Below are 56,109 nucleotides of genomic sequence, written 5' to 3'. Positions count from 1 at the left end.
TGCTTTGGGAATCGACCGCCGTCCCGGAAATCCGCCAGCAGGCCGTGATCCTCGCCCATCGACTGGTCGCTTCCGGGGCATGAACCCGGCTTGTCTCCCCCCCCTCCCGCTGCGCTCCCGGCATCGAACTTTTCCGCCATACCTTCCGCCTTTCCTCCATGTCCCGCTTCCGGCAACTCATCGACGACACCAGAACCCGCATTCGTGAAATCGGCACTGCCGACCTTGCCGCGCTCCTTGCCGGATCGCCGCCGCCGGTGCTGCTCGACGTCCGCGAGACCGACGAGTTTGCCAAGGGGCACCTCCCGGGGGCGCGCCATGTGTCACGCGGCGTGCTGGAGGGCAACATCGAGGACATCGTGCCGGACCCGGCAACTCCGGTGGTGCTCTACTGTGCTTCGGGCAACCGTTCGGCTCTGGCGGCCGACAATCTCCAGCGGATGGGCTACCGCGATGTGGTCTCGCTCGCCGGCGGTTACAAGGCCTGGGTGGCGGAGAAGCGCTGACCGGGTCAGGGCGTCCACGAGTAGAACCACCTCTCGCTGAGGGGCGTATCGCCCTTGAAGAGCTGGCAGCGAAGCTCGCCGGCTCCGATGCCGTCGAGCCCTGCGCCAGCAAAATCGGCCCAGACGAGCCTGACAGCGGAAAGTTCACGGTTTGTCCGGAAAGAATCCTGGCCGGGGCGGATTTCCCGCATCTGTCCCTGTTTTTGCCATCAGGCTGCAGAGCGAGATATATATGAGGTGAATGCGCCGGCACGTCAGGCAGGGTGGGGGCCGGGGCGAGCGACCCCTCTGAAATACGCGCTGCCGCAATTTAGGCGTGAACCAATCGTCATTTCGGCTGACACAGTGCCCCGATGAAACGTCGCGAATTTCTGAAAACATCCGGCCTGGGTCTTGCCGGCCTTCCCTTTCTCAAGCTTTCCGCCGCGGCGGCCGGTGCGCCGCCGGCTCCGTCCGCCGACTCCGGGACCCGGCACATCGGGAAGGCACAGCCCTTCAGTTACGCCTGGCTCAAGGGCCATGCCCGCACCCTCGCCGGCGCTGCCTGGCGTCCTCCGGAGGAGCGGCTTCCGGACAGCGTGAAGGCCCTCGACTGGGACCAGTACCAGTCCATCGGTTATCGCGACGACCATGCGCTCTGGAGTGGCACCGATGCGAAGTTTCGCCTGAAGTTTTTCCACCTCGGCCTGTTCACGCACCATGCCGTGCATCTCTACGATCTGCGTGACGGGGTGGCTCAGGAAATTGCCTACGACCCGGCGATGTTCGACTACGGCAAGAGCGGACTCGACGGAGCCGCCTTGCCGCCGGACCTCGGTTTTGCCGGCTTCCGCCTCAATTTTCATACCGACTGGCAACGCGACGTCGCCGCTTTCCTCGGCGCGAGTTATTTCCGGGCGGTGGGGGCGGAGATGCAATACGGACTTTCAGCCCGCGGCCTCGCCATCGATTGCGGCATGGACCGTCCGGAGGAGTTTCCCCGCTTCACGTCCTTCTGGTTCGAGCCTCCCGCCGGCGATTCGGGCAAGGTGACGGTTTATGCCCTGCTCGATTCGCCGAGTGTGACCGGGGCGTATCGTTTCGACATCACACCCGGCGGCACGCTCGTCATGGACCTCGACGCCGCGCTCTATCCGCGCACGGAGATCGAGCGCACCGGCATCGCTCCCCTCACCAGCATGTACCAGTGCGGCTCCAACGACCGTCGCATGGCCAACGACTGGCGCCCGCAGATTCACGATTCCGACGGGCTCGCCTTGTGGACCGGCGCGGGCGAGTGGATCTGGCGTCCGTTGACCAATCCCGCGACGCTGCGGTTCAACGCTTATGCGGACGAGAACCCGCGCGGTTTCGGCCTGCTCCAGCGCGATCGCAATTTCGACCACTACCAGGACGACGGTGTTTTTTACGACCGCCGCCCCAGTCTCTGGGTCGAGCCGCGGGGCGACTGGGGCAAGGGCTCCGTCCAGCTCGTCGAGATTCCCACGGAAGACGAAACCTTCGACAACATCGTCGCCTTCTGGAATCCCGCCACCCCGCCGAAGGCCGGCGAGGAGCTGTTGTTCGGTTACCGCCTCCACTGGGGTACGGTCATGCCGGTGAGCAGCCCTCTGGCGACCGTGGTGCAGACGCGGACAGGCATCGGCGGCGTTGTCGGTCGCAAGCGCACCTACGAATCGTGGCGGTTCGTGATCGATTTTGCGGGAGGCTCGCTGCCCATGCTGGGCAAGGATGTCAGGGTCGAGCCGGCCATCACCACCTCGCATGGCGAAATCGAGATCACCTCGGCGCGTCCGCTCGCGTCGATCAACGGCTACCGCGCCATGTTTGACCTGAAGTCCGTCGAAAACGTCGGCGAACCGGTCAACCTGCGCCTTTACCTGCATGCCGACGGCCTGCCGCTCAGCGAAACCTGGCTCTACCAGTGGAGCCGGCCGGCGTAGGAGAGATCACCGGTTTTGACGGAGTCGTGGTCCGCACGTTCCGGTTCTCGCGGGATAAGTCCAAAAGCAAATGGCGAGGCCGCCAGGTCGTTGCGTACGGCAGCGTCTGGCGCCAGGCCTGAGCAGAGGGGGATACGTGACGGCCAGGAGCTATTGGCTCTGGCGTCTTGTCAGGCGAGCTTGAGGCCGATGACTCCGGAAAGAATAAGACCTGCACATACCAGGCGCATGGCCGTGGCCGGATCGCCAAGAAATACAATGCCACAGAGCACGGAGCCGACGGCCCCGATGCCAGTCCAGACGGCATAGGCGGTGCCGATCGGGAGAGATTTCGCCGCAGAACCGAGGAGAACGATACTGATAATGAGCGCGGCTATAGTGCCGGCAGTTGGCCATAAACGGGTGAACCCGTCGGTAAACTTGAGGCCGACCGCCCAAACGATTTCGAAGAAACCTGCAAGAAGAAGAAGAATCCAAGGCATGATGAGACTGGTAGCTTACCAGGGTCGTCCCTGAATTCTGTTGGGAGAGGTGAAGTCGTCTTCACGTCCGGAAAAACATCAACATGCGGAAGAAGCTGAACTCGTCAAGAATCCAATGTGCGGCTCACGATTTTTACATAACGCCAAATGGGGCGGGTCCGGCGTCTTCTCAAGGCCCCTCGTTATTGAAAGACGCTGGATCGCTTTCGCGATACTGGTCTTGCCGGCGCTCGATGTACCATTCAGGACGATTACGACAGAATCCATTGTTATATATATGAGCCATAACTGTAGTCGGTACATAGCGTGCACACGCACGATGAGTGACGGTCACCGGAGTTGGCTGCATCTCCTTGTCAGGTTTTTACATCTTTATTAATTCCAATTGCATAAACATCCCCAGTATGTCTTCTGAAAACCATGCTTCAGCTATCCTGCCATTTTCGATGCGATAAATACCCATGCCAATCCATTTGGCATACTTGCCGGTAGCTTTGTTCCCCATAAAATCCCCCGTGTTGGTGCCTGAATTGGTAAAATACAGCACCACTTTATCGTTCTGTGCTATTACGTCGATGATCTCAAGATGCATATCTGTAAAGGCGCCGCCAACGGATGCCTCCAGCATCTTCTTGTAGGCGTCACGGCCTTTCACATCCGGCATGCCGGCGCTGTGCCACTGCATATCCTGTGTCCATAATTCATCTACGGAATTGATGTTACCACCATTTACCACTTGATCGATAAAGCGCTTTACAAGGGAAATGTTTTCCAGGGTGGGATCGTTTATAACGCTTGTTTTGTTGAGACATCCCGTAAGTATCAGGGACAGGGCTAAAAGAATACTTGTTATTGAATATTTTGACTTCATTATATTTTGTCCGACGTTAAAGCCAGGCCACCGCCTCGGATGTCACTTCTTATCAGGTGTCATTCTTTTTTTCGAGCGCGAAGTTCTGGATGCTGAGCTTTCCCGGATAAGCTCTGCTTCAAAAGAGCGAAAGCAGGATGCGTGATAGATATGGACGTTGGCTCTGACGCCTTGTCAGGCCACTGCTTTCTCATGGTGTCCTCTGGCTGTGCGGACAAATTCCTCAAACTCTAATGGGCCAGCGAATGCCCGACGGGGAACGATAATGGCAGCCAACGCACTGATATAGATGTAAGCGTATTCATCTGCTGCGACCACTCTCTCAACTGCACGCCATGCTGTCGAGGTTTGGGCAAACTCGCTGGCATCGATAACACCCTCAGGGGAGATGGTGATGCGATGGTGGCTGAATAAGCCTCGATTCTGCCCTTCGCTTACCATACCCACGATTATCTTCTGCAGTTTGCGCCGATATGCCCACGGGAAATAGAGCAGATAGAGCGGCACGCCGCTGAATAACGGCAACAAATTGAGGAACGTCTGTAAAGGAGCATTGCGCTTTTGGTCTGCCAGATACCAAAGGCCAGTGCATATCAACAACCAGATGAACGCCGGGCCAAACCAGGAGCACAGATACTGCCGACGGGCCGTTGGCGAGTGACGATTGTGATAGAGATTGAATGCTTTCAAATCGTCCTTGGTGATTTCATATTCGGTAGTCATAGCGATCGGATCGTGAGAGATGTGGTGTTTCTGCCTGACGTTAAAGATGAGCCATGCGAGATGGAGAACAACGAAAGACAGAGGTGCTTTACGACTCTTGCGTAGCAGCAATTGCATTGACTCTAGCGCCTCGTTAGGCGCCTTCTTCATTTTGAATTTTTGGTCGTCAATGAACTCCGTCGGAGCAGCAAGATGGAGCTAAATAGGGCAAACAACATGGCCGGAATCGTTTTGGCGGAATATGCGGAGACGACATACTCCCAATAATACCTTTCACCTTCTTCCATCCCTTGATCAATAGCTTGTCGCTGGGTGTCCGAAAATTCAGCATTCTTGATCACTTGAGCATGCGCCAATCTGGCGGGACCGACTTTCACAATCGGCGGTAATACTAGCCACAGACTGAGCGCTATGCCGATGCAACCTGCAGCTTTCTCAAATGAGCGTTGCTTCATCGTTTTGGCTTAACATTATGGATGGGCCGCGGCGCTAGCGCCTTGTTAGGCTCGATTCCTGATTTTTTCAGAAACCACTTTAGTGCTACGAATTTCCTTCACTTTACCGGATTTTATCTCAATCGATTTTGGCTCTTCTACCCAAATCGTAAAGGTCTTCCCGGCATCTCCCTCCAAAACAAAGGGAACTTTATAGGAAGAATAGTTAATAGATATCTCTGCTTTCTCAATAATCTCAATTTCAATCTCGTGAATAATAATTTTTCCTGAATCCAAAAGCAGGCACAACATCTCTGTATTAAATTCTTTCGCAAAAATCCGGGCATTTCGAAAGGGTGTAATTTCATCAGGAGCGGGAGAATCCGACGTAGGGAAGGCGATTATTTTATACTTCCCTAGAAGGAGATATGCACCTTTACGAAATCCATGTCCATCTATGGATGGAGCAAATCCATGAGTCTCAATGAATAGATATTCGCCGTGTTTATATTTAATCCTTGCTGCTTCTTTCGGATTTTTATCAGAAAATTGAGCGAGTGCTGTATTTATTGTTTCGATTGAGGTCGAGGCCGCAGATAACTGAAGGCTCAATATGAGTACTCCCAAGATTATCACATTAAATTTCATAATTTTCTCTACGGTGTTGATGGTTTTGCTTCAGGGGGAAAAATTCCGGATTTTCCTAACGTCCAGGATGAACCATGCGAGATAGAGAGTGACGGAAGCCAATGAACCTTTGCGACTACCTGCCTGGCAACAATCGCATTGGCCCTGGCACCTTGTCAGGCTTTTTATTTCTTTTTAGCCCTATCTTTATCTGCTCTCCAGTAATAATTATTTCTGTGATAGTTATCAATCGGATCGTATGGTTCATCATACCCCTCTGATCGTCTAACCGGACTGAACGCAGGATATTGTCGTCCCCCTGGATAAATTGTATCGTCTCCATAGGGTCGTTCACCCCAGTCAGCCGGACCAAATGTATTATTTTTACAAGAACAGCAGCAGAGTGCAAAAATTGATAGCAAAAATGTAAATGCAATGTTCATGATTTTGCCTGGTGCCAAAGATGAGTCGGACCAGCTATGGACGTTGATTCAAGCGCCTTGTTAGGCCTCTTCTTCATTTTTTATATATAGATCTATGGGCATGTCACATTCAAGCTCTGCAATCATTTTTAACTCTTGAGCCGAGAACCCGAGCGCTCCTGAATCTGCATAATACGAAATATGGAGAGAGAAGGTGTCAGCACCCAACTCCTTTAGCTTGGTCAAATGTGGCCGGACGATCCGGTAGAGATACCCTATCTTATCTTTTTCATCTGCCGGGGCATTGAAATCGGATGAACCGTATGGGATGGGAATACCTCGGTATCTTCCGCGATCACCGATTGCGCCAACATCATGAAAGGAGGAGAACGGAAGTCCGGTTTTTGAAGGCGTGAATTGAGTTCCTCGCGCCGAAAAAGTAGCATTGGTGCAATTTATCATTTCTTGTGCCTAACGTTCAAGAGGAGTCATGCGAGATGGGGAGCAACGAAAACCAGAGATGCTTTAAGCAGCAATCGCTTGGGCTCTGGCATCTTTGCTAGGCCCCCTTTTATTTTCTGGGGCGTAGATATCGAAGCCAATCTCAATGCCACGATTACCGAGTTCATGCATGATTTCCGCTGACAGGCTAACACCGCGATTTGGCCGTTGCATGAATAGGCCGCAGAATATATCTACTCGATAGTCTTTTGTGATTTTCTTCCAAATCGAAAGATCATGTAAGACTCGATCAAGTAATTTAATGTTTTGATCGTCGCTGGTGATTGAGAGATTCGTGGTACGCAATGGAGAGGGATATTCACCTATGGATCGGATGACTTGATCGGTTGCATGGGCTTTTAATCCCGCGATTACGAATAAAATAAGAATTATGTAGGTTTTCATATTTTGCCTGACGTAAAAAATGAGTCGCCACCTTGGCTGGCTCCGGCGCCTTGTTGGGCTCCTTCTTTTTTTTGACGGCGCAGGTAACTGGCTCTATCGCCTTGTTAGGCGGTTCTGCAATTCGGGCTACCATGGTGCTCCATGCCTTAACGTATTTCTAATTTCCATAGTCGCTGGATTGCTGATCAAGATTTTTCCGGAATTATTGATGATGATCTGTCGTGTTTCGGCCATGTCATATGTTTCCCCCCGTGTAATCCGGAGCGGAATAATCACCATAATCATTGGGAACTTATCGATATCTTGGGGCAAAACATCTGGATAAAATATTTTGATGTTTTCCTTGGGAATCTCGTCATGTGAAATCGATATGTCTTTTATGTGGCCCAAGGCTAGCGAGATAATCTGATCTTCGCCAAGATAACCGCCAGACTCATCTCGATTGCTTGTCCATGCGAGAGGCCCCATAATCTCTTGCTCTTTGGGAGTGGTGGCGCAGCTACATAAGAAGAGCGCCCCTATGATGCCAAGAATGTAAAATTTCATATCTAACTCCAACGATGAGTTACGACTGCTGGTGGCGCGCAGCGTGCGTCAGCAGGATGTGTGACAGTTATAGGCGTTGGCTCTGATGCCTTGTCAGGAGCCTTCTTCATGTAATGTTGTTTGAGCTGGTAGCATTTTGGCGATAAAGAAGATGATCCCAACACCAATTCCGGCCGAGATTAATGCCGGCAAATAGGCAGCCAGTCCAATATCATTGAGGGCATCTTCGCCTTGCGTGATAACCACATATACGCCGTAGATGAGGGCTCCCATGAACATGCAGCCTAACCAGGTAACAACGACGAGGATCTGCATCCAAATAGGACGAGACCATCCTTTGGACCGCAACATCTGTCCCATGCGTTTGCAGAGGAAGTATAATAGGATTATTTCGAGCATAAATTCTACCTAACGTTCAAGGTAAGCCATGCGAGATGGGGAGTGACGAAAAACAAAGGTGCTTTTCGACTACTTGCCTGGCGACAATAGCATTGGCTCCAGAGCCTTGTTAGGTGGCTCGGTTTAAGTACTTCAATCTCTCTGTAGTATTAAATCAATAGCAATATCATGGAGAATATGATACAGAAAGATGCTCCAAGATAGCGTAGTGTGCCATTTTCCTTAATGCATGCTCTGGTTGGTGAACGTGAACTAAATAAGATTTCTACCTTTTCGCCGATATGAAATCTTTCATCCGGAGTCCAGATTTCTTCATCAAATTCAATCAGGTTAGGTTTATCTTCAGGCTTGAATTGCAAGGTAGGAGAATACAATAACTGCATTCTTTCGTTTCCATACTGTCGTTGGGCTTTTTCCCGAATCTTTATGACAGTTGCAATGCCTCGCCTCCAAACTGTCATCCGATAGAATTGAACTGCTATAAAATGCAATGCTGCGATGAGCAGGGCATATCCAAATAAATGGAGATAGTCACTTTCTGTCATAATGGCCAGGAGTTCCATTGAATTGGCGTGAATTGAATGTTTTAACTTTATTAGGTTTCACTTTGTCTTTCATGACCGACTACAGAGTGATAAATACTGATCAAAGCCACGTGCTGGAAATTCAGGCATGGGTATGCTTGAAAGCGGTCTGTATATTACCCGAACGGGGGTGGGGAGACCTGCCCAACCGGTGCCGGGCTTGGCTCCGCAAAGCCAAAGAACAGGCCCTAAACTCAGTGGATAGAGCAGCAACAAGAGCCCCGCGCTAGCCAAGATAATGGATACATGCCTTTTTGCTGCTTGTGCCGAAGTTGCTCATTCGGGGATTTTAGTCAACGTCGAAGGTGAGCCATGCGAGATGGAGGGTGACGAGAACCAAAGAAACTTTGCGAAGCTACTTGCGTAGCTCCAATTGCATAGGCTCTAGCGCCTTGTCGGGCGTCTTTCTATTGATAGAATTTGAACCCTCTTGTGAAAAGTTCGTATCCGATTCTAACGCCAAATATGCCCACGCATATGGACGTCACTGCGAGTGGTATCGATAGTATGGCCCAAATAATATTTTCTCTTCTGCTTCTAAGGGCTAGGTAACTATTCCATATTGAAACCATATTAGTAATCAACAGAAGCCCTCCAGAAATTGGGACAAGGAAAAGGGCCCCGAATTCAAATAGCCAAATGGCAATCAAGTAAAGTGAGATTATTACTAGTGTTGGGATGGTTGCGAAAGATAGCGCCCATTTAGAGTAGTTTTCAGGGTATACTAACTCTGCGCCTTTTGCTGTTTTTGGGGTTTCGCGGTTTTTTATAAAAGCTCTTGTGGTAAGTAATAATGCTGAAATCACTAGTAACGATGGAATGAGAAATAGCATGATATGATTTTGCCTGACAATGTAATTAACCCTTACTGAGTAAGGCTTTTGTCGGTTTGTCGAAAATGGAAGTTTTACTTCTTGGTACTTAACTATTAGCGGGATATTTTAAAAATAGGGCTTTTGGCGGGCAATGTTTGCCTCAAAAAACCTTACTAGGATATGGCTGTCGGGGTCACTTCCGGATTTTCTGAGGCGAATCCTCTCGGGATGCTGCGGTAACAGATGAGCCGGGCGGACAGCGCGGCCTGCTATGGTCGAAAGAGTCGAGAGTGACATGAACCTGACCGAGCTTCGCCCCGTCACGTCCCCGGGGGCGTAACAGGAAGAAGAGAAAATTGGGGGAAGCATCGGACGCATGGACTGCGGATGCCGGAGCAGGTAATCAGGTAATCGACGTTCGTTCTTGGTAAGAGTTGCAAAGAGGGAAGATGAAAGTCGCAGTAGCGCTTTGAGATGCACGAGTTTGACTTGCCGGGAGAAAGATTCAAGACCGGGCTCGCCTGAAGATGAAAAATTTGAGGCCCGGGATGCCCGTTAATCGCTCCATGGGCCGGCTACCCCATCCGCGAAGATTTACCTCTCTCGGGATGTCGCGCTTTCGGCTTCCGAAGAGGATGATTCCGGAACGGTTTCGTGCGGACTCATCCGGAATTTGCTGTCCTCGGTGACGGCCTCGCACAGGCCCGCAAAGGTTTCTTCCGCGAGGGGGAGTTTGCGGCCTTTCAGGTACAACACGCCCCAGCGACGGCGCAGCGGGCGGCGGCCCAGCGGGAGATCGATCAGCGAACGGCTGCGCAACTCCTCGCGCGCGATCCACGGAGCGAGCACGCCGGCGCCGAGTCCCGTTTTCACGATCTCCTTGATCGCCTCCATGCTGCCCAGCTCGATGAAATTGCGCGGCTCCACGCCTTCCTCGCGGAAATACTCCTCGATCAGCCGAAACGTGGAGCTTCCCTTGTTGTAAAGCACGAGCGTCTCGGCGGCCACTTCGGCCAGCGGGGCCCGCCGCGCGGCAGCCCAGCGGTGCAGAGGCGACACGAGGAAACGCAACTCGTCCTGGAAGAGCGGACGGAATTCGAGGTCGGGCGCGGGGCCGGCCGGAGCCAGCGTGAGGGCGAGGTCCACCTGGTTGCTCCGCAGCAGTTCGAGTTGCCGGGGATGGTCGCCCGGCTCGATCTTGATCGGACACTTCGGAAAACTTTGCCGAAACTCGCGCAGCACCGTCGGCAGGATGAGCTGGCAGGCCGTCGTGCTGGTGCCGACGCGCAGCCGGCCGTGGCCCCAGTCCTGCAACTCCTCGATGCTGGTACGCGCGTCTGTCATGTCGCGCAGGATACGCTCCGTGTAAACGACGAGTCCTTCGCCTGCCTGGGTGAGCCGGGCCTTTTTGCCCACGCGATCAAAAAGCGGCGTGCCGACGTCGCGCTCGAGCGCCTTGATCGCATGGCTGATGGCGGACTGCGTCAACGAAAGCTCGCGCGCCGCCTGCGTGAAGCTGCCGCGCCGCGCGAGCGTGGCGAAGGCGAGCAACTGGCGGCTGTCGAGCGTGGTGATCATTTTATGGGAAATCCTGATGAGAGGCGCGCATCAAAATCATGAAATACCTGAAGAGCATTTCTCGAGCCAACCGCCTCCGCTGGCACGCGGGAGGCTCAATCTCCCGGCATCAACGCCATGCCTTCCGTCAAAAAATCCGGTTCCCGTCCACGCGCCGCCTCCGCCGCTGCCGCCGGGTTTCCTGCGCGGCCGGCATCACTGCCAACTGCGTCACCGCCGTCGCCGGCGTCCTCTCGACCTCTGCGGCTCGGTTTCATCGCGCTCAGCGACGCGGCGCCGCTCATCGTCGCGCACGAATACGGATTTTTTCGCCGGCAGGGTCTGGCGGTCGAGCTCTCGCGCGAGGTCGGCTGGGCGACGATTCGCGACAAGGTCATTTATGGCGAGCTCGATGCCGCCCATGCCCTCGGGGCGATGGTCGTGAGCACGGCGCTCGGGCTGGAGGGGCCGGCCCGCCCCTGCCTGACCGCGTGCCTGCTCAGCAGCGAGGGCAACGCCATCACGCTCTCCGAATCGCTCTGGCAGCGCGGCGTGCGCGACGTCGCCTCGCTGCGCGACGAGATCGTGCGCAACCGGCACGAGCGCCCGCTGGTGCTGGGGGTCGTCTATCGTTTTTCCACGCATCACCTCTTGCTGTGCGAGTGGTTGCGCTCCGGAGGCATCGATCCCGGGCGCGATGTGCGGATCGTGGTCGTGCCGCCCGCGCAGCTCTTTCGCAACCTCGCCGCCGGCACGATCGACGGTTACTGCGTGGGCGAGCCGTGGACGTCGCTCGCCGTCCGCGAAGCGGTCGGCTGGTGCGCCGCCCGCAGCCGCGACATCAGCCCGGAGCATCCCGAAAAGGTGCTGATGGCGGGCGGAGAATTCGCCGCGACGCGCGGCGACGAACACCTCGCGCTCGTCGCCGCCGTGAGCGAGGCCGCGGAGTTGTGCGACCGCCCGGACTTCCGTCCCGAACTGGCTCGGCTCCTGGGCCGGCGCGAATACCTCAACCTCGCCGAGCGCGTTCTCGCGGCCGGTCTCGCCGGTCCGTTCAGCTACGGCCACAACCGCCTCGCCGCCGACACCGCGCAACGCACCGTCGCCTTCACTCCGTCCCGGCCGGAGCCCGGGCAGGCCGACTGGCTCGTCGAGAGCATGCGACGTCACGGGCTCATCCCGGCCGGCTTCGTCCTGCCGCGGCACTTTTCGCGCACCCTGTTCCGGGCCGATCTTTTTGCGCAAGCCCTGCAGCGCCGCAGCCTCTCCGCTGCGGGCAGCGCCTGAGGGCGCCGCGCCGGTCCTCTCCGTCTTTCCGTTCAGGCAACCACAAAACATCAACCCGTCGATACACCGTATGGACTTCATCAAACCCGCCGACGTCGTGAAAACGATGGTCGCCGCCGGTCACACCAAGGCCGGCCTCTCCGTCAGGGATCTGCTGATCCGTGGCTTTCTTTCCGGCGCCCTGCTGGGCTTCGCCACCAGCCTGGCGCTCACCGGAGCGGCGCAAACCGTGCCGCTGGTCGGCGCGCTCATTTTCCCGGTCGGGTTTGTCATGATCGTGCTGCTGGGGCTCGAGCTGGTCACCGGCAGCTTCGCCATCACCACGCTCTCCGCCGTGGACGGCACGCGTTCCTGGCGCATGGTCGGTACGAACCTGGGATGGGTGTTTCTCGGCAACCTGCTCGGCAGTCTGGCATACGGCGCGCTTCTTTATGTGGTGCTCACCGGCATGGGCACGGAGGCGCCGGCCGCGCTCGGAGCAAAAATCGCATCCATCGCCGAGGCGAAGACCACCGGTTATGCGACGCACGGCTTCGCCGGGCTCGTCACCGTTTTTGTCAAGGCGATCCTCTGTAACTGGATGGTCTGCATGGGCGTGGTCATGGCGATGACCTCGCAGTCCACGGTGGGCAAGATCGTGGCGGCGTGGCTGCCGATCCTCACGTTTTTCGGGCAGGGGTTCGAGCACTCCGTGGTCAACATGTTCGTCATCCCGGCGGGCATGATGATGGGCGCCAAAGTCTCGCTGTCCGACTGGTGGCTGTGGAACCAGCTTCCGGTGACGGCCGGCAATTTTGTCGGCGGATTCCTCTTCACAGGGCTCGCCCTGTACTGGACGTACCGGCCCGTGAAGGCGATGTCATCCGTCGAGCCATCGCCGGTATCGTCTTCCGCAGTCGCGACCGATCCGGTCCGCGGCTGAGGCCTGGCGGGCACGCCGGCTACATCCTCCGCAGGCGTTCGTAGAGCGCGGCGAGATGCGGCACGGCGACGCCCTTTTCCCGGGCGCGCCGGAGCGGTTCGCCCCAGATCGGTTCGAGTTCGATCGGCTTGCCGGCCACGTAGTCGAGCATCGTCGAGGGTTTGTAAGGACCCATCGGATACGTGCGCTCGACCTGGTGTTTCACAAAATCATCGGGGATGGTGATGCCGTGGGCGGCGGCCGCGGCCTGCACCTCGCGCATGAGCGCCCACACCTCGGCGGTCATTGCCGGGTCGGCGAGGATTTTTTCCGTGTCGATGCCGCCGCCGGTGACGGCGAGCCCGTTGAACGGGATGTTCCAGACGAGCTTTTTCCAGCGGGCCTCGGCGAGATTGTCGGTGACGGACATCTTCATGCCGGCCTTTTCCCAGAGGGCGGCGAGGGCGCGGGTGCGGTCGGTGGCGGGGCCGGCGAATTCGCCGACCACGACCACGCCGGTCATCGTGCATTCCGCATGGCCGGGGCCGATGCGGTTGACGCACACGAAACAGAGGCCGCCGACGGTGCGCGCGGGGCCGACGATGGTGGCGGCAACGTCGTCCACGCCGAGCCCGTTCTGGATCATGAGGACGCTGGTGCCGGAGTGGAGCAGGGGAGGGAGCAGGCGGGGGAGCTCCCCGTTGGCCGTGGCCTTGAGGCTGACGACAACGAGATCCACCGGACCGATGTCTTCGGGCGTGCCCTCGGCGCGGACGGATTTGAGAGTGAAGGTGTCTTCCGGATAGCGGACGGTGATGCCGTGCTTGCGCAGGTGGGCGAGGTCGCTGCGGGCGAGGAAGCGCACATCGATGCCCGCGTGCGCGAGGCGTCCGCCGTAGTAGAGCCCGAGCGCGCCGGAGCCGAGAATGGCCACGGTTTCGATCATGACGGAAAACTTCCAAAAGGAATGGCCACAAAAAACACAAAATTCCTTTGCGCCCGGCGAGAGTCTCCCGTGCGCCTGTAGGCGCGATGGACGGGTGAGTGCGTGGACTGTCTTTTGGTGCTTTTTGTGGCTATTGAATCCATGGCCTCAGGCGACCTCGACGAGGTCTTTTTCGACGCGGAGGTTTTCGATGATGAAATCCTGCCGCTTCGGCGTGTTTTTCCCCATGTAGAAGGTGAGGAGCTCGGTGCTGTTGTGCAGGTGGGCGAGCGTCACGGGTTCGAGGCGGATGTTCTCGCCGATAAAGTCCTTGAACTCCGACGGGCTCACTTCGCCGAGTCCCTTGAAGCGGGTGATCTCCGCATTCTGCCCGAGCTTGTGGAGTGCGGACTGTTTCTCGGCTTCGCTGTAGCAGTAGATCGTCTGCTTCTTGTTGCGCACGCGGAAAAGCGGTGTTTCCAGAATGGATACGTGGCCCTGCGTGATGAGGTCGGGGAAAAATTGCAGGAAAAACGAGAGCAGCAACAGCCGGATGTGCATGCCGTCGACGTCGGCGTCGGTGGCGACGATGACCTTGTTGTAGCGCAGGTGTTCGATGCCTTCCTCGATGTTGAGCGCGCTCTGGAGGAGGTGGAATTCCTCGTTTTCGTAGATGACCTTCTTGGTGAGGCCGAAGGTGTTGAGCGGTTTGCCCTTCAGCGCGAAGACCGCCTGCGTCTGCACGTCACGGCAGGAGGTGAGCGAGCCGGCGGCGGAGTCGCCCTCGACGATGAAGATGCTGCTCTCCTCGGCGCGCTTGTCTTTCGAGTCGAGGTGGATGCGGCAGTCGCGAAGCTTGCGGTTGTGGAGCGAGGCTTTTTTGGCGCGTTCTTTCGCGAGGTTGCGGATGCCGGAGAGTTCCTTGCGCTCGCGTTCGCTGGCCTCGATCTTGCGCTTCACGGCGTCGGCGGCCTCGGGATTGCGATGCAGCCAGTTGTCGAGGTGTTGCTGGAGAAACTGGATGATGAACTGGCGGACGCTGGGGCCTTTGGGGCCCATCTCGCTGGAGCCGAGCTTGGTCTTGGTCTGCGATTCGAACACGGGTTCCTGCACGCGGATCGAGACGGCGGCGATGATCGACTGGCGCACGTCGGCGGCCTCGTAGTCTTTCTTGAAAAAGTTGCGCACGGTGGCGACGACGCCTTCGCGGAAGGCCGCGAGGTGCGTGCCGCCCATGGTGGTGTGCTGGCCGTTGACGAAGGAGTAATATTCTTCGCCGTAGTGTTCGCCGTGGGTCAGCGCGACCTCGATGTCGGGCGCCTCGATGTGGGCGAGCGGATAGAGCGGTTCGCCGGTGAGTTTTTTGGTGAGCAGGTCTTTCAGGCCGTTTTCGGAGCGGTAGGGCTTGCCGTTGAAATAGAGCGTGAGGCCGCGATTGAGGAACGCGTAGTTCCAGAGCATTTCCTCGATGTACTCGGTGCGGAAGCGGAAGTCGGCTCCGAAGAGCGCCTCGTCGGGAGTGAATTCGATAATGGTGCCGTTTTTCTCGGTGGTGGCCTGGACCTTGTTGTCCTTGACGAGCTTGCCCTGGCGGAATTCGGCGATCTTGCACTGGCCGTCGCGAATGGCCTCGGCGCGGTAGCTGACGGAGAGGGCGTTGACGGCTTTCTGGCCGACGCCGTTGAGGCCGACGGCCTTCTGGAACGTCTCGCTGTCGTACTTGGCGCCGGTGTTGATGATGGAGACGCAGTCGACGAGTTTGCCGAGCGGGATGCCGCGTCCGTAGTCGCGGACGGTGAGGGTGCGTTCGTCGAGGTAGACCTCGATTTTTTTGCCGTGGCCCATCGTGAATTCGTCGATGGAGTTGTCGATGGTCTCCTTGAGCAGGACGTAGATGCCATCCTCGGCGTGGGCGCCGTTGCCGAGGCGGCCGATGTACATGCCGGGACGCAGGCGGATGTGCTCGAGAGGGGAAAGGGTCTTGATGGAAGATTCGGTGTAGTCGGCGGCCATGTGGGAAAAAGCGGAAACGCTGAAAACGGAAATGCTGAAATGAAGAGGAGAGACGGGAGACGAAAGGGCGCGGCTTAACTGCCGGGTTTCTCGACCGGGAGAGCGGCGAGTTCGGGCGGGAGCTGGTCGGCGGGATACGTCGGGAAACTGAGTTCGAGCAGCGACACGGCGGGCACGTCGAAGCGCATGGCACCGGCGCTGCGGTCCACGAGCATGCCGACCGCGACGGCCTCGCCGCCGCCCTGGCGGATCAGGTCGAGGCATTCGATGACGCGGCCGCCGCGCGTGACGACGTCCTCGGCCACGAGCACGCGTTCGCCCGGAGCGAAGCGGAATCCCCGGCGGAGCACGAGGCGGTCGTGCTCCTTCTCGGCAAAAATATAGCGGACGCCGGCCTGGCGGGCGATTTCCTGGCCGATCACCAGGCCGCCCATCGCCGGGGCGAGCACGGTCTGGAAAGCGACGCCCCGGGCGCGGAGTTTTTCAAGGAGGAGCTCGGCGAGCCGCTGGACGGCGCCCATGTCCTGGCACACCTGGGCGCACTGGAAGTAGTGGCCGCTGTGGAGGCCGGACCGGAGGACGAAATGGCCGCGAAGGAGAGCCCGGGTGCGGGTGAAGATATCGAGGATTTCCTGCTGTTGTGCATCCATAGGGAGAAGGGACAACGCTGGTGAGCGTCGCGGCGCTTGCCAGAAAGAAAAACGCGCGGTTTTTGCGGCCCGGGCAGGGACTGCGGCCCGCAGGCAGGGACGTCTCTCATGCTGCCCGCGGTGAATCAGGATCAACGTCCCGAAACCTCCGGATTTTCACACCCAGCCCGCAAAGGGCGCAAGGACTTGCTGATGGTGAACTTCGCGTTCTTCGCGATCTTTGTATAAAATAACGGATGTGACGCGGAGCGTCGTGGCGCGGGCGTCTCGCTCGCATCTGCTGGAGGTGCCTCTCAGCCTTGTCTCGGGGCGGCGCTCCCGCGCCGTCTGCGGGCGAGACGCCCGCGCCACTTCTCCTCCGTCGCGTAACATCAGTAAATTCATGAACATCCGGGGTGCCGGTGCAAGCCGGTCCGGCTCGGGCAACGGACCCGTCGCGGGCTCCGGATGCCTCGTCATCGGCCCGTCATCGACCGATCCGCTTTGACTCCGCCGGGGCGCGGACCTTGCTTCCTGGTTTTACTGACAACCTGACAACCTGACGAACGACTCCGGTTTCTCGCGCGCATGATCTCGATCCGCATCCAGAATCTTACCAAACGCTTCGGGTCCACGGTCGCGCTGGACGACCTTTCGCTGACCATCGAGCCCGGGGAGCTGTTTTTTCTGCTCGGGCCGAGCGGGTGCGGCAAGACGACCCTGCTCCGGAGCCTGGCCGGGTTTGCCGAACCGGACACGGGGCGGATCCTGTTTGGCGAGGACGACGTCACCCGGCTGCCTCCGCACCGGCGCAACACCGGCATGGTGTTCCAGAGTTATGCGCTCTGGCCGCACCTGACGGTCGCGGGCAACGTCGCCTTTGGCCTGGAAGAGCGCAAGGTGCCGCGGGCCGAAATCCGGCGGCGGGTGGACGAGGCGCTCGCCTCCGTCCACATGACGCATTGCGCCGACCGCAAGCCCAACCAGCTTTCGGGCGGGCAACAGCAACGCGTGGCGCTCGCCCGCGCGCTGGTCGTGCGGCCGCGGTGCCTGTTGCTCGACGAGCCGCTCTCCAATCTCGATGCCAAGCTGCGCCTGGAAATGCGCATGGAGATCCGCCGCGTGTGCAAGGAGGCCGGGTTGACGACCGTTTACGTGACGCACGACCAGAAGGAGGCGCTTTCAGTGGCCGACCGGATGGCCGTCCTCGACGCCGGGAAGGTTCTGCAAACGGGCGCGCCGCGCGAGGTTTACTGCCGGCCGGTGTGCAAGGCGGTGGCGCATTTCATCGGCGAGACGGATTTTGTCGAGGGGCGGGTCATCTCGCGCGGCGCGCCGGGACAGGGCGCGGAGATCGCGGTGGACACGGCGCTGGGCCGGTTCGTCGGCGTGGCCGGAGATCCAGCGACGGCGACGGCGGCGGGTCCGGGCGCGCTGGCCGAAGGCGCGCGCGTGACGTTGTCGATCCGGCCCGAGGCGTGGACGTTGCGCGAGAGCGGCGCCTCTGCCAACACCCTGCGCGGCCGGATCGGCGAGTGCGTGTACCTCGGCGAGGTGGCGCAATACGGTTTTGTGACCGGTGGCGGCAGCGCGGCGGGCGGCGGCGCGAACTCCGGCGCGGGCGGGGCCGGGGAGCCGCGCACGATCAAGGTGTACGAACTCAATCCGCGCCACATCGGCGCGGCGGCGCGCGAGCGGGAACTGTTTGCGCACGTGGCGCCGGAGGATGTGGTTGTACTGACGCGCTGAATACCCCCCCCCGGCCAACCCATGTTCACGCTTCGCAACAGCCTCGTCCTGCTCGTCATCGCGGTCATCGTGGCCCTGCCGTTCCTGCTGCGTCCGGCGCGCGAGGCGCCGGGGCGGGCGGACGACACGCTTGTCATCCTTTCGCCGCACAACGAGGCCATCCGCCAGGAGTTCCAGACGGCGTTCGCCCGCTGGTGGCGCGAGCGGACGGGCCGGACGGTGTATGTGGACTGGCGCAGCGTCGGCGGCGCGAGCGAGATCGCCCGGTATCTGGAAGGCGAATACGCGGCGGCCTTCCGCTACCACTGGACGCGCCGGCTGGGGCGGCCATGGAGTTTTGCCGTGCAGGCGGCCTACGCCAACGGGCGCCTGCCGGCCTCGGCCACGGCGGAGGAAAAGGAGGCGCGGGCGGCGTTTCTGGCCTCGGACGCCGGGTGCGGCGTGGACCTGTTTTTTGGCGGAGGCACCTATGATTTCATTGTGCAGGACCGGGCCGGGCGGCTGATCGACAGCGGCGTGGTGGCGGCGCATCCGGACTGGTTTTCCGACGAGGCGATTCCCCAAAAACATGCCGGCGACGATTACCGGGGCAGGGAAGGGCGCTGGCTGGGGACGGTGCTGAGCGCGTTCGGGATCGTCTACAACCGCGTGTCGCTGGAACGCCTGGGCCTGCCTGCCCCGGAGCAATGGACGGATCTCGCCGATCCGCGCTATTTCGGCGAGGTGGCGCTGGCCGATCCGACGAAGAGCGGGTCGATCAACAAGGCGTTTGAAAACCTCATCCAGCAACAGATGCACCGCAGGGTGCGCGAGCGCGCCGCAGGGAACCGGGCCGCCGCTGGGAAAAATCTGAAATCTGAAATTTCAGATTTGAAATCGCAGGAGCCGGCCCCGCCGGCGGAGGCTGAGGCCGCTGCGGTGGCGGCAGGGTGGGCGCAGGGCTTGCAGTTGATCCAGCGGATCGCGGCCAACGCCCGTTATTTTACCGACAGCGCGCAGAAGGTGCCGATCGACGTGGCGGCGGGCAACTGCGCGGCGGGGATGTGCATCGATTTTTACGGACGGCAGCAGGTGGAGGCGTTGTTGCGACGGGGCGAGAGCGACCGCCTGGCGTACGTGTCGCCGGAGGGAGGCACCGCGTATTCGGTCGATCCGGTGGCGATGCTGCGCGGCGCGCCCAATCCGGAGGTGGCGCGCGGGTTTATCGAGTTCGTGCTCGGGATGGAGGGGCAGCGGCTTTGGGATCAGAAGGCGGGGACGCCCGGCGGGCCGGAGCGGTTTGCGTTGCGGCGCCTGCCGGTGCGAAAGGATTTTTATAACTTGCCGGGAATCGATGCGCTGCGGAGTGATCCGGACGAAAAACCGTACGCGGTGGCCGAACCGCTCGTTTACCGGGCGGACTGGTCGGGCAGTCTGTTCAACGAACTGCGTTTCATCATCCGGGCGATGTGCTTGGATTCGCACCGCGAACTGAAGCAGGCGTGGCGCGCCATCCACGCCGCCCGCGAGCGCGGCGACACCGGGGCCGCCGATGCGGCGCTGGCGGTGATGCTCGACGTGAGCGCGGTGGACTACGCCGCGGCGGGCGGCCCGATCAAGGCGGCTCTCGGCGCGCGCGACAAGGCCGAGGAGATCCGGCTGGCCGCGACGCTCGGCGCGCACTTTCGCGCGCAGTACCGGCGGGCGGCGGCGCTGGCGAGGGAGTGAGACAGGCGGGAGGATTTTCGATTTTTGGTTCTCATTGGGTCTGATACCCCGAAGCAAGCTCCGGGGATTTTTACTCGCGGTTTTCGATTGAAGACAGACCTCCGCGGCGCGGCAGCGCCCAATCGGGAATCGAAAATCTTCCCTCGCCGGGTGGCGTTACAGCTTCCGGATGCTCACGCCGGCGTCGGCCAGCAGCGGCTCGACCAGCGGGTCGTTTTTGTAATCGTCACGGTAGCGGACCTCCGCGATGCCGGCGGCGGCGAGGATCTTTGCGCAGTTGATGCAGGGGAAATGGGTGACGTAGGCCACGCATCCCTCCAGCGAACTGCCCCGGCGGGCGGCGTCGGCCACGGCATTCTGCTCGGCATGGACGGTCGCCTGCTCGTGCCCGTCACGGACACGCGACACATGCGGAGTGCCGGGAAGGAACCCGTTGTAGCCGGCGGCGACGAGCCGGTTGCGACGATCGCCTCCGCTGACGATCACGCAGCCCACGTGCAGCCGTTCGCACGGGCTGCGGGTGGAGAGGAGCACCGCCGTGGCCATGAAATAATCATCCCACGACGGCCGCTCGCCAAACCGGGTGGTGGCTTCGGCAATCAGATCGACAGGGGAAACGGGTCCGCTCATGCGCCACTCGCTAGCCTGTCCGGCGGCGTTTGTCACTCCGAACCACTCCGAAGTGTGCGCGAGGCGCCTTCTTCCCCGCACGCCCGCTCACACCGCGCTTGTCTTGCCCGGGCCGGGCCGCAATTTTTTAACCGATATGGCCCGCCCGGATTTACAAACGCAGTTTGCCGCCGATGCGCTTCGCAAGCGCATCCGCCACGGCGATCATGCCGCGTACCGGCTGCCCGGGGAACGCCAGCTCGCGCTCGAGCTCGGGCTCAGCCGGCAGACCGTGAGGCGTGCCATCCGGCTGCTCGCCGCCGAGGGCGTGCTCGCCCGCGGCGAGACCGGCCGGCTGCGCATCGCCTCGGGCGGCGAACAGCCGGGAGGAAGCCGCCGCGGGATCATTGCCTACGTGCGCCCTGCCGCCGCTTCCTATGAAATCGATCGCTGGCGGCAGGATATCGAGAAAGCCGTCGCCACCCGCCATGCCGTGGTGCGCTCGATCGTTTACGAACACCTCAACGACACCGCGATCAGCGCGGCGCTCGGCGGCGGTTTCGACGGCGTGTTTTTTCATCCGAGCGGAGCCCGGATGGCTCCCTGGCTGACCGGGCGCCTCCGCGATGTGAGCACGCGGGTGGTGGTGCTCGATCACGATGCGAGTCCCCACGGCCTGCGCTCGGTGGCGGTGTTTCCGGTGGCGGCCGGGCGCAAGCTGCTCGACCACCTCGCCCGGCTCGGCCATCGCCGGATCGATTGCCTCAATGTGCAGACGCACAATTCCGTGATCGAGGCGCGTATCGGCCTGTGGCGGACGTTTCTGGCCGAACACCGGCTCGCCGGCACGCTCTACTCGCCCCGGGCCCTGACCCTCGACGCGGCACGCGACGAAGTGCTGGCCCGGCTCGGTGACTCCGGCGGCGATCCGGTGGGCACCGCGTTTTTCTGCACCACGCTCTACGCCGCGATCGGCGGCATGCGCGCCCTGCACGAAGCGGGCCTTTCAATCGGCCGCGACGTGTCGGTGTGCGCCATCAACGACGAGGGCATGGCGCCGTTCCTGATCCCGTCGCTCACCAGCCTGCGCTCGCCGTCGCGGGTGCCGTACCTGGGCAAGGCCGTGGACTGGATGCTCGGCGACACGGAGTGGAAAACCCCCTCGCTTCTCCAGCCGCGCACCGCGCCGCTTTTCCTCGGCGAATCGACGGGCCCGGCTCCCGCCCTGCCGGCCGTCGCCGCCCGATCCTGAGCCCATGCAACCGATTGCCACACACATTCACATCAAGGGAGCCCGGGAGCACAACCTGAAGAACCTCGAACTGCGCCTGCCGCGCGGGAAGCTCGTGGTCATCACGGGACCCTCCGGCTCGGGCAAATCGTCGCTCGCCTTCGACACGATCTACGCCGAGGGCTACCGCAAGTACATGGAGTCGCTCTCCACCCAGGCGCGCCAGGTGCTCGAGCAACTGAAACGGCCCGACGTCGATTTCATCCACGGCCTCTCGCCCGTCCTCGCCATCGAGCAACGCACAGGCGGCGGCTCGCCGCGCAGCACCATCGCCACCGTCACCGAAATCGCCGACTACGCCCGGCTCCTCTGGGCGCTCCACGGCGAACAGCGTTGCCCGAAAGACGGCGGCCGTGTCGTGCAGCGTTCGCTCGACGACAACGTGGCCCGCGTCCTCGCCGAAGCCCCGGGCCAGCGCATCATGCTGCTCGCGCCCGCGCTCGTCGCCCGGCCGAGCGTGCTCCGCGAGGAACTGCCGCGCCTGCGCCAGCGCGGCTTCCAGCGCATCCGTCTCGACGGCAACAACGAAAACGGCGTCGGCATCCGCAACCTCGACGATCCTCACCTCATCCCCGCCGGCACACGCGAGATTGCCGTGGACCTCGTCGTCGATCGCCTCGTGGCCGTCGAGGACCAGCGCAGCCGCCTCGCCGACTCGCTCGAACTCGCCTTTCGCGAGGGCAAGGACCGCGCCATCGTCCTCGCGCAAAAATCCGCCGCCGATCCGTGGCGCGAGATTCCGCTGAGCCAGACGCTCGCCTGCGAGATTTGCGGCGACGTTTTCGAAAAACTCACGCCGCGCCATTTTTCCTTCAACCACTCCGAAGGCGCGTGCCCGACCTGCGGCGGCATCGGACGCAAACTCCGTTTCGTGCCCGAACTCGTCATTCCCGATCCGGAAAAATCCGTCCGCGAGGGGGCGATCAAGCCGTGGCGGATCGGCGGGAAAAACCTCATCATCAAACATAACGCCCAGCTCAAGCAGCTCGCCGAACAACTCCCGTTCGACGCCGACACGCCCTGGAAAGACCTGCCCGAAAAGACCCGCGACACGATCCTGCGCGGAGCCGGCGAGCGGCTGTTTGCCTTCAAGCTGAAACGCATGCGCGAGCCTCGCGCCCTGCCTTTCCCGGGGGTGATCGCGGACCTCGAGGCAAGTTTCCGCGAGACGGACAGCGACGGGTTCCGCGCCCGGCTCACGACCTACATGGTGAGCGGCGAATGCCCCGAATGCCACGGCACGCGGCTGAATGCGCGCAGCTCGAACGTATTTGTGCGGGCATCCGGGACGTGGCACGGGCTTCCAGCCCGTGAGAGTTGCCCCTCCGCCGTGGCACGGGCTGGAAGCCCATGCCACGACAAACCCACGGGCTGGAAGCCCGTGCCACGTCAATCCCCTCCGCTCTCCATCACGGATTTTTTCCACCTCGACGTCGCCGCCGCCCATGCCGTGGCGGCCGGGCTGGCCGAAACGCTCGGGGGCAACGACGCCCTGCGCGAGATCGTCACCGGCATCGAACAACGCCTCCGTTTTCTCCTCGAGACCGGGCTGGGCTATCTGACGCTCGACCGCGATTACGACACGCTTTCCGGCGGCGAGGCCCAGCGCGTGCGGCTCGCCACCCAGCTCGGCATGGGCCTGATGGGCGTCATCTACGTCCTCGACGAGCCGAGCATCGGACTGCATCCGCACGACAACCGGAAGCTCCTCGACACGCTTCGCGAGCTGCGCGACCACGGCAACACCGTCCTCGTCGTCGAGCACGACGAAGACACCATGCGCATGGCCGACGAGATCGTCGAACTCGGTCCCGAAGCCGGCACCGAAGGCGGACGTATCCTGTTTCAGGGTACGCCCGAGGCGCTCATGGCCGCGCCGTCGCGCCAGACGCGCACCGGACCCTACCTCGCCCGCAAGCTGGCCATCACCAGGGACGCCAGAACCAGGGACACCGACGGCGCTTTCCTCACCGTTCGCGAAGCCCGCGCCAACAACCTGCGCGGTGTCGACGCGCGTTTCCCGGTCGGGCTGCTGACGTGCGTCACCGGTGTGTCCGGCTCGGGCAAGAGCACGCTCGTCAACGACATCCTCGCCACCGCCGCCGCCCGCAAGCTCAACGGCGCGAAAGCCCTCCCCGCCGCCCACCGCGCCATCGAGCACCTCGATTTTTTCGAAAAACTCGTGCAGGTCGACCAGTCGCCGATCGGCCGCTCGCCGCGCTCCAATCCGGCGACCTACACGGGGCTCATGGACCTGCTGCGCGATCTCTTCGCGCAGGTGCCGCTCGCCAAGGTGCGCGGCTACAAGGCCAGCCGTTTTTCGTTCAACGTCCGCGGCGGGCGCTGCGAACGTTGCCAGGGCGACGGCGTGATCAAGCTCGACATGCAGTTCATGGCCGATGCGTACGCGCCGTGCCCGAGTTGCGGCGGCCGGCGTTTCAATCGCGAGACGCTCGAAGTGCTTTTTCACGGCAAGTCGATCGCCGACGTGCTCGACATGACAGTGCGCGACGCCATCGGCCTTTTCCGCAACATCCCGCGTGTGATGGACAAGCTTGCCACGCTCGACGCCGTGGGGCTCGGCTACCTCACGCTCGGGCAGTCCGCCACGACGCTCTCCGGCGGCGAGGCCCAGCGGATAAAACTCTCGCTCGAGCTCAGCAAGCGGCAGCAGGGCAACACGCTCTACATCCTCGACGAACCCACGACTGGCCTGCACTGGGTGGACATCCAGCACCTCATGGACCTGCTCTTCAAGCTGCGCGACGCCGGCAACACGCTGATCGTGATCGAGCACAATCTCGACGTGATCAACATCGCCGACTGGCTGATCGATCTCGGTCCCGGCGGCGGCAGCGCGGGCGGCGAGATCATCTACGCCGGCCCCCGTGCCGGCATCGAGAGCGAGCCGCGCAGCCTCACCGGCCAGGCGCTGAAACGCTGGCGCGAGGCGGCGCGCTGAACCGGCGACCCGGCGACACTGCGCGTCGTCACCACAGGCGGATCGTCGGAAAAAGCCTGGGGCTGCCGGAGCTGGCGTGGAACATCAGCCGGATGTTTTCCGTCATCATCAGGCAGGCGGGCCGTTCGGCGACGGCGGGAGAGCGGGACGCCCGGATGGCAAGCACCTCCGGGAACAAATCCGTTTTCCCCAAGCCCGCTTGGGAAATGTCTTGCCCCGGCCGCTTATTCTAGTGGTTATGCCCATGCAACCACGATGCGCCTTGTCATAGACACCAATATTCTCGTTTCGGCCCTCCGCTCCTCGCAGGGCGCGTCGCGCGCGGTTTTGAACCTGCTTTACGAAAACCCGCAGGGCTTCACACCGGTTTTGTCCGTCCCCCTTTATCACGAATACCAGGATGTTCTCTGTCGCCCTGGTATGGTGCCGATTCCGCGCAAGGACATCATGGCTTTTTGCCGCGCCTTTGCCGCGATGTCCGTTCACCAACCCATTTATTTTCTCTGGCGTCCGCAACTCCCCGATCCCAAGGACGAAATGGCCCTTGAACTGGCGGTTGCCGCGGGTGCCGATTACATAATCACACACAACATTTCCGACTTTCCCATCACCAGCCACTTCGGCGTCACTGCACTCACGCCGGGCAAATTCCTGTCACAAATCCATATCAAGACACCATGAGCAACATCACCCTCCGAGTCCCTGATTCCGTTCACGAGCAAGCCCGCAATCTCGCCCGGAGCGACGGCATTTCCGTCAACAGTTTTTACGCCTCGGCGGCTGCGGAAAAAATCGCCGCGATGCGCACAGTCGAATACCTCCGCGAAGAAGCCGCCAGATCGACGCCGTCCGATTTCCTGCGCGTTCTCAACATGGCCCCCAAGGTTCCGCCCGCCCCGGAGGACGTCCTGCCTGCTCGCACACCCGCCCCCCAAAAAACACCCCGACGCCGCGCCGGTTCCCGGCCCCTTTCCGGCCACCGACGAAAGGCTTCCCACGCCTGATTCCCTCCCCCGGAGCCTGCGAACTTGCGTTCGCAGCTACAGGACGCGGGCCGGCTAAACGGATACTGGCGAAGCCCCTGCATCGCAGGCCGTTCCGCTTCGGGATGCGAAACGTATGAACCAGGCAGGTTAGCGGTTCCCGCTGCTGATTATCCGGGCAACAGGCGAAGGTCGGGGACGTGGAAATCGGCGGCGGGCAAGGCGGCGGGAGAGCCGACGCCGACGGCTTTCATGCCGGCGCGGTGCGCGGCCTCGATGCCGGCCCCGGCATCTTCATAGACAACGCATTCCGCTGGCGGGAGGCCCACCTGGCGGGCGCCGAGGAGAAAAACTTCGGGGTCGGGTTTGGCCCTGGTGACGTGGTTGCCGTCAACAATCGCGTCGAAGAGTTCGGTGATGCGGAGATTATCCAGAATCAGGGGAGCGTTTTTGCTGGCGGAGCCGAGGGCGATTTTCACGCCGCGGGCACGGAGTTTTTTCAGGTAATCGCGCGCGCCGGGGAGGAGTTCGGAGGCGTCCATTTTGCGGATGTACTCCACATACCATGCGTTTTTGCGGGCGGCCATCGCCTCGCGTTCCTGCGGGGTGACGGCGATACCGCCGATCTCGAGGAGGATTTCCAGCGAGCGAATCCGGCTGACGCCCTTGAGTCGTTCGTTGTGCGCCTCGGTGAAGGTGAAGCCGAGTTCGGCAGCGAGGCGTTTCCACGCGAGGTAGTGATAGCGGGCGGTGTCAACGATGACGCCGTCGAGATCGAAGATCGCACCACGGGCGGTGGTGATGAACGAGGGAAGAGATGAAGCGAACCTGGCAGGCATTGGAGGAGGAGGGCAGTCAGGACGCGGGTCGCGTGAGGGTTTGTCCGGGGGCGCAGGTGACGGGCTGCCCGGCGAGGACGAAGGGAGCGGGCGCGGTGTTGGCGACGTCGGCGGCGAGTGTGATGGCATCGGGCGTGATGGAGGCGGCGAACCATTGGCCGCGCCAGGTGAAGCGGAAGGCGAGACGTTGCCATTTTTCGGGAAGGCGCGGCGTCAGGCGCATGATGTCGTTGCCGTGCTCGTCCCTGGCGAGGCGGAGTCCGCCGAAACCGAGGACGGCGGTCATCCACGCGCCGCCGTTGGCGGCGGGGTGCGTGCCGCCGATGTAGATGCCGCCGGAGTATTGTTTGGCGTCGCCGGCGAGGTCGATGGTGGCGGTGCGCAGGAAGTATTTGAAGGCGTAGTCGGTGCGTCCGAGCTCGGCGGCGAGGAGGGCATAGACGCAGGGGCTGAGACTGGAGCCGTGCTCGGTGCGCGGCTCGTAAAAATCCCAGTTGGCGCGTTTCACGTCGTCCGAAAAATCCTCGGAAAAGAGGTGGAGCATGAGCACGACGTCAGCCTGCTTGATGACCTGGGTGGAGGTGGCGATGCCGTGTCCGCCGCCCCAGTATTCGGTGGGGTTGAGGACGCGCTTTTTGACTTCGGCGGGCGTGGTGTTTTCGAGTTTGTGGTAACCGGTGAATTGCTCGATGACGCCGGTCTCCGGGTCGGGCGCGGGACGGAAAAGCAACGTATCCATCTCGCGGATGCGCTGAAGGTCGTCGGCGCAGTCGAGGCGCCGGAGGAGAGTGGCGCAGGCGGCGGGGTGTCTTTTTTCGAGGAGGTCAACAACGGCGAGGGCAATGCGCAGGGTGGCGGATGCCATCGCGGTGGTGAAGGCGTTGTTGTCGACGCGCTCATGGTATTCGTCGGGACCGACGACATCGAGGAGCTCGTAACGGTTTTTCTCCGGCTTGAACCACGCATAAGAGAGAAAGAAGCGGGCGCATTCGAGGATGACTTCGGCGCCGCCGTCGGTGAGCAGGGTTTCGTCGCCGGTGAGCCGGTAATGGCGCCAGATGGCGAAGGCGACGTCCGCGCTGATGTGGACTTGCTTGTCGCGGAAATGGGTTCGCATGGGGCGGCCCGTGAAGACGTCGGTGAAGTTGAAGAGCGTGCAGGCGTCGTCGCCGGTTTCCTGGCTTTCCCATGCGTAGAAAGCGCCTCGACAGCCGTATCCGGCGGCCTTGCGGCGCGCGCCGCCGAGGGTTTTTATCCGGTAGCGCATGAGGCGGCGTCCGAGCGCGGGCTGGGTGTGGTCGAAGAAGGGGGACATGAATATTTCCGTATCCCAAAAAACGCCGCCCTTGTAAACTTGGCCGGAAAGCCCGCGCGCGGGGATGGAGCAGCGGTCGCTGGCGGGCGCGATGATGAGAAGCTGGTAGATGCTGTAGCGGAGGGCGAGTTGCGAGTCGTCGTCGCCCTCGATGAGCACGTCGGAGTCGCGCCAGCGGGCGTCCCAAACTGCACGGCTGGCGGCGAGGAGCGCGGCGCGTCCGGCACCGTCGGCGGCGCGTCCGGCGGCAAGCGCGGTGCCGGCGGTGGCGCGGGCGTCGTTGCCATGCCCGGGTCCGGTGACTATGGCGACGTATTTTTCAAATGAATACGTATCGCCGGCGGAAGCCTCGAATTCGAATCGCCGATGAATGGCCTGCGCGGAACGAACGGTTTCGGACGGAGGGAGGTTGTTTGAGCGAATGGCCTCGGCCACGGCGACGGGGACGGATTTTTCCCCGGTGAGTGCGGTCAGGAGGTGGATGCCGTCTTCCTCCCGGCCTTCGAAGCGTCCGAGGTGGGGACCGTTGAGGTCCCACACGTCGCCATCGATGCCGGTTTCGAGACGGACGCGGCAGGGGCGCGTGACCGTGAGCGAGAGCGACATGACGCCGAGCCGGGTGTCGGCAAGACTGAGAAAACGGTCGGCGCAAAGGGTGGCTTCGGCGCCGTCGGGCAGGCGGAAAACCGTCTCGCGTGAATGGACGGCGCCGCGCAGGTCAAGCGACTGGCGGTGGCGGACAAGCGGCGTGGTGAGAACGGAGAGTGGCGTATCGTCAACGATGATACGCGCGTTGAAGGCGTGGGGCGCGTTGACGGGTTCGCGCCATTTGTCGCTAACCTGGTCGTAGAGCCCGGCGAGGGTGCAGGCCGCAAGCTGGTTCTTGTCAAACTCCTCAAGCGTGCCGCGGACGCCCATCACCCCGTTGGCAATGATAAATTTGCTGCCGTTTTTCTCAATATCGCCGGATTGGAAGCCCTCGTGATGAATGGACCAGAGAGAGGAAGGGTTCATGTGTTTGTTGACGCAAATGTCGGTGAGAAAGAGGGGTGTGGAGAATTCGGATACGACCGGACATCAATCGCCTGTTTCCAGCCACGCGGCCCGGATGGCTTCCACGCCGCGCCAAGCCGCGAGCGCCTGCTCTTGCTGCGCCGGATCATCGAAGTTCACATGGCACGCGGACAGATCGACAACGTCCACGCCACATTGACGGATGACGGCGGCTACGCCGGCATTGTCGCTGATATGGCGGAAGGAGAAACTTTTCACGCCCGGTTCGCGGGCGAGGTCAAAGGGGACGGTGTTGTTGTTCATGATGGAAGGGTGAAAGTGGCGCTGGCGTCCCGCCCGCTTCGGAAAAGATTGCGGGCGGGACGCCCGCGGAACACGGGCTGGAAGCCCGTGCCACTTTTTCTGTCAATCGGGCAGGATGCCCATGCCACATTGCGGGCGGGACGCCCGCGCCACACGCTCCCGTGCCAATGCCAATGTTCCCAACGCACTCCTCTTATCGCGGCATCAGGCCGGACGGGAGCGTGATGTTGTTTTCGATTTTGACACCGGCTGCGGCAGAGGGGAGGGCGGGAAGGGTTCCGTCGGTGGTGTTACCCGTCACGACGAGCGAGAGAGGAGCACGGTTGGTTTTGGCGGGTTGCACGGAGAGTGCGTCTTTCCAGCCATAGATGAAGTTGCCCTGGATGAAACCGAAGAGGGCGTTGTTGGGGCTGAGAACGATGGCAGGGCTGTTGCCTTTGACGACCGTGGCGGATTCGGTGCCGGTGGCCTTGGCCTTGTCGTCTTCGTCGGTGAAGAGAAGATACGGAATGGCCTGGGCTTCGGCGGCCTTGCGCGCATCGGCGGCAACGGCGTCGTCGGCATCGGTTTCGATGGGAGCTTCGCGACGGAGGATGTTGTCCTTGACGAGGACGGTGTCGGCGCGGCCCTTCACATTGACAATGAGATCCTCGTAGGGGAGGCGGGAAACGAATTCGTTGCCCATGACGGTGAGGCGGCCTTGATCCACTTTGTCGATACGGCCGTTGATGAATTTGTTGCCGCTGATGGTGACGTCGCGTCCGCGCTGGATGGTGATGGCGGTGGAGCGTTCGGTGAGTTCGCTGACGAAGAGGTTGCCATCGATGTGAACGGAGCCCGCTCCGTACCGGTCTTCCTTGTTGGCGGGGCCGTGATGGAGGCGGATGAAGGGGCCGAGGTATTTGGCGGGCGTGTCCCACCAGCTCCATTCGGAGGACCAGGGTTCGTGGCGGACGATGATCTGGTTGCCGGTGATGAGGAGTTTTTCGCCCCAGTACATGGAGACAATGCCGCCGGCGGTGGAGTTGATGGAGATGTTGTTGGAGAAAACGATGTTTTCGCCGCCTTCGGTGCCGTAGGCGTAGTCGGAGATGAAGCGGGCGATGTTGCCATCGATGACGACCTGGCGGCCCTTGTTGCCCCAGGCGAGGGTATTGCCGTATTCGGCGTAGTTGTTCTGGATAAGAACGTCGAAGGAGCCGGAGGTGTGCTTGTTCCAGTTGGCGTCGCCGGGTTTGATGTCGCGGAAGGCCTTGGTGGCGCTGCCGAGCGGGACTTCGGGGGCTTTGCGCGAGGGATCGGGGGAGCCGCCAAACCAGGAGACCTGATATTTCACGTCGCGCGACCAGTTGTCGTGATGGCGGAAGTTTTCCGTGCCCATCGAAAAGCTGCTGAGGTTGTTGCCGGTGATCATGCGGTTGCCGCGGGCGGTGACGTTGGCGCAGTTGATGGCGGCGAGCATGGCGTGGAGGCGTTGGCCGGTGGAGTTTTCCAGGACAACGTTGCGGCTGTTTTCAACGACGAGGAGGCGCTGGTTGTTGTACGAGCCGAGGTGGGTGTATTTTTTGCTGCCGTCGGGGTTGAAGAAACGCCCCTTGCGGGCGCGCTCGGCAAGGGGGAGGAGTTGGCGCGGGTCGCTGTTTTCCACATGGACGCCGGTGACGATGAGGTCGCTCACGCCGTCGGCATAAATCAGTTTCTGGACGGGCGTGGTTTTTTCGGTGGCTCCGTTCCAGGCAAAATCGTGGCGGAGCCCTTCGATGTGCACGCGGTCGCCGGTGATGATGAGGAGGGTTTTGTCGTCGGTGATTTTTTCGGGGATGGGAACGAGGCGGGCCTTGGGGTCAAAGGTGAGTGTGATGTCGCCCGGAATACGCAGGGTGCCGGTGTGCCATTGGCCGGGGGGGATGGTGAGCCGCCCGTCGGATTTTTTGTCGGAGGCGTCGCCTGCGCGATTGAGGGCGGCTTGAAGAGCGGCGGTGTTGTCGGCGCCGGGCGTGGTGTTGAGCGCGGGCGTGGCGGCGGTCACGGCGGGGGGGAGAGCCGCAAAAGCGGATAGAATGAGGAGGGTTCGGAGGAGCGGTGTCATGGGTGAATGGCTGTTTCAGCCTTCAGGTTTTTGTTTGTCAGGCGGTGGCGAATACGGGGGGGATGGATTCGGAAAGGGAAGATGGGGGGGATGGGGGGCAGGCCTTGAAAGGGACGGGATGGCGCAGGCGCTCCGCGTAGTGCCAGAGGCGGTGGAAGGTGATGCGGTTGGAGTCGTGAAAATTGGGCGCGCCGTCGTAACCGACCCGGGCGAGGTAGATGATGTCGTCGCCGTCGAAATGCCAGTCGATGTACTGGAAACCGGTTTTTTTGTAGGAGGTTTCGGGGTCGAGAGACTGGTCGTCGGTGAGGAGCGTCGCGCAGACGGACCAGTTCCACAAGTCGGGCGAGGAGCAGAGGGTGAGGAGGTTGCGGCGGGAAACGCCGAGGAAGGGCACGTCGGCGGGCGTGCCGTCGGCGAGGGGGATGCGTCCGGCGGCGGGATTGGAGAGCGTGAGGTAGAGGCCGCTGCGGGGGTCGCGGCGGATGGTGAACTTGTGGGTGCCGCCGGGGAAGTCGAAGAAGCCGGTGGCAGGATCGAAATCGAGGCGTCGTCCGTTATCCGATACGCGGAGGCGGGCGGCCTGGTCGGGCATGGGTTCGGCGTTGACGCGAAGGATGTTCCAGACGGTGCCGTCGGGCGCGGCCACGCAGTTGCCTTCGAGCCAGCCGGGGTTGGTGGCAATCCCCCAGCGTTCGACGGGAACCCAGGCGGGATCGAAGGGAATTTTGTTGCTCATGGTCCAGTTGGCGGCGTTGAGCAGATCGGCGTCTTCGGGAGCGGAGATGACGAGCGACTGAAACCCGCGTCCCCAGACGCAGGGGGTGCAATCTTCGAATGCCCGGTAGATGCGCCCTTCGTGGACAAGCACAGGGACGGGCGCGCCGTGGTAATTGGGGCCGGTCTCGCGGGGGCCGCCGGGAAAGAGGAGGCCGGTTGTTGAATTTTGGGGACGGGTCCAGGTGTTGCCGCCGTCGTCGCTGCGGCGGAGGGTGATGGAACCGTAACTACGCGAACAGCCGAGGAGCCAGAGGGCGCCGCGGTGGAGAAAGAGGGTGGCCCAGTAAATGTTGTCGAGGTGGGAGACGTTGCACCAGGTACGGCCGTTGTCGGTGGAGCGATGGAGGCTGGTGAGCGCGCCCTCGCCGTCGATGGCTCCGGGGCTGCCGGGGCCGAAATAGTCGTGCGTGGCCAGCAATGTGCCGTCGGGCAGGCGCACGAGGCTGGGGCTGCCGAGGTAGGTTTTGGTCGCGGGGTCCTGGTAGTGGACTTCGGTGAACGTCATGATGAGTTTTCGTTTCGTGGCCCCGTCGCGTGCGGGTGTGTTTGCATGGCGGTGGCGTGGTGGCGCGCTGGCACGCGTCCGGTGGCGGATTGGCGGGAAAAGCCACCGCTCCGGGGACGCGGGCCTGGCTTATTGGTCGTAGGCGGGATCGCCGATGGGAGCGTTGTCCTTGGAGCCGTCGTAGGCGGGGTCGGCGCGGAGATGGTCGCCGATCATGATCTGGCTGGCTTTGAGGGTGCGGATGTGGCCGTCCGCATAGAGGACGTTGACTTTGCCGGCATGGGGTTTGGGGGTGGCCGTCCTGAGCCGCAGGGGGTTGGTTTCGTAGTCCTTGCTTTCGAACCACTGGAGGATGCTGTTTGAGGGAGCTTCCGTGCAGTGGTCTATGCCGAGGAGGGTGCGCGAGGGGGCGGTCATGCTGGAGAAGGGTCTGCCGCTGACTTGATCGCTGATGCCAAAGGTCCACCAGAGGGCCTGGCCGCGTTCTTTGTAGGGGCGGTTGTGTTTGCTGGTGCAGGCCATGGTGCCGTACATGATGGCTTTGATCTTGTCGTAGCCGGCTGACGCTGGCATGGGGCTGGTTCCGGGGATGCCCAGATAAGGGGCGATCTGGTACCAAGGTTCTTTCGTGGGGCGGTTAGGGTCGGGGGGCGGGTTTATGGTGATGGGGAATTTGTCCTTGTTGTCGTTGATGTAGAGTTTGATGGCGGTGTCCCACTGGCGCCAGTTGGAGACGCATTTGGCGGTGCGGGCGGTGTCGCGGACCTGGCCGACGACGGGGATGATGATCGCCGCGAGGATGCCTATGATGGCGATGACGGTAAGGAGCTCGATCAGAGTGAAGGCGCGGGGGGGGATGTTATTGGTTTTCATGGGGAAAAAAGGAGAGCAGTCAGGCCGAGGTTGCAGCACCCTTGAGGCGGCGGGCAACCACGCAGGCGAGGAGCGCGAGGGCGGTGATTGCCGTCCATGCGGCGGGTTCGGGAACGGCGGCAGTCGCGAGACCGATCGCGGAGAGCGTGGCGTCGGCATTGAAGGCGGAGAGGTCCCAGGCGAGCCAGGCGGTGCTGTCGGCGGCGGTTTTGGAGATGCTGAGGTTGTAGCCATCCATGCCGGCGAGAGCGGTGGCGGCGACGCCGTTGTCGGTGAACCATGCGGCGAGGTCGTCGATGGTTTTGCCGGTGCCGGCGTCGGCGTTGAGATAAAGGGTGAGTTCCTGCCCGGCGGCGAGGCCGGTGATTTCGACAAAACCGGTGGTAGCGGCGGCGAAGGCGCCTGTTCCAACGGTGGTGTTGTCGACGGCGGCGAGGGTGGCTTTCCGGGCGGAGCTGGCGAGGGTGAGCTTGAGCGCGTCGGATGCGGTGGTGGTGGTCCAGAGCGAGGAATCGGGACCGGTGGCGAAGTCACTGGTGAGGGTGCCGCCAGCATTGACGAGGGTGAACTCGTTGGTCCTGGTCAGCGTGAGGCCGCCCTTGAGGCCGGCGTTCAGCGTGCCCGCGAGCGTGGCATTGCCGGTGACGTTGATCGTGCTGACACCGCCGTCGTCGAGGGTGAAGGCGAGGGTGGAGTCGTTGCGGGCGTTCTGGTTGAGGGTGAGGTTGCCGCCGATGTTGATGGTGGCTTTCGAGCCGGTGATGCGTGTGGTGGCTTCGATTGCTCCGGCACCGTTGGTGGTCGCCAGTCCATGGGTGTAATCACCCGTCAGGTTGAGGGTGCCGCCAGCGATGGTGACGATGGCGGTATTGAGGCGGCCGCCTGAGCCGCCGGTGTAGCGGGCTGCGCCGACTTTGAGATTGCCTTGGAGGTTGGCGGTGCCGCCGTTGAGGTTTAGATACGAGAAGGAGCTGCTGGCGGTGTTGTTGCCCATGATGAAATCGTTTTTAACACCGAATGAGCCGCTGTTGAGAGTATAGATGCCGGTGCCGCCGGTGTTGTTGCTGCCGGTGCCGCCGAGAACGAGGGACCTGTCGAAGTTGACGGTGCCGGCGTTGTGGATGACGGTGCCGGTGCCGCCGGCGGCGGTGCCGATCTGGGAGTCGGCGGCGGTTCCCATGCCGAGGTTGGCTCCGGCGTTGATGGTGAGGGTGGCTGTCTTGCCTGCGCCATTTGCCCCCTGGACGAGGAGCAGGTATTGCGCGGTGAGCGGGGCGCTGTTGACGGTCACGTTGCCTTCCTGAATGACAGCATGGTTGGTCGTGTAGCCAGGGTTGCCAGCGGACCAACTGGTGCTGGTGGTCCAGTTGCCGTCGCTGCCGTCCCAAATGGTGGCGACAGCGTGGAGGCGGGGAGAAGCAAGGGAGAGGAGGAGCACGGCGCAAGCGGAGGCGGCGTGACGAAGGAGAGTTTTGCGGGTTTTCATGGTGTTCGGGTGATGGGTGTTTGGCAGGTGGAGGCGCGGGCAGGGTTGCCGGACAGACGGAATAACGTATCCGGACAGCCGTTTCACAAAACCAAAGGCATACCGGAACGGGCCAACGGATACCCGATCCGGTATGCGGCAGGGGTCGGCGAGACAGAGGCCAGAAGCCGGAGGACAGAAGACAGACCGCGGCAGCCATGGGTCGCCGGTTCTCTGGCCTCTGGTCTCTGTCCTCTGGCCAGCGGGCGGGACGCCCGCGCCACTTCCTCAGCGCAGGGCGTTTTCGCGGTATTTTTCGGGGGAAAGGCCGGTGAGTTGTTTGAAGCGGCGGGAGAACGAGAACGGGGTGCTGAATCCACAGGCGAAAGCGAGGGCCTTTATGGATACGTCGGAGGCGATGAGCTGATGGCAGGCCTGCTCGACGAGATGACGCGAGCGGAAGGCACTCGGCGTGACACCGCAGAGGCGTTTGAATTTTTTCCGGTAGGCTTGTTCGCTGAGTTCGAAGGCGCGGCCTTCGGCGACAAGGTCGAGGGGAGCATCAGGCGGCAGGGCGAGCAGGCGGGCGCGGGCTTCGTTGGCCCAGAGGAGATCGGATTGGGTGTGCGGTTTCTGCCAGGTGTCGCATATCTCGGCGAGGAGATCGGTGAGGCGTCCGGCGTCGCGCAACGTGAAATCCTTTCCGGAGGGCCGGGCTGCGAGGGGCAGCACCACGTCGTGGAATCGCTTCAGCCAGTAGTCCACGGGTTGGGGAAGGTGACGCACGGGGATGGCGGGATCGAGCAGGCCGGCCCCTATCCATGCGTCAAAGATGATGCCGGAAAATTCGACATTGATTTCATCCCAACGCTCGCCTTCCGGGGGACCGTAGGCGTGGGGGATGCCGGGGAAAACGCAGATCACGTCGCCCGCCGCAACGGGCAGTGCCTCGCGATGACGGTCGTCGCGAAAGATTCCCCGGCCTTTGGTCACGTAGATGAGCGAATAACGCGAAAACGTATCCAGTTGACCGGCTTTCAGTTCACGTTGATGCGCCCAGCTTTCGTGAATTTGCGTGCTGCGGGTGATGGCCCCGACGGGCGATGGATTGAGCGATTGGGCAATGAGCCAGTAGTCACGAGTCTGTCCGGGAAGGAACCCGGCCTGGTGAATGTATTTGCCGCCGTGGATACGACTGAGGGTTTTGAGGTTTTGCGAAAGCATGGCGTCCGGCATGCGGATTGTGGCAAAATTCCGGGTGGCGCCTGCAATGCAAAAGTTGCCGGCGTCACGGCTGCCGCAGCTCCGCCGCCACCTCCGCCAGCGCGGCGGCGAGGGCCTGCCAGTCGGATTCCGTAGTTTCCCATCCACTACTGATCCGGAGGGAGCGGCGGGCTTCGTCGGGCGAGAGGCCGAGCGCGGTGAGGACGTGCGAGGGGCCCGTCTTGCCGGTCGCGCAGGCGGAGCCGGTGGAAACCTGCGCGTCGCGTTTGTCGAGGCGCGTCACCCAGCGGGTGTTTTCGCCGAAAGGCAGGAGCAGCGAAACGGTGTTCCAGAGACGATCGGCCCCGGCGCCGACGATGCGGGCGCCGGGCACGGCGGCGAGCAGGGCGCGTTCGGCCGTGTCGCGGATACGCAGCCGGTCGCTTTCGAGAAACACTTTTTGTTGCTCGGCATCGGCCAGCGCGGCCACCAGCGCGGCAATGGAGGGGAGGTCTTCGGTGCCGCCGCGGTGATCGTGTTCCTGCGAGCCGCCAGGCTGGAGGCGGAAGCCGGGGTCGTCGGCCGGGAGCTTGACGAAACCGACGCCCTTCGGTCCGCCGAATTTATGGGCGGAGGCGATGAGCGTGGCGCCCGTTTCCGCTTCGCCGAGTCCGCCGCCCGGGAGTTTGCCGAGCCACTGGGTGACGTCGCACACGAAGGGCACGCCGGCTCCTCCCGCCGCCGCGCGGCAGGCGCGGGCGATTTCCCGCCAGGGCTGGATGACGCCGGTCTCGTTGTTCGCGGCCATGACGACAACCGCGCCGGTTTTTACGGACGGATCGGCGAGGACGGTTTCGATGGCCGCGGCCGTGACCACGCCGTCGGCGGTGACGGGCAGCGGGAGGATGCGGTCACCGAAAAATCGCTGCGCGGCGGCGATCACGCAGGGGTGTTCGGTCGGATTGATCGCCAGGCGGCTGTCGGCGGGCAGCGTGGCGGCGAGGCGGCCGAGGACAGCGTGGGCTCCCTCCGTGGCGCCGGAGGTGAAAACGTAGTGCGCGGGTTCGCCGCCGAGAAGCGCGGCGAGGGCTTCGCGGGCGGAGTCGAGCCGGATGCGGGCCCGGGCGGCGGCGCGATAGAGGCTCGAGGGATTGTGCCAGGCTTCGTCGGCCATCTTGAGCCACGCCGCGCGAGCAGCAGGCGAGAGCGGCGTGGTGGCGTTGTGGTCGAAGTAGGACATGGGGGAAAAGCTGAGCCTGAAACCGCAGCAGAGGGAACCGCTAAAGGACGCTAAAGAAAGACGTTGTGAGGCAGGACAATCCGACGATGTCTTCACGCGGCAGGTGAATGTACCGGTCTCCTGATTTCATCATCAACCTGTTCTCCTTTAGCGACTTTTAGCGCCCTTTAGCGGTTTCAATCAAATCCAGGCTGAAAAGCTGAAAGGCGGAGAGCGGAGGATTGAAGGTTCCGGCGAGCCGGGGGGGCGTTCGCGGCTGTTTGCATTTCAGTTTTTCAGCGTTTCAGCCTTTCAGTTTTTTCTAGATTTCCAGCGAGTGGCCGGCGGCGAGCGGGTGGACTTCGTGGCCGCGCGCCTTGGCGGCGGCAGCGAAGGCCTGCGGGTCCTGCACGATGGGTGGCCAGGTGTTGTAGTGCATGGGCACGGCGATGCGGGGTTTCAGGAAATCGAGCGCGTCGATGGCATCTTCCGGACCCATCGTGAAATTGTCGCCGATGGGGAGCAGGGCGGCGTCGAGACCGCCGCGTCCGATAAGCTGCATGTCGAGGAAGAGCGCGGTGTCGCCGGCATGGTAGAGGCGTTTGCCGTCGGCCTCAAGAATGATGCCGCAGGGCACGCCCATGTAGATCGGGTTGAGCCCGGCGTTGAAGCTGGAGGTATGGTGCGCCAGCGTGAGCTTCACCCGGCCGAAGGGGAAGATGTGCGCGCCGCCCGGATTCATGCCGTGCGTGGTGGCGAGGCCCTTGGCGGCGAAGTACTCGGCGATTTCGTAATTGGCGACGAGCGTGGCGTCGTTGGCGCGGGCGATCTCGAAGGCGTCGCAGGAATGATCTTCGTGACCGTGTGTGACGAGCACGGCGTCGCATTTCACGTCCTTCGCCCGGACGGGAGCGAAGGGGTTGTCGGTCAGGAACGGATCGATGATGATCCGCGCCGCGGAGGTTTCGACGAGAAAACAGGAATGGCCGTAATAGGTGATACGCATGATGTGTGGTGTTGTATCAGGGTTGCGGATTCCGGTCAGGGACCGGGGTTAAAAAAACGGGACCCGGACTACTCTGTAAACCAATCTCCGGACGGCTGCAAAGAGGCGCGGGAAGAAATGGTCTGTTTATGTAATCTTTGCATCCTTCGGCGGCTCTCTGCCGGGAGGGGCGGGCCAGCCGTTCACTCGCCGTCGATCTTGCGGATGCGGGCGATGTGGCGGCCGCCTTCGAATTCGGTGGCGAGCCAGGTGCGGACGATTTTGAGGGCTTCTTCCAGGGTGATAGTGCGTTCGCCGAGCGAGAGGACGTTGCCGTCGTTGTGGGAGCGGTTCCAGATGGCGACCTGCTCGTTCCAGCAGAGCCCGCAGCGCACGCCCTTGATGCGGTTGGCGACGATGGCCTCGCCGTTGCCCGAGCCGCCGAGGACGATGCCGCGTTCGAACTCGCCGCGCGCCACGGCTTCGGCGGTGGGCCGGATGAAATCGGGGTAGTCGCAGGAGGCGTCGGAATACGTGCCGAAGTCGCGCACCGTGTGCCCGTCGGCGAGGAGCGCTTCCTTGATTTTTTCCTTGTAGGCGAAACCGGCGTGATCGGAACCGATGGCGATGCTGAATTTTTTCATGATATGGTGAGTCAGATGGATGCGTGGTTGGCAGACCGGAGTCGGACGGCGCCGGGCCGTGGGCCAGCGTTTCTGAAAACCGATGTCCGAACCACACTGGCGCGCCGCTGTCGATCGTGTTATTGTCCTCCCATGAAATCTCCTTTCGGAAAACCCTTCTGGCTGGCGGCGGCAATGGCGGCGGTTCTGGCGGTGGCGGGCTGTTCGAGCCCGGCGTCGCGCATTTCGAAGAACCAGGCGGCGTTCGACACATGGCCGGCGGCCGTGCAGGAAAAAGTGCGCGCGGGGCAGGTGCAGACGGGCTTCACGCCGGAGCAGGTCAAGGTGGCGCTGGGCGAGCCCGACCGGATTTATACGCGGACCAGCACGACCGGCGACACGGAGGTGTGGGCCTGGCGGAGCCGGTCGCCGAGCTTCGGTCTCGGCCTCGGCATCGGCGGGGGAAGCGGCGGCAGCGGCGTGGGAGTCGGCACGGGGGTGGGCATCGGCTCGGGCGACCGCGGCGATGATCGCATCCGCGTGGTTTTTTCCGGCGGCGTGGTGTCCACGATCGAGCAGATGCAGCAATGATTTTTCGCGTTTTTCTTCCGGCCGGTTTCCGTGTCGGCCATGTTCCGTTTATAAATTTGTCGATCTCATGAAAATCCCAGGTGCTGCCACGCTTCTATTGTTCCGGAGGCACTCCGTCCGCCAGACCGGGCGGAGCGTTTCCTTTGCCCTCCTGTTGTTCGCCGCGCTGGCGGCGACGCCGTTGGCCCGCGCGGGCGGGGACGATGAACGTGATTGCTGCGCTCCGCCGCCGGCAGCGGCGGCGATCATGGCGGCGAACGCCGCGAAGAAGGCCGGGCCCGAACCGGCGGCGACGGAGCCGAATCTGCGCGGCGAGGTCATCGCGGTGCTGGCCTCGAGGGGCGGCCTGCTGGTCAAGCACGAAGACGTGCCCGGCGTGATGAAGGCGATGACCATGCTGCTGAAAGTGGACGAAGCCACGCTGGCGGCGGCGAAGAAAGGCGACGCCATCACCGGCCTGCTCGTGCGCAAGGACGACGGCTGGTGGATCGACAAGGCAAAACTGGGTGAGCCAGGGGAGACGGCCGCGAAGTAAGCCCGCCCGGGTGGATCCTGCCGGTTATACCGGTGCTCCGGCTGTTTTTGACTTTAGGATGCCGTAAAACTGCGCGAGGGTGCGGATGCGGGCGGCGATTTGCGGAGAGCCGGGCGCACTGCAGGCCGAGGGCCGGTAGTCTGCCTGCTATGGTCCCGTGCCGGCGAACCGTGGACTGCTTATCCATGATTCGGCACAGAAACCTCTGATGAACATTTGTCCTGTGCCGTGTCGAACAACAGGCTTCGGATCAGGATGTCCGCATACAGGCGGTGGCCGTAGTCGTTGGGGTGGTTGACGCCGTTGCCGGTCACGCTGAGGAAACCCTTGCGGGCCACGAGGTGGTTCCACGGAGTGAATACGTCACAAAAGGCGATGCGTGCGTCGGCGAGTTTTTTCAGGTGTTCGTGGTAGGCTTGGTGAAACTCGGGATGGGCAAGATGCCAGTCAGGATTGGCGTTCATTCCGCTGACAACCGCACATTCGGCGTCGGGGGTGGCATCGGTCACCATGGTGACCATGCGCCGGACGTTGGCGGCGTAGTTTTCTGGAGGATATTTGCCGGAAGCGTCGTTCATGCCGAAGGCCACGATAAACAGGTCGGGACGGAGGGCGACGGCCCGCGCGGCTTGCTCCACTCCCCACGGGGTGCTCATGCCGCCTTTGGAGAGGTTGTGCAACGTGACTTCGCCTGTGGTCAGCGTGCGAAGGCGGTCGCAGACTTGCTCGATGTAACGGGGGCTCTCCACGGCATTGGCTCCGGCGGAAATGCTGTCGCCGAGGAGGACGACGGTAATGGGCCGGCCTTCCGCGATTCTGGTAGCGAGACGGGAAAGGCGGGGCAGGGAACGGGAGTGCGCGGAAGGACCGGGCAGCGTCCAGCGTTCGTCGGTTTCGTAGTCGAAACGTATCTGCTGGTCATAAAAATACCGGCCTTCGAAAAACAGCAGGTGGCGTTTACGGTCGGTGTGATGGCCGATGGAGCGGGCGGTCTTTTCGGCGGGGAACAGCTCTTTTTCACTAAACGAAGGTATTTTTTCCGTTCCGGTGTAAGTGATTTTTCGACCCTCGATCCGGAAATCGGATACGACAAGTTTCAGCGTTGCATCGGATGAATGCACCCGGAGGAGTTTTCTGGGAGGAAGCAGAAAAAACGCCTCGGCTGGAGCTCCGTATGCAGGACGTGTGAACAGGACTGGCTCATTGTGGTGAAGGGATGTGCTCTGGCTGCTCATGGAGCGCATGCTATATGGTTTGGCGGCGGGTTCCACCGGATGACCGTACTAATTATACAGGCGATAGGAGAACTGAATCGCCGGGGAGCCTTTGTGGCTCAGCGGGCTCCAGCCGACACGATCATGGCTGAACTGGGCGCTACTTTCGCTCACGGCAGTTTGTTTACGGTATCCCCACAAGACACGATCCGTTGTGCTGCTTGTCAGCACGACGATCCAATAGGTTTTTCCCGGCTCGATGGTCTCAATAACCCGATCAAGAACAAACATGTTCCAGTTCGAGCCGGTCAGAATCGATGTGGTCGCGTTTGCCAGGACTTTGCCGGTTGGCGATTCTTCGCGTATTTCCATATCAACAGGTAGCTGAGCGCCTCTCCAGTTGTTGATGATAAGCTCCACGGCCGAGAGGCTTCGTCCTTTAAGGACCACGGGTTGGGCCAGATAAAGATTTAGCGGATGGTCGCAACCGGCCTCCACGATGTCCTGTTTGGCATCAGGCAAGAGCGTGTCCTTGAATCGCAATGATGTCTGGATCGCATAGGAGATGCCGCTTGGATAACGAAGAACAAGAGTCACGCGGGCGCGTTCGGTCGTCGGTAGAGGCTTGGATGAGGAGCCTGGCCGGAAGTCGAAGTTTTTTGAATCAATTCGACGCATGGTCAGGGGCGCGGGAATCCCACCCACCCGGACGCTGGGCGTTATTTGCGAGGCCAGTTGTTTTTCGAAGCTCACCCGGATACAGGGATTTCCCTGCGCGTCGCGGAGCATGGAGATTTCCGCTTTGTTGTTGATTGCCGGATTGAGCACGGCGGGAAGTGTTGCCTTGAAATCCATCTCGGGCACTTCGATTTCAACGCTGAACCCATGGGATTCTTCGGGCATCGGGCCTCGATAACGAATCGGCGAGACGCGTGCGACGCGTTCACCGGGGGCGAGTTTCACCTCGAAGGCGGGCTCGACAAATTGAAAGCCTGCGCCGCTTTTTAGCGTTCCGCGGATCGTGACGGCTTTGTCGACAGGGTTCCACAGTTCATAGGTGACAAATGGGAGCGCCGTTCCCGAGACTTGTCTTGAGGTTTCGGGAGTAGGTTGTTCGGTGATCGCAAAAATCGCAGGAGACAGGGTCAGGTCCTCGATTCCATCCAGATAAATGAACTTGGAATCTCCGACATCGAGAGGCAGCACGCCTCCCAAGGTTGCGCGTTGGAGGGGGGGGCCGCCTTCCGCCAGGGTAATGTCCACATGGGACGCCTTGGTTTGCAAATAAACAGAGCGGCGTTCTCCGTCGGCGAAGGCGGTTGCAAACAGTTGCCCGTCGGAGTCGCGTATTAACTGGACGGATACCTTGTCTTCCTCGGTCACGGTGCGTTCGTGGGTGGCTCCGGCGAGTCGATGGGCGGCGAGGTTCATGGCGGCGAATTCCGGCTTGGGCGAGAAGTCACTGTTGGCAATGCCCATCTGGTAACTGCTTTGCGTGCCGACTCCGGCTCCCCAGTCACGAAGGTCGAATTGAAACAAGGCTCCTTCGCGCATCCGCGGATCCAGCGAAAACCATAGCACCAACATTTGGGCCAGGCTGTTTGGGCCGCGGACGGCTTTTGTGCCCGACCATTCACTGCCGAAGACGGTTCCCTTGAATCCGGCCTCGTCCAGCCAGCCCAATATTTTGCGCATGGCGGGTTCAAAGGTGAAGGGTTGGGTCGCATAGGGATGCACGTCAAAAATATCGACATGGCGGAGATGGCCGGAGCGAATCAGTTGTTCGTGCCAGGGCAAATCCATGCCGGCGGCGCCTCCCAGCACCAGCTTTACGCCCTCAACGTTAGCGGCATCCACTCCGGCGCGCGCGCCACGCAAAAAATGCTCCTCAAATTTATCCGGAGTAATGCCTCCCGGAAATTGCGAACCGGCAATGCCGATGGGGTTGGGTTCATTCCAAACCTGCAAGAGCGGCATTTTTTTCCCGTAACGGGCTGCCAGGGTTCGGAAGAGTTCAATCCAGGCTTCCTGTTTTGGGGGGCCCAAGGTTTTTCCGGGAATGGCGGCAGCCCACGATGGCAATCCTTCAATGGCGGGGAGAAAGGTGAATCCTGCCTCGATTTGAGGGAGGTAAAAGGTGGAGAAAACCGTGTCATTCCATGTTCCCTCTTTGGGTTGAAACTGTCCCCAGCGGAATCTGTCGCGCAAATACCAGGCTCCCGAATGGCGGGCCAGGATGAGATGCTTTTGGAACATCTCCAGACGTTGTTCGCGGGAGGCCGGTTTATACATGCTGTCGTCCGACAAATGAGCATCAATGCCAACCACGCTTGGGATGGGTTTGCGCGGATAAGAGACCAGAAAACTCCGTTTGGCGTCTCCGCTTGACGCTTCGTAGTAGCCGGCCTTTGGCAGGGAGAAGGACGCGGTTCCGTCCGCCTCAAACGTGCCATCGGCCACCGTGTTGCCGCGTCCATCCAGAATGGCAACCTTCGCACCGGCAGTTCCCTTGCTCAGGGTTATCTTGTTTCCTATAAAAAAATACGGCAGGCCGGAATCACCATTAATGGTGAAAGCCAAGGCCGAGGCCGTAAACAAAAGAGACAAAAGAGCTGTCTGAATAGTGAATCGAAACATAGGGGATGTTGTTGTTGATGAAAATTAGAGAGAGGTGCGGGGAACTGTTCCTGATTGCGAATGGGCACGTGCCCTCGCAAGCGAAACTCGCAAATTAAATCGCCATCCGCCTGATCGCAGATGGCGTTGCAATCAATGCTCGGAAATAATGCGGGTTAAGATTTGCGTTTGCGCAGCGTTGAGATGGATGCGAAGGCAAGCGCGCCAATCGCCAGAAGCGCAGTGATCGTTGAGGGTTCGGGAATGATGGTGGTGGTGACCACAAGATTATCTATCCTCGCTCCTGCTCCTCCGGCATCGTAAATGGCAAAATAGTCCGCGGCACCATCAGCATTTCTGAAAACGCTGGTCGCCACGGCCTCGCTGCCATTGTTCAGATACAGGCTGGCTGTGTTGCTTGGATTAGTTCCTTCACCCCCTTCAGTCTTTGTCACAACGATGCTGATGTTCACGACCTCATTCGTCGAAAAAATATTGGATGCAAGCAGGGTTGTCTGAGGTGACAGATTTGGATTGAAATAATATAAATCCACAGTGCCGTTTGCATTCTGGTATAAACGCCAGCCCAAGGTGGTATGAGTTCCGCTTCCATTCGGCTGAATCGTTGTGAAATTCGTTGAACCAATGAGTTCCAGGTCGAAAGAGACCGTGTAGTTCATGTAACTATCGAGGTTGAAATCAACTTTGGCATAACCTGGGTCGTTCGCGATGGAAGAGAAGACGAGCTTGCCGTCTTCGATGATGGAAGCGGTTGCGGAAGTGGAAAGACCACTGCTGGTAGAGTCTTCTATCCAGTTGAAACCTCCGACCGAAGTTGTGCCGAGGACATTGTTGTTGGCGCGATTAAAGTCATCCTCGAAAAGAACGACTGTTGTTTGTCCAAACACGGGAAGGGCGCCAAAGAAGATCGCTACAAGAAGTGCTGGCAATCCTGATATGCTGACTGTTTTTGCTGTTTTCATGATATGGAGTTCAGATGTGTTGGGAGTAGGAGATGTGGATGTCTTGTTTATGTTTTCTCCGAGTGGATAATCCCCTCGGTTTTACGATTCGGGTAGTGCGATTACCACGAGGTCATCAACGCTTGAGCGCGCGTAGTTCGAGTTGCTGAAACCGAAATAATCGGGCATGCCATCATTGGCTTTCGAGGATAGCGTGCGTGTGTCGCTGATGTCGGTTCCGCCCACCGTCAGCGTGGCGGTGTTGTTCACGACAGTGATGCTGATCTTTGTGCGGCTATTCGTGGCAAAGGCGTTGTTGCGAACCAGAGTTTCCTTCGAGCCATCGTAAAACAGTAGGGAAACTTGTTTTGTATCCGGGTTTGCCCTGAGGAGCCAGCTACTGGCATAGAACACGCCTGTGCCTCTGGGTTGAATGGCAGTATATCCGGAAGCGGAAAATTGGCCGACGCCACTGGTGATGACGAAATCGATTTTGTAGGATGAAATGGCATCAAGGTCATAATCGACATAGATGTTTCCACTTTTGGGGCCACTTCCCTCGCCGCCGCCACCGTTAAGAACGAGTTGATTGGCGCTTAACCACAAGGAAAAGGGATTTGTCTCAGTCTCAGCCCATTGGTAATCCCCTGTCGAGGTGGCGCCAACGGATACCTTGTCGGCACGGTTAAAATTGTCGGCGAAAAGAACTTCCTCCTCCGCGAGGAGGGGAACGACGCCGAGGGTGATCACCGAAAAAAAAGCGACCATGCCTGATAGAATGTTTTTCTTCATAATGGGAATGGGTGGTGGTTGGTATGCTGTGGAAGGCAAAGAGGATGAAAAAGGCGGACAGAGGGGGGCGGGATGGAGCGCTAAAGGCGGAATATCACCGACCAACGATCCTTGAGCTGCTGTTCGGTAGCCGTTTCGACGTGTCCATCAAGAAACAGCGCGTTAAGCGAATTCTTGTGAGGATAAACCAATCCCATGCCTATATTTGTGGAATCGTATGTGTTGAACTGGGGATAGCTGCGCCCATCCGCGACCAGAAGTAGCTTGGATGGATTGTTGAACATGCGGATGGGAGTGCCTTGCGTGGCTCCCGGACCACCGGCGGCCATGGCCAGATTTGTCATTTTATAGCTATAGAATGGATCAGTAGGATAATTTGCAGTATCCTTGGGATCGGTTAAGGGGCAATGAAGCGGACCATCCATGGAACAAACGCGCTTAAGGTCAGGCCAATCTGGAGACTCTCCCAGAGAAAGACCCGCGTAAGGGGCAATGTGATACCACCAAAGACCTTTCATGCCCATTGAGGAATTATGAGAGACAGGCAGGCGGTCCTTGTTGTCCGCCGCAAAAAGAAGGAAGGCGGCGCCAAGTTGGCGGAGATTACTTTTGCAAGTCGCGGATCGTGCGGTTTGTCTCACTTGCCCGACTGTCGGGATGATAATTGCAGCCAGAATGCCAATGATCGCGATGACGGTGAGGAGTTCGATCAAAGTGAAACCGGAGTGGGAGGGTGTGATTCTATATCGGGAATTGCTGTGACGCGGAAGGCATGTTTTGCCCGCGACACGAATTTCAGTAGCGAGCAGGGCGGGAGGTAGGTGGGGCGTGGTTTTCATGGATTTTAAGAAGCTCCGTTATGAACGGAAGGTGAGGTGCTGAACGTTGGAGTGGGTGATGAGAGTCAATGGCATGGGAGGCGTCGAGGCCTGGTCATTGATACGAATGTTTTCGAAATGGATGTTGTGTATTTGCAGGATGTCGTCACCGGAGCCGACGATTATCCGGGGGGAGGGCGTGTCGGGGCCGGTGTAGCGGATGTTTTTGAGGGTGATACAGCCGTAATAAACGCTGCGTTTGGCAGTCGTGCCGGGAGTGCTGGCAAAGTACTTCTGCCACTCCTCACCGGGATTGCAGAGGTTGGCGCAGAAGAGATCGGGGATGTGGCGGGCCGGGGATGTGTCGGACGGAAAGGGATAGGCATGGGTATCGTCTTCCTGGATATGCGGGGGGAGCGCGTCGGGATGGGCCTCGATGGAAATGTCCTCAAAACGGATGTTGACAGCGGTGGTGTCGGGAGAACCCCACCAGACCTGGAGGCCCAAGGCAATGTGAGTGGTGCGGATTATCTGAATGTTTTCGTAAACGACGCGGGAGATGCTGGCGGATTTGCTACCGGTCCAGACTTCGAGGGCGCGGCCCCAGTCGCACCAGATGACGCATCCGGTGACGTGCATGTCGTGCAGGGGCGTGTTCTCGCCAAGCATGTGCGTGCCGCGGGCGATGATGCCGTCATCAAATGAGCGTATAAAACATCCGGATACGCGGACGTGGCTGGAGGAGCAGATGTTGATGCCGTCGGCGTTGTAGCGCCACTGGCCGATAATTTTGACGTTGTTGATGGCGACGTGGCGGCAGCCGTTGCGGATGTTGGTGGACCAGAGGGGGGAGTCGCGGAGGATGATGCCGTCGATGGTGAGCCGGGCGCTGGCGATGGCGGTGATGTTGCCGGTGTAGTTGAGGTTTTCGCGCGGGATGTCGAGGGCGAGCCCGCGGGCGAAGAGTTCGCCGCCGGGTTTCGTCTCGTCGGCTTCCTGACCGCGGAGGAAGGGGCTGGTATCGAGAATCCCGCGACCGACGATGCGGACGTTGTCGGCATGACGAACGAGGATGGCTCCGTAAACGATGGCCCCTTCGGCGATGTGGATGGTCTGGCCGGAGCGGGGGAGGATGAGCCCGGCATGGTGGACGCCGGGGCCGAAGTGAATGAGGTCGGGAGAGCCGGGCGGGGGGAATTCGTAGTCGGCGGGCGGATTGGCGAAGAGGTGCAGGGCGTGGTGCTGTCCGCCGATCTCGACGGTGAAATGGCGCGGACGGTCGAGCCTGAGCGTGAGGGTGCGGCGGGTACGGTCAACGGCCGGGGAGAGGTTCCACGCGACGGGACGAAGGGCAATGTCGTCGGTGGCAAAGGTGGAGGCGCGGGGGTGGTCGTCGAGAAGGGTAATAATGAGGACGGCGGGAGTAAGGAAATCAGCGTCAAAGGTGGCGAACGAGGCGAGTTCCGTCTGGTCGAGCGGGCGTTGATGACCGGGCCAGACGCGGTTGAAAGGAACAGCGGATACGCGGGCCTGGTGGACGGCGATACGGCGGCCGTTGACCGTGAGAGAAAAGTGCGTGGAGAGGGCAAGGGGCGCGGCAACCGGTGCGCCGATGGGCTCGGCGAGAGCGGTCGAGGGGAGGGGGGCGGCAGGGACCGCGGTGGAGGTATCGAGGCAGGTCGTCACTGCAACGAGGCTCGTGAATGTGATGCGTGACGGGCAACGGGATTGAGTGTCTGTTTTCAGGCAAAACTTGTGTTTTAACAACATTCCGTTTTCTCACTTAAAGGATGAAAGGCGCGTTGTTACTTTCTCCTGAAGAATGGCAGGGATGCCACGTGCAGTTGCTGCGTTTGCGCCGGGGACCGCCGACGGATGAGGGGCGCAATATGGAGTGTGCGCCGACGGAATTGACGGCGTGGCGGCTGGAGGCGGGGTCGGTGCGGGTGCGGACTTCGCGGGTGGCGTTGACAGCGCGGGCGGGGGACTGGCTGTTTTTGCCCACGGGGTATCGCCGGCAGGATTTTTCGGAGGACGCGCGACTGGTGTCGTTTGCGTTTCTGGCGTATTGGCCGGACAGCCTGCGACCGGTGTTCGATCTGCGTCCGGGGTTGTTGTTGAAGAAATCAGCGGTGCTCGACGAGGCCGTGGAATCGGTGGCGGCGCGGGAGTGGCGGGCGGAGGGTGAGGCGGGGGCGGACGAGTACGAGTGGCATTTTCGCGGACGACGGCGCGATTTCGGGAACGTACTGGCGATGGACGGCTGGTTTCGCGGATGGCTGGCGGCGGCGGCCGGAGAGTGGCGCGGGCACTTGCCGGACCTGGAAACCCCGCGCGATGTGGACCCGCGCGTAGAGGAGGCGAGGCGGTGGCTGGGCGAGTTGCCGGTAGGCTCCGCACTGGTCGATGTGGAGGAGGCGGCACGGGTGGCGGGGTTGAGCGCGGGGCACCTGAACCGGTTGTTCCTGCACCACTATCACCAGACGTTGCACGGATTTCACGAGCAACGGCGGTTGCAGTTTGCGCGACGGGAATTGCTGGCTCCGGGAGCGCGGATCAAGCGTGTGGCGCACGAACTGGGATTTCGTGACCTGTCGAAATTCTCCTCGTGGTTCCGGCGTCTGGAGCAGATGTCGCCGAGGAAATACCGAAACAGGCTGGAGCATTTTTTTTAAAATTGCAGCAGTACAGGATCCTGAAAACAGAACCACGGATATCGTGGAGCGGCTGCGCCGCAACCGGGAGGTAGCCCACGAAACACACGAAAGGACACGAAAAGAAAGACAGAAAACCGATGGTTCGTTTTTCGTGTCCTTTCGTGTGTTTCGTGGGCCGGATTCATGGAGGCTCCGGGGGGGGCTGCGAACTTACGTTCGCAGCTACGAAACATCGGGGACGCTGGCTTGCCCTCTGCGCCCACTCCCAATCTCTGTGGTGCAGATTTTTACACCGCAGAGATTGGGAGTGGGCGCAGAGAAAAAGACAGAGAGAAAGACAGAGAGAGCAACTGCGAAACATCGTGGGCTATCCTTTGGTTTGGGCGCAGCCAACCGATGAAATCCGTGGTTAAAAAACGGATACAGTTTTATTTGAACCGCTCTGGGACCGGGCGAGGCGAACGGCGAATCCAGCGGCGGCTGATCGCGGGTGCAGGCGGGTTCAGGTTGTCGCCAGATCGAAACCGAGGTGGCGGGCGAGGCGCTGCTCGCGGATGCCGTAAAACTGCGCGAGGGCGCGGATGCGGGCGGCGATCTGCGGAGAGCCGGGCGCGCGGGTCCTGACGGCGGCGATCATCAGGTTTTTCGCCGTGTGTTCGGGCGAGATAAACTCGAAGACTTTTGTCCGGTAACCGGCCCATTCGAGAAGCTCGGCGCGGAGGGCGTCGGTGACGATTTCGGATTCGCGTTCGTGGAGGATGCCGTGGGCGAGCGCGCCAGCGAGCACGGGCGGAGGGGTTAGTTGCGGGCGCAGTTCCTTGTGGCAGCAGGGCGAGACGACGAGCAGGCGCGCGCCGGCCGCGATGCCGGCGGCGAGGGCGTCGTCGGTCGCGGTGTTGCAGGCGTGGAGCGCGATGAGCACGTCGAGCGCAGGCGCGGCGGCGGGCGCGGTGGCGCTGATCTCGCCTTCGTGGAAAACGAGACCGGCGGCGGGGACGGTGGCCGGCAGGGAAGAGGCGGAGAGGGAAGGAGGGGGCGAGGGGGCGAAACCGTGTTGCGCGGCGATCTGGTTGGCGAGGACGACGAGGTCGGCGCGGCGTTCGATGCCGGCGATGGCCGCGCAGGGACCGAGCAGGGCGGCGAGGGCGAAGGTGAGGTAACCTTTGCCGCAACCCATGTCGGCGATGCGCACCGGCGTGCGGCCGGGAGCAGCGAAAGAAGCGGAGGCGGAAAGGGAGGGGAGGGGGGCGAGGGGTTCGGGTTGTCCGTCGTCGGCCGGTGCGGCGGCGGTGCCGTGCGGCCCGGTGAGACCGGCGTCGGCGAGCAGGTGGGTGAGCAGTTCGCTGAATTTCTGGATTTGCCGGAATTTGCCCGCCATGCCTTCGCGGGGCTGGCCGCGATCGTTGGTGACGCCGAGCGCGCGGAGCCAGGGGGCGTCGGCCGGGATGGCGTGGGCCTTGTGGCGATCGTGGGAGTCGCGGGGCGGGGGCGGGGCTTCGGCCGCGGTTTTGAGGGTGAGTTTGCGGCGCCCGTTGGGGAGCGTCTGGAACTGGATGCTCTGGACGGGCGTGAAGAGATGCGCATCGCCAAAGGTGGCGCCGAGGAGCGCGTCGAGTTCGGCGAGGGCTTCGGCGGGCGGATGGTTTTTGGTGATGTCGCGCGTGGCGTGGCGCCAGACGAAGCTCAGGTGCGGGCCGGTCTTGAGGTTCACCGGCCGCACGAAGAGATTTTTCAGCGTGGGATCGGCGACGGTGTCGGTGAGCGGTTTGCCGTAGGTGAGTTTCACGAGCGTACCTTGCGTCACGGCAGCGTGAAGCAGGGCGCGGAAACGGGAGAGCGGGTCGTTGGCAGCGTTGGACATGCGGTGAATGTTTTGACCACGGATGACACGGATGCAGGCAATGAAGGGACCGCTGATTAGCGGTTTTTTCGTGGTTTGGTCGTGGTATCCGTTAGTGGTTGAAAAAGTCGGCGAGGGCGGCGGTGACGGGTGCGGCGGACGGGAAATCGCGGTTGTCGATACGGGAGACGGGCATGACGCCGATGAGGGCATTGATAACAAAAACCTCGTCGGCGGCAAACAGAGCCTCGCGTGAAAGGGTTTCCTCGCGGGCGCGCTCCGGGCCGAGGTGCGCGAGCACGCGGGCGCGGGCGATGCCGGGCAGGATGCCGAGCGCGAGCGGCGGCGTGAGGACGACACCACCTTTCACGATGAAGAGCGTGGTGGCGGAGCCTTCGAGGACGAGGTCGTCCGGCGCGTGGGTGATGAAGAGGGCTTCGTCGCCGCCGGCTTCGCGGGCGGCGCGGCGGGCCAGCAGGTTTTCGAGGTAGTTGAGCGTCTTGTGCGCGGCGAGCGGCCGGCCGGCCCGTGGCGGGCAGGCGAAGGTCTTGAGGCGATAACCGCGCAGGTAATCGGTGGCGGTGACGGGCAACGGGCGCGTGGTGATGAGTTCGCCGGTGCCGGAGAGTTCGCGGTAGCGGACGATCTTGACGGCGGCGGCGGGCTGGCCTTGTGCGGCAAGGAGGCGGGTGATGCGGAGATCGAGTTCGGCGACGGGCGGCGGCGGGGCAAGATCGAGCGCGGAGCAGGTGGCGGCAAGCCGGGCGTGGTGAGCGTCGAGGTGAAGCGCGCGGCCGGCGCGGGCGCGGAGGGTTTCGAACGCGCCGTGGCCGAACATGAAACCGTCGCCGAGCGGCGAGACGCGCGCGGCGGCGGCGGGAAGGAGTTCGCCGTTGAGAATGACGTGCGGTGCGGCGGGCGTTTGGGCTGGCATGTTTTCTAAACGACTCATGGACGCGGATGGATACTGATGAAAGGCAGATGACGGGACCGCTAAAATACGCTGAAGAACGCTAAAATTATCGAACCTTGTTGCGAAACAGGAATATGGCCGGGCCTGTTTTCAGCGTTTTTCAGCGTATTTTAGCGGTTTCTCCATGGCTTGGAAGCGTGTGCATCGGGCGGTCAAAACCCGGTGAGGGCGGCGTGCATGGCGCGGCCCTTGTCGAGGGTTTCCTGGTATTCGCTGGCGGAGGACGAGTCCTGGACGATGCCGCCGCCGACGTGGTAGTACGCACGGCCGCGGGCGCAGGTGATCGTGCGGATGGCGATGTTGAGATCGGCGTCGCCGTTGAAACCGATCCAGCCGATCGCGCCGGTGTAAACGTGGCGGCGGACGGGTTCGAGTGCGTTGATGATCTGCATGGCGCGGATCTTCGGCGCGCCGGTGATCGAGCCGCCGGGGAGCGTGGCGCGGAGGGCGTCGAAGAGATCGCGGCCGGGCGCGAGTTCGCCGCGCACGGTGGCGACGAGGTGGTGGACGGTGGGGTGCGGTTCGAGGCGATAAAGGTCTTCGACGTGGACGGTGCCGGGGCGGCAGACGCGGCCGAGGTCGTTGCGCTCGAGGTCGACAATCATGAGGAGCTCGGCGCGGTCTTTTTCGCTGGCGGCGAGGTCGGCGCGCAGGCGGGCGTCGTCGGCCGGCGTGGCGCCGCGCGGACGGGTGCCCTTGATCGGGCGGGTTTCGAGGTGCGGACCGCGCTTTTGCAAAAAACGTTCGGGCGAACTGGAGACGATCCGGTGGTCACCGAAATCCAGATACGCGGCAAAGGGGGCGGGGCTGCGTTGGCGGAGACGCAGGTGGAGGTCGATGGCGGCGGCGGTTTCGGCGGAGGGGGACGCGTGCATGTGGCACGGCCATCCTGGCCGTGGACGGTGCGCAGCGCCGCCGGTGTCCGGTGCGAAACACGGGCTGGAAGCCCGTGCCTCCCCGGAATCATGGGCAGGATGCCCATGCCTCTTCCACGCCGCCCCCGATCCCGCTTTCAGTTGCACCGGGGGAGGGAAGGGCGTGGTGAAGCGCTGGGTAAAGTTGACCTGGTAAACATCTCCGCTGGCGATCAGGGCGCGGATGCGGGCGATGGCGGCATCGTAGGCCGCGCGGGAGAGGTCGGGGACGGGCGCGGGGGCGGGAATTGCGGATGGCGGATTGCCGGTTGCGGAATGGCTGGCCGCGGCCCCGGCGAGGGCGGCGCGGAGGCGGGCGAGGATGGCCGGGGCGCCGGCACGGTGGACGGGGTTGGCGACGAGGGTGGTTTCGCCGGTGGCGTGATCGTGCGCGATCAGGCCGTCGTAAAAATGGAAGGCGAGGTCGGGCAGGCCGAGTTCGTCGGGCGCGGCCGGGGCGATGCGTTCGAGGCGGGCGCCGGTTTCGTAGCTGATGTAGCCGATGGCGCCGCCGGCAAAGGGAAACAGCGGATGCGGCGGAGAGGCGTGCGCGGCGGCAGGCGAATGACGGGCGAGTTCGCCCCGGAGGGCGGCGAGCGGATCACCCGGGTCGCGGCCGTTATCGTCGGCCCGGGCGGTGAACGTGTGGAAGGGGTCGAAGGCGAGAAACGAGAACCGGCCGAGTCCGTCGAGAGGAAGTCCGCTGTCGAGCCAGGCGACGCCGCGATGACGGCGGGCGATGGCGGCGGCGAGGTCGGCAAAGGTGGCGAAGGGCCGGAGGCTGGCAGACTCGGTGCGGATGCTCATGGCGACGTGTGTGTGCACGAGCCGGATTCAGACGGATCGTTTGCCGTCCCGGAGAATGTCCGCGGCACGGAAAGGAGCGGCGGTCTCCGGACCGCTGCGACGACGCGAAGCGTCGCCCGGTTCGGGAAATTCGCGGCGTACACCGGAAAAGGGCGAGGCGCACGGCGCCTCGTCGCAGCGGCAGGAATGCCGCCGCTCCGGGTGTGCCGCCGCCGCAGCGTCTCAGCGGCTGAGCTGGGTTTTGAGGAATTCGATCTGGCCACGCATTTGCGGGTCCTGCTCGATCATGTTTTCCACGGCCTTGCCGGCGTGGATCACCGTGCCGTGGTCGCGTCCGCCGAAAGCGTCGCCGATGTCTTGCAGGGAATGGCGGGTGAGCTGGCGGCAGAGCCACATCGCGATCTGGCGGGGGATGGCGATGTTGTTGGGACGGCGTTTGCTGGTCATGTCGCCGGGGCGAAGCTGGAAGTGCTCCATCACTTTTTTCTGGATGACCTCGATGGTGAGCGCGTTCTGCGCCTGCTCCATGAGCGCGTCCTTGAGGAGGTTTTCGACCGTGGGGATGTCCACGGCGCGGCCGGTGAGCGAACCGTAGCTGGCGACCTTGAGCAGCGCGCCTTCGAGGCGGCGGATGTTTTTCGCGATGTTTTGCGCGATGAACACGGCGACATCGTGCGGGATGTCGAACTTCAGCGCGGCGGCCTTGGTGCGGAGGATGGCGAGGCGGGTTTCGAAATCGGGCGCCTGGATGTCGGCGGGGAGCCCCCACTCGAAACGGGAAACGAGGCGGGCCTCGAGTTTCTGGATTTCGCTGGCGCGGCGGTCGCTGGAGATGACGATCTGTTTCTGCGACTCGAAGAGCTCGTTGAAGGTGTGGAAAAACTCTTCCTGGATGCGCTCCTTGCCGGTGAGGAACTGCACGTCGTCGAGGAGGAACACGTCCACGGAGCGGTAGCGCTGGCGGAACTTGACGAGGTTGTTTTCCTGGAGGGCCTGGATGAACTCGTTGGTGAATTTTTCGGTGGAGAGGTAGGCGACGCGCGCGTCGGGGCGGCTGCGGAGGATGGCGTGGCCGATGGCGTGCATCAGGTGCGTCTTGCCGAGGCCGGTCTCGCCGTAGAGGAAGAGGGGATTGTAGGCCTGCGCGGGGGCCTGGGCGACCGCCATGGAGGCGGCGTGGGCCATCTGGTTGTTGGAGCCGACGACGTAGGTGTCGAAGGTGTTGCGCGGGTTGAGCGAACCGGCGGCGGCGGCGCGGTCTTCGTGGCTGCGGCCTCCGGAGGCGGAGCGTCCGCGCCCGGTGGCGGGCTGGCGGGAGGCCGGGAAGCCGCCGTGGCGGGACGACCGGGCGCCGGAAAGATCGGCATCGTCGGCCGGAGAGGCGGGAGCGCTGCCGCCGGGACGGGCGTCCTGGCCGGGGGCCTTGCGGAAAGTCACGCTGACATCGTGGCCGGCGGCGAGAAGCAGGCGCTGCGAGATGAGGTCGAGGTAGTTGTCCTGAATCCAGATCGCGGCAAAGTCGTTGGGCACGCCGAGAACGAGCGAGGTTTCGGTCGCCTCGAGGCAGGAGACGGGCTCAAACCAGAGCTGGTAGACGTCTTCGGGGAAGAGCGTCCGGAAGTCACTTTTGACGGTTTCCCAGAGGCTGGGCGTGGCGGCAACGGATGGCATGAATCAGTGCTGGATATTCGGGTTTATTCACAAGATATGTCCACACGAAGTTTCGGGCACGTTTCCGGCAGGGCTGATTCACGGCGAGACGGTCTGAGAGAAAGTGGCTTTTTTCCCGGGGTAAGTCGCGTGGGGAGTTGGAATGCTCAAGCTCTTGTAAGAGAGTAGCTTGTGAGCGGTTCTCAGGTTGCTGCCGTGATGGCGGCTGGAGGGACGTGGGAAAGAACGGCGTGGACGGCCGGATTGGCAGGATCAAAGGCCGGAGTAACGGTCATGCCGGAAGACCTTTCAAGAGCAACTTTCCGACAAGTTATTCACAATGGTTTTGGGGATAAATTACCCGGTTTTTTTGTTTGCCAGAGCCGCCGTTTGGGACGTCCCGGGTTTTTACGAGGGATGTAACAAACAGGTCACTACAAAGTGACGATCCGGTGACGACGGATCAGGCGGCAGGGGGGCGGTTTTTGGACAGAAACGGGATAGTGCCATGAAAAAAAAGCCGGCCCCGGGGCGCAATCGGAAGAGGTGGGGGCATGGTCATGCGTAGCCGATTGGCGGAAAAAGTGGCACGGGCTTCCGGCCCGTGTCGGGACGCCGGCGGGGTGAGGGAGCGGCGCTTCGCGCCGTCCACGGGC

Annotated in this window: 53 protein-coding genes (1 of these 53 only partly in view); 19 read left to right on the top strand and 34 right to left on the bottom strand. The window is 61.6% G+C overall.

What is annotated here, in order from left to right; translation table 11 throughout:
- Together OPIT5_00730 and OPIT5_00725 are read left to right on the top strand one after the other, a co-directional pair.
- On the top strand, nt 1-83 hold the 3' portion of the coding sequence (locus tag OPIT5_00730; protein AHF89010.1) for an FAD-dependent oxidoreductase. 1,318 nt of this gene lie to the left of the window's left edge; 83 of the gene's 1,401 nt are visible here — the last part of the coding sequence; the start codon falls outside the window, past its left edge; it ends in the stop codon at nt 81-83.
- A 75-nt stretch (nt 84-158) separates the two neighbouring features.
- Nucleotides 159-506 carry a sulfurtransferase gene (locus tag OPIT5_00725; GenBank protein AHF89009.1) on the top strand — a complete coding sequence of 116 codons (348 nt, stop codon included), beginning with the start codon at nt 159-161 and terminating at the stop codon, nt 504-506.
- Between the two features lie 5 nt (nt 507-511).
- Here OPIT5_00725 and OPIT5_00720 read toward each other — a convergent pair whose 3' ends face one another.
- Nucleotides 512-697, bottom strand: a complete 186-nt coding sequence (locus OPIT5_00720) for a hypothetical protein (GenBank protein AHF93935.1) — start codon at nt 695-697, stop codon at nt 512-514.
- Between the two features lie 162 nt (nt 698-859).
- On the opposite strand from OPIT5_00720, the gene OPIT5_00715 reads away from it, so the two are divergent.
- Both OPIT5_00715 and OPIT5_00710 read left to right on the top strand, forming a co-directional pair.
- Nucleotides 860-2,449, top strand: a complete 1,590-nt coding sequence (locus tag OPIT5_00715) for a glucan biosynthesis protein D (protein AHF89008.1) — start codon at nt 860-862, stop codon at nt 2,447-2,449.
- The gene (locus tag OPIT5_00710; protein ID AHF93934.1) at nt 2,431-2,571 is read left to right on the top strand and encodes a hypothetical protein; all 141 of its coding nucleotides are present in this window, start codon (nt 2,431-2,433) and stop codon (nt 2,569-2,571) included. Before OPIT5_00715 ends, OPIT5_00710 begins: the two co-directional genes overlap by 19 nt.
- Before the next feature lie 48 nt (nt 2,572-2,619).
- Here OPIT5_00710 and OPIT5_00705 read toward each other — a convergent pair whose 3' ends face one another.
- The 7 genes from OPIT5_00705 to OPIT5_00675 all read right to left on the bottom strand — a co-directional run bounded on the left by OPIT5_00705 (nt 2,620) and on the right by OPIT5_00675 (nt 7,859).
- Complete coding sequence (locus OPIT5_00705) at nt 2,620-2,931, bottom strand: multidrug transporter (GenBank protein ID AHF89007.1); 312 nt, start codon at nt 2,929-2,931, stop codon at nt 2,620-2,622.
- A gap of 364 nt (nt 2,932-3,295) precedes the next feature.
- Nucleotides 3,296-3,616 (bottom strand): hypothetical protein, encoded by a 321-nt coding sequence (locus tag OPIT5_00700; protein ID AHF89006.1) that lies wholly within the window; start codon nt 3,614-3,616, stop codon nt 3,296-3,298.
- 360 nt (nt 3,617-3,976) lie between these two features.
- Nucleotides 3,977-4,675: a hypothetical protein gene (locus OPIT5_00695; protein ID AHF93933.1), complete on the bottom strand. Its 699-nt coding sequence runs from the start codon at nt 4,673-4,675 to the stop codon at nt 3,977-3,979.
- Nucleotides 4,676-5,025: 350 nt separating this feature from the next.
- Complete coding sequence (locus tag OPIT5_00690) at nt 5,026-5,271, bottom strand: hypothetical protein (protein AHF93932.1); 246 nt, start codon at nt 5,269-5,271, stop codon at nt 5,026-5,028.
- 451 nt (nt 5,272-5,722) lie between these two features.
- Complete coding sequence (locus OPIT5_00685; protein AHF93931.1) at nt 5,723-5,959, bottom strand: hypothetical protein; 237 nt, start codon at nt 5,957-5,959, stop codon at nt 5,723-5,725.
- 1,081 nt (nt 5,960-7,040) lie between these two features.
- A complete protein-coding gene (locus OPIT5_00680) occupies nt 7,041-7,460 on the bottom strand; it encodes a hypothetical protein (protein AHF93930.1) in 420 nt (139 codons plus the stop codon).
- A gap of 93 nt (nt 7,461-7,553) precedes the next feature.
- Nucleotides 7,554-7,859 carry a hypothetical protein gene (locus OPIT5_00675; protein AHF93929.1) on the bottom strand — a complete coding sequence of 102 codons (306 nt, stop codon included), beginning with the start codon at nt 7,857-7,859 and terminating at the stop codon, nt 7,554-7,556.
- 281 nt (nt 7,860-8,140) lie between these two features.
- Here OPIT5_00675 and OPIT5_00670 point away from each other — a divergent pair, with 281 nt between their 5' ends.
- The gene (locus tag OPIT5_00670; GenBank protein ID AHF93928.1) at nt 8,141-8,236 is read left to right on the top strand and encodes a hypothetical protein; all 96 of its coding nucleotides are present in this window, start codon (nt 8,141-8,143) and stop codon (nt 8,234-8,236) included.
- 1,616 nt (nt 8,237-9,852) lie between these two features.
- Here the strand turns inward: OPIT5_00670 and OPIT5_00665 are convergent.
- The gene (locus OPIT5_00665; GenBank protein ID AHF89005.1) at nt 9,853-10,836 is read right to left on the bottom strand and encodes a LysR family transcriptional regulator; all 984 of its coding nucleotides are present in this window, start codon (nt 10,834-10,836) and stop codon (nt 9,853-9,855) included.
- Nucleotides 10,837-10,953: 117 nt separating this feature from the next.
- Here OPIT5_00665 and OPIT5_00660 point away from each other — a divergent pair, with 117 nt between their 5' ends.
- Nucleotides 10,954-12,102 (top strand): nitrate ABC transporter ATP-binding protein, encoded by a 1,149-nt coding sequence (locus OPIT5_00660; GenBank protein ID AHF89004.1) that lies wholly within the window; start codon nt 10,954-10,956, stop codon nt 12,100-12,102.
- A gap of 70 nt (nt 12,103-12,172) precedes the next feature.
- Nucleotides 12,173-13,024 (top strand): formate transporter, encoded by an 852-nt coding sequence (locus OPIT5_00655; protein AHF89003.1) that lies wholly within the window; start codon nt 12,173-12,175, stop codon nt 13,022-13,024.
- Nucleotides 13,025-13,043: 19 nt separating this feature from the next.
- Here the strand turns inward: OPIT5_00655 and OPIT5_00650 are convergent, their stop codons facing one another.
- The 3 genes from OPIT5_00650 to OPIT5_00640 form a co-directional block, all read right to left on the bottom strand.
- Complete coding sequence (locus OPIT5_00650; protein ID AHF89002.1) at nt 13,044-13,949, bottom strand: 2-dehydropantoate 2-reductase; 906 nt, start codon at nt 13,947-13,949, stop codon at nt 13,044-13,046.
- Nucleotides 13,950-14,096: 147 nt separating this feature from the next.
- Complete coding sequence (locus OPIT5_00645) at nt 14,097-15,941, bottom strand: DNA topoisomerase IV subunit B (protein AHF89001.1); 1,845 nt, start codon at nt 15,939-15,941, stop codon at nt 14,097-14,099.
- A 74-nt stretch (nt 15,942-16,015) separates the two neighbouring features.
- Nucleotides 16,016-16,591 carry an orotate phosphoribosyltransferase gene (locus tag OPIT5_00640; GenBank protein ID AHF89000.1) on the bottom strand — a complete coding sequence of 192 codons (576 nt, stop codon included), beginning with the start codon at nt 16,589-16,591 and terminating at the stop codon, nt 16,016-16,018.
- 108 nt (nt 16,592-16,699) lie between these two features.
- On the opposite strand from OPIT5_00640, the gene OPIT5_00635 reads away from it, so the two are divergent.
- From OPIT5_00635 to OPIT5_00620, 4 genes are all read left to right on the top strand, one after another.
- A complete protein-coding gene (locus OPIT5_00635; GenBank protein ID AHF93927.1) occupies nt 16,700-16,819 on the top strand; it encodes a hypothetical protein in 120 nt (39 codons plus the stop codon).
- A 154-nt stretch (nt 16,820-16,973) separates the two neighbouring features.
- Nucleotides 16,974-17,078: a hypothetical protein gene (locus tag OPIT5_00630; protein ID AHF93926.1), complete on the top strand. Its 105-nt coding sequence runs from the start codon at nt 16,974-16,976 to the stop codon at nt 17,076-17,078.
- An 80-nt stretch (nt 17,079-17,158) separates the two neighbouring features.
- Entirely contained in the window at nt 17,159-18,319 is a 1,161-nt protein-coding gene (locus OPIT5_00625; protein ID AHF88999.1) for a spermidine/putrescine ABC transporter ATP-binding protein, read from the top strand.
- 21 nt (nt 18,320-18,340) lie between these two features.
- The gene (locus tag OPIT5_00620) at nt 18,341-20,026 is read left to right on the top strand and encodes an iron ABC transporter substrate-binding protein (protein ID AHF88998.1); all 1,686 of its coding nucleotides are present in this window, start codon (nt 18,341-18,343) and stop codon (nt 20,024-20,026) included.
- Nucleotides 20,027-20,182: 156 nt separating this feature from the next.
- On the opposite strand, the gene OPIT5_00615 is transcribed toward OPIT5_00620, so the two are convergent.
- A complete protein-coding gene (locus OPIT5_00615; GenBank protein AHF88997.1) occupies nt 20,183-20,656 on the bottom strand; it encodes a dCMP deaminase in 474 nt (157 codons plus the stop codon).
- Between the two features lie 136 nt (nt 20,657-20,792).
- Between OPIT5_00615 and OPIT5_00610 the strand changes: the two genes are divergently transcribed.
- Together OPIT5_00610 and OPIT5_00605 are read left to right on the top strand one after the other, a co-directional pair.
- On the top strand, nt 20,793-21,887 hold the full coding sequence (locus OPIT5_00610) for a GntR family transcriptional regulator (protein AHF88996.1): 1,095 nt from the start codon (nt 20,793-20,795) through the stop codon (nt 21,885-21,887).
- A 4-nt stretch (nt 21,888-21,891) separates the two neighbouring features.
- A complete protein-coding gene (locus OPIT5_00605; GenBank protein ID AHF88995.1) occupies nt 21,892-24,888 on the top strand; it encodes an excinuclease ABC subunit A in 2,997 nt (998 codons plus the stop codon).
- A gap of 28 nt (nt 24,889-24,916) precedes the next feature.
- Here OPIT5_00605 and OPIT5_00600 read toward each other — a convergent pair whose 3' ends face one another.
- Nucleotides 24,917-25,081, bottom strand: a complete 165-nt coding sequence (locus OPIT5_00600; GenBank protein AHF93925.1) for a hypothetical protein — start codon at nt 25,079-25,081, stop codon at nt 24,917-24,919.
- 62 nt (nt 25,082-25,143) lie between these two features.
- Here OPIT5_00600 and OPIT5_00595 point away from each other — a divergent pair, with 62 nt between their 5' ends.
- Together OPIT5_00595 and OPIT5_00590 are read left to right on the top strand one after the other, a co-directional pair.
- A complete protein-coding gene (locus tag OPIT5_00595; protein AHF88994.1) occupies nt 25,144-25,569 on the top strand; it encodes a twitching motility protein PilT in 426 nt (141 codons plus the stop codon).
- Nucleotides 25,566-25,892, top strand: coding sequence for a pilus biosynthesis protein HicB (locus OPIT5_00590; GenBank protein ID AHF88993.1), 327 nt, complete (start codon nt 25,566-25,568; stop codon nt 25,890-25,892). The genes OPIT5_00595 and OPIT5_00590 overlap by 4 nt, the downstream gene beginning before the upstream one ends.
- A gap of 149 nt (nt 25,893-26,041) precedes the next feature.
- Here the strand turns inward: OPIT5_00590 and OPIT5_00585 are convergent, their stop codons facing one another.
- From OPIT5_00585 to OPIT5_00535, 11 genes are all read right to left on the bottom strand, one after another.
- Nucleotides 26,042-26,674: a beta-phosphoglucomutase gene (locus OPIT5_00585; GenBank protein AHF88992.1), complete on the bottom strand. Its 633-nt coding sequence runs from the start codon at nt 26,672-26,674 to the stop codon at nt 26,042-26,044.
- A 52-nt stretch (nt 26,675-26,726) separates the two neighbouring features.
- Entirely contained in the window at nt 26,727-29,039 is a 2,313-nt protein-coding gene (locus tag OPIT5_00580) for a kojibiose phosphorylase (GenBank protein AHF88991.1), read from the bottom strand.
- A gap of 63 nt (nt 29,040-29,102) precedes the next feature.
- Complete coding sequence (locus OPIT5_00575; protein AHF93924.1) at nt 29,103-29,342, bottom strand: hypothetical protein; 240 nt, start codon at nt 29,340-29,342, stop codon at nt 29,103-29,105.
- A 193-nt stretch (nt 29,343-29,535) separates the two neighbouring features.
- Nucleotides 29,536-31,431 carry a hypothetical protein gene (locus OPIT5_00570; protein AHF88990.1) on the bottom strand — a complete coding sequence of 632 codons (1,896 nt, stop codon included), beginning with the start codon at nt 31,429-31,431 and terminating at the stop codon, nt 29,536-29,538.
- Between the two features lie 37 nt (nt 31,432-31,468).
- A complete protein-coding gene (locus tag OPIT5_00565; GenBank protein ID AHF88989.1) occupies nt 31,469-32,716 on the bottom strand; it encodes a glycosyl hydrolase in 1,248 nt (415 codons plus the stop codon).
- 129 nt (nt 32,717-32,845) lie between these two features.
- Entirely contained in the window at nt 32,846-33,589 is a 744-nt protein-coding gene (locus tag OPIT5_00560) for an N-terminal cleavage protein (protein AHF88988.1), read from the bottom strand.
- Between the two features lie 19 nt (nt 33,590-33,608).
- A complete protein-coding gene (locus OPIT5_00555) occupies nt 33,609-35,075 on the bottom strand; it encodes a hypothetical protein (GenBank protein AHF88987.1) in 1,467 nt (488 codons plus the stop codon).
- Nucleotides 35,076-35,342: 267 nt separating this feature from the next.
- Entirely contained in the window at nt 35,343-36,290 is a 948-nt protein-coding gene (locus OPIT5_00550) for an AraC family transcriptional regulator (GenBank protein AHF88986.1), read from the bottom strand.
- Nucleotides 36,291-36,342: 52 nt separating this feature from the next.
- Nucleotides 36,343-37,497, bottom strand: coding sequence for an aminotransferase (locus OPIT5_00545; GenBank protein ID AHF88985.1), 1,155 nt, complete (start codon nt 37,495-37,497; stop codon nt 36,343-36,345).
- A 301-nt stretch (nt 37,498-37,798) separates the two neighbouring features.
- Nucleotides 37,799-38,482 (bottom strand): metal-dependent hydrolase, encoded by a 684-nt coding sequence (locus OPIT5_00540; protein AHF88984.1) that lies wholly within the window; start codon nt 38,480-38,482, stop codon nt 37,799-37,801.
- Between the two features lie 182 nt (nt 38,483-38,664).
- The gene (locus OPIT5_00535) at nt 38,665-39,105 is read right to left on the bottom strand and encodes a ribose 5-phosphate isomerase (GenBank protein AHF88983.1); all 441 of its coding nucleotides are present in this window, start codon (nt 39,103-39,105) and stop codon (nt 38,665-38,667) included.
- 132 nt (nt 39,106-39,237) lie between these two features.
- On the opposite strand from OPIT5_00535, the gene OPIT5_00530 reads away from it, so the two are divergent.
- Nucleotides 39,238-39,675 carry a hypothetical protein gene (locus OPIT5_00530; protein AHF88982.1) on the top strand — a complete coding sequence of 146 codons (438 nt, stop codon included), beginning with the start codon at nt 39,238-39,240 and terminating at the stop codon, nt 39,673-39,675.
- A 67-nt stretch (nt 39,676-39,742) separates the two neighbouring features.
- Nucleotides 39,743-40,210 (top strand): copper-binding protein CusF, encoded by a 468-nt coding sequence (locus OPIT5_00525; protein AHF88981.1) that lies wholly within the window; start codon nt 39,743-39,745, stop codon nt 40,208-40,210.
- A 179-nt stretch (nt 40,211-40,389) separates the two neighbouring features.
- Here the strand turns inward: OPIT5_00525 and OPIT5_00520 are convergent, their stop codons facing one another.
- The 4 genes from OPIT5_00520 to OPIT5_00505 form a co-directional block, all read right to left on the bottom strand.
- On the bottom strand, nt 40,390-41,445 hold the full coding sequence (locus OPIT5_00520; protein AHF88980.1) for a lipolytic protein G-D-S-L family: 1,056 nt from the start codon (nt 41,443-41,445) through the stop codon (nt 40,390-40,392).
- A gap of 48 nt (nt 41,446-41,493) precedes the next feature.
- A complete protein-coding gene (locus OPIT5_00515; GenBank protein AHF88979.1) occupies nt 41,494-44,061 on the bottom strand; it encodes a hypothetical protein in 2,568 nt (855 codons plus the stop codon).
- A 155-nt stretch (nt 44,062-44,216) separates the two neighbouring features.
- Entirely contained in the window at nt 44,217-45,023 is an 807-nt protein-coding gene (locus tag OPIT5_00510; GenBank protein ID AHF88978.1) for a hypothetical protein, read from the bottom strand.
- 81 nt (nt 45,024-45,104) lie between these two features.
- Entirely contained in the window at nt 45,105-45,794 is a 690-nt protein-coding gene (locus OPIT5_00505) for a hypothetical protein (GenBank protein ID AHF88977.1), read from the bottom strand.
- Nucleotides 45,795-45,817: 23 nt separating this feature from the next.
- On the opposite strand from OPIT5_00505, the gene OPIT5_00500 reads away from it, so the two are divergent.
- The gene (locus tag OPIT5_00500; GenBank protein AHF93923.1) at nt 45,818-46,057 is read left to right on the top strand and encodes a hypothetical protein; all 240 of its coding nucleotides are present in this window, start codon (nt 45,818-45,820) and stop codon (nt 46,055-46,057) included.
- A gap of 594 nt (nt 46,058-46,651) precedes the next feature.
- On the opposite strand, the gene OPIT5_00490 is transcribed toward OPIT5_00500, so the two are convergent.
- Nucleotides 46,652-48,382 carry an endopolygalacturonase gene (locus OPIT5_00490; protein AHF88976.1) on the bottom strand — a complete coding sequence of 577 codons (1,731 nt, stop codon included), beginning with the start codon at nt 48,380-48,382 and terminating at the stop codon, nt 46,652-46,654.
- 20 nt (nt 48,383-48,402) lie between these two features.
- Between OPIT5_00490 and OPIT5_00485 the strand changes: the two genes are divergently transcribed.
- The gene (locus tag OPIT5_00485) at nt 48,403-49,287 is read left to right on the top strand and encodes an AraC family transcriptional regulator (protein AHF88975.1); all 885 of its coding nucleotides are present in this window, start codon (nt 48,403-48,405) and stop codon (nt 49,285-49,287) included.
- Nucleotides 49,288-49,771: 484 nt separating this feature from the next.
- Here OPIT5_00485 and OPIT5_00480 read toward each other — a convergent pair whose 3' ends face one another.
- The 4 genes from OPIT5_00480 to OPIT5_00465 form a co-directional block, all read right to left on the bottom strand.
- Nucleotides 49,772-51,130 (bottom strand): hypothetical protein, encoded by a 1,359-nt coding sequence (locus OPIT5_00480; protein AHF88974.1) that lies wholly within the window; start codon nt 51,128-51,130, stop codon nt 49,772-49,774.
- 91 nt (nt 51,131-51,221) lie between these two features.
- Nucleotides 51,222-52,061: an aminotransferase class IV gene (locus OPIT5_00475; protein ID AHF88973.1), complete on the bottom strand. Its 840-nt coding sequence runs from the start codon at nt 52,059-52,061 to the stop codon at nt 51,222-51,224.
- 173 nt (nt 52,062-52,234) lie between these two features.
- Entirely contained in the window at nt 52,235-53,803 is a 1,569-nt protein-coding gene (locus tag OPIT5_00470; GenBank protein AHF88972.1) for a para-aminobenzoate synthase, read from the bottom strand.
- A gap of 222 nt (nt 53,804-54,025) precedes the next feature.
- The gene (locus OPIT5_00465; protein ID AHF88971.1) at nt 54,026-55,474 is read right to left on the bottom strand and encodes a chromosomal replication initiator protein DnaA; all 1,449 of its coding nucleotides are present in this window, start codon (nt 55,472-55,474) and stop codon (nt 54,026-54,028) included.
- Nucleotides 55,475-56,109: the final 635 nt, after the last annotated feature.

The sequence above is a fragment of the Opitutaceae bacterium TAV5 genome (assembly GCA_000242935.3).
Taxonomy (GTDB): Bacteria; Verrucomicrobiota; Verrucomicrobiia; order Opitutales; family Opitutaceae; genus Geminisphaera.
Note: the sequence above shows the minus strand (reverse complement) of the source record. Positions and strands in the feature narration are given on the sequence as shown.

What these genes read in the sequence shown, in the direction of transcription:
- OPIT5_00665 (AHF89005.1), bottom strand. Translation starts at nt 10,836, where the DNA reads ATGATCACCACGCTCGACAGCCGCCAGTTGCTCGCCTTCGCCACGCTC.
- OPIT5_00705 (AHF89007.1), bottom strand. Translation starts at nt 2,931, where the DNA reads ATGCCTTGGATTCTTCTTCTTCTTGCAGGTTTCTTCGAAATCGTTTGG.
- OPIT5_00485 (AHF88975.1), top strand. Translation starts at nt 48,403, where the DNA reads ATGAAAGGCGCGTTGTTACTTTCTCCTGAAGAATGGCAGGGATGCCAC.
- OPIT5_00620 (AHF88998.1), top strand. Translation starts at nt 18,341, where the DNA reads ATGTTCACGCTTCGCAACAGCCTCGTCCTGCTCGTCATCGCGGTCATC.
- OPIT5_00535 (AHF88983.1), bottom strand. Translation starts at nt 39,105, where the DNA reads ATGAAAAAATTCAGCATCGCCATCGGTTCCGATCACGCCGGTTTCGCC.
- OPIT5_00655 (AHF89003.1), top strand. Translation starts at nt 12,173, where the DNA reads ATGGACTTCATCAAACCCGCCGACGTCGTGAAAACGATGGTCGCCGCC.
- OPIT5_00500 (AHF93923.1), top strand. Translation starts at nt 45,818, where the DNA reads ATGCTGTGGAAGGCAAAGAGGATGAAAAAGGCGGACAGAGGGGGGCGG.
- OPIT5_00515 (AHF88979.1), bottom strand. Translation starts at nt 44,061, where the DNA reads ATGTTTCGATTCACTATTCAGACAGCTCTTTTGTCTCTTTTGTTTACG.
- OPIT5_00510 (AHF88978.1), bottom strand. Translation starts at nt 45,023, where the DNA reads ATGAAAACAGCAAAAACAGTCAGCATATCAGGATTGCCAGCACTTCTT.
- OPIT5_00630 (AHF93926.1), top strand. Translation starts at nt 16,974, where the DNA reads ATGAACATCCGGGGTGCCGGTGCAAGCCGGTCCGGCTCGGGCAACGGA.
- OPIT5_00465 (AHF88971.1), bottom strand. Translation starts at nt 55,474, where the DNA reads ATGCCATCCGTTGCCGCCACGCCCAGCCTCTGGGAAACCGTCAAAAGT.
- OPIT5_00530 (AHF88982.1), top strand. Translation starts at nt 39,238, where the DNA reads ATGAAATCTCCTTTCGGAAAACCCTTCTGGCTGGCGGCGGCAATGGCG.
- OPIT5_00540 (AHF88984.1), bottom strand. Translation starts at nt 38,482, where the DNA reads ATGCGTATCACCTATTACGGCCATTCCTGTTTTCTCGTCGAAACCTCC.
- OPIT5_00520 (AHF88980.1), bottom strand. Translation starts at nt 41,445, where the DNA reads ATGAGCAGCCAGAGCACATCCCTTCACCACAATGAGCCAGTCCTGTTC.
- OPIT5_00640 (AHF89000.1), bottom strand. Translation starts at nt 16,591, where the DNA reads ATGGATGCACAACAGCAGGAAATCCTCGATATCTTCACCCGCACCCGG.
- OPIT5_00590 (AHF88993.1), top strand. Translation starts at nt 25,566, where the DNA reads ATGAGCAACATCACCCTCCGAGTCCCTGATTCCGTTCACGAGCAAGCC.
- OPIT5_00555 (AHF88987.1), bottom strand. Translation starts at nt 35,075, where the DNA reads ATGAAAACCCGCAAAACTCTCCTTCGTCACGCCGCCTCCGCTTGCGCC.
- OPIT5_00470 (AHF88972.1), bottom strand. Translation starts at nt 53,803, where the DNA reads ATGAGCATCCGCACCGAGTCTGCCAGCCTCCGGCCCTTCGCCACCTTT.
- OPIT5_00565 (AHF88989.1), bottom strand. Translation starts at nt 32,716, where the DNA reads ATGACGTTCACCGAAGTCCACTACCAGGACCCCGCGACCAAAACCTAC.
- OPIT5_00715 (AHF89008.1), top strand. Translation starts at nt 860, where the DNA reads ATGAAACGTCGCGAATTTCTGAAAACATCCGGCCTGGGTCTTGCCGGC.
- OPIT5_00725 (AHF89009.1), top strand. Translation starts at nt 159, where the DNA reads ATGTCCCGCTTCCGGCAACTCATCGACGACACCAGAACCCGCATTCGT.
- OPIT5_00575 (AHF93924.1), bottom strand. Translation starts at nt 29,342, where the DNA reads ATGAACAACAACACCGTCCCCTTTGACCTCGCCCGCGAACCGGGCGTG.
- OPIT5_00625 (AHF88999.1), top strand. Translation starts at nt 17,159, where the DNA reads ATGATCTCGATCCGCATCCAGAATCTTACCAAACGCTTCGGGTCCACG.
- OPIT5_00660 (AHF89004.1), top strand. Translation starts at nt 10,954, where the DNA reads ATGCCTTCCGTCAAAAAATCCGGTTCCCGTCCACGCGCCGCCTCCGCC.
- OPIT5_00475 (AHF88973.1), bottom strand. Translation starts at nt 52,061, where the DNA reads ATGAGTCGTTTAGAAAACATGCCAGCCCAAACGCCCGCCGCACCGCAC.
- OPIT5_00605 (AHF88995.1), top strand. Translation starts at nt 21,892, where the DNA reads ATGCAACCGATTGCCACACACATTCACATCAAGGGAGCCCGGGAGCAC.
- OPIT5_00505 (AHF88977.1), bottom strand. Translation starts at nt 45,794, where the DNA reads ATGAAGAAAAACATTCTATCAGGCATGGTCGCTTTTTTTTCGGTGATC.
- OPIT5_00645 (AHF89001.1), bottom strand. Translation starts at nt 15,941, where the DNA reads ATGGCCGCCGACTACACCGAATCTTCCATCAAGACCCTTTCCCCTCTC.
- OPIT5_00570 (AHF88990.1), bottom strand. Translation starts at nt 31,431, where the DNA reads ATGACACCGCTCCTCCGAACCCTCCTCATTCTATCCGCTTTTGCGGCT.
- OPIT5_00670 (AHF93928.1), top strand. Translation starts at nt 8,141, where the DNA reads ATGAAATCTTTCATCCGGAGTCCAGATTTCTTCATCAAATTCAATCAG.
- OPIT5_00690 (AHF93932.1), bottom strand. Translation starts at nt 5,271, where the DNA reads ATGTTGTGCCTGCTTTTGGATTCAGGAAAAATTATTATTCACGAGATT.
- OPIT5_00695 (AHF93933.1), bottom strand. Translation starts at nt 4,675, where the DNA reads ATGAAGAAGGCGCCTAACGAGGCGCTAGAGTCAATGCAATTGCTGCTA.
- OPIT5_00490 (AHF88976.1), bottom strand. Translation starts at nt 48,382, where the DNA reads ATGTTGTTAAAACACAAGTTTTGCCTGAAAACAGACACTCAATCCCGT.
- OPIT5_00680 (AHF93930.1), bottom strand. Translation starts at nt 7,460, where the DNA reads ATGAAATTTTACATTCTTGGCATCATAGGGGCGCTCTTCTTATGTAGC.
- OPIT5_00615 (AHF88997.1), bottom strand. Translation starts at nt 20,656, where the DNA reads ATGAGCGGACCCGTTTCCCCTGTCGATCTGATTGCCGAAGCCACCACC.
- OPIT5_00595 (AHF88994.1), top strand. Translation starts at nt 25,144, where the DNA reads ATGCGCCTTGTCATAGACACCAATATTCTCGTTTCGGCCCTCCGCTCC.
- OPIT5_00720 (AHF93935.1), bottom strand. Translation starts at nt 697, where the DNA reads ATGCGGGAAATCCGCCCCGGCCAGGATTCTTTCCGGACAAACCGTGAA.
- OPIT5_00560 (AHF88988.1), bottom strand. Translation starts at nt 33,589, where the DNA reads ATGAAAACCAATAACATCCCCCCCCGCGCCTTCACTCTGATCGAGCTC.
- OPIT5_00650 (AHF89002.1), bottom strand. Translation starts at nt 13,949, where the DNA reads ATGATCGAAACCGTGGCCATTCTCGGCTCCGGCGCGCTCGGGCTCTAC.
- OPIT5_00545 (AHF88985.1), bottom strand. Translation starts at nt 37,497, where the DNA reads ATGTCCTACTTCGACCACAACGCCACCACGCCGCTCTCGCCTGCTGCT.
- OPIT5_00675 (AHF93929.1), bottom strand. Translation starts at nt 7,859, where the DNA reads ATGCTCGAAATAATCCTATTATACTTCCTCTGCAAACGCATGGGACAG.
- OPIT5_00580 (AHF88991.1), bottom strand. Translation starts at nt 29,039, where the DNA reads ATGAACCCTTCCTCTCTCTGGTCCATTCATCACGAGGGCTTCCAATCC.
- OPIT5_00700 (AHF89006.1), bottom strand. Translation starts at nt 3,616, where the DNA reads ATGCAGTGGCACAGCGCCGGCATGCCGGATGTGAAAGGCCGTGACGCC.
- OPIT5_00610 (AHF88996.1), top strand. Translation starts at nt 20,793, where the DNA reads ATGGCCCGCCCGGATTTACAAACGCAGTTTGCCGCCGATGCGCTTCGC.
- OPIT5_00525 (AHF88981.1), top strand. Translation starts at nt 39,743, where the DNA reads ATGAAAATCCCAGGTGCTGCCACGCTTCTATTGTTCCGGAGGCACTCC.
- OPIT5_00550 (AHF88986.1), bottom strand. Translation starts at nt 36,290, where the DNA reads ATGCCGGACGCCATGCTTTCGCAAAACCTCAAAACCCTCAGTCGTATC.
- OPIT5_00635 (AHF93927.1), top strand. Translation starts at nt 16,700, where the DNA reads ATGCTGCCCGCGGTGAATCAGGATCAACGTCCCGAAACCTCCGGATTT.
- OPIT5_00480 (AHF88974.1), bottom strand. Translation starts at nt 51,130, where the DNA reads ATGTCCAACGCTGCCAACGACCCGCTCTCCCGTTTCCGCGCCCTGCTT.